The 55,293-nt window shown below is 61.0% G+C and carries 55 protein-coding genes and 3 pseudogenes; 32 read left to right on the forward strand and 26 right to left on the reverse strand.

Annotation, left to right across the window (positions count from 1 at the left end):
* The 7 genes from ATY29_RS35035 to ATY29_RS35065 all read right to left on the reverse strand — a co-directional run.
* The coding region (locus ATY29_RS35035; RefSeq protein ID WP_244597500.1) for an ACT domain-containing protein at positions 1 to 337 on the reverse strand (337 nt) is incomplete at its 3' end.
* A gap of 73 nt (positions 338 to 410) precedes the next feature.
* A complete protein-coding gene (gene glnT, locus ATY29_RS35040; protein ID WP_025418817.1) occupies positions 411 to 1,718 on the reverse strand; it encodes a type III glutamate--ammonia ligase in 1,308 nt (435 codons plus the stop codon).
* A 79-nt stretch (positions 1,719 to 1,797) separates the two neighbouring features.
* On the reverse strand, positions 1,798 to 3,126 hold the full coding sequence (locus ATY29_RS35045; protein ID WP_003563716.1) for an FMN-binding glutamate synthase family protein: 1,329 nt from the start codon (positions 3,124 to 3,126) through the stop codon (positions 1,798 to 1,800).
* A gap of 14 nt (positions 3,127 to 3,140) precedes the next feature.
* Positions 3,141 to 3,827, reverse strand: a complete 687-nt coding sequence (locus tag ATY29_RS35050) for a GltB/FmdC/FwdC-like GXGXG domain-containing protein (RefSeq protein WP_097534243.1) — start codon at positions 3,825 to 3,827, stop codon at positions 3,141 to 3,143.
* Positions 3,828 to 3,883: 56 nt separating this feature from the next.
* Positions 3,884 to 4,789: a class II glutamine amidotransferase gene (locus ATY29_RS35055; protein WP_097534244.1), complete on the reverse strand. Its 906-nt coding sequence runs from the start codon at positions 4,787 to 4,789 to the stop codon at positions 3,884 to 3,886.
* 89 nt (positions 4,790 to 4,878) lie between these two features.
* Complete coding sequence (locus tag ATY29_RS35060; protein ID WP_097534245.1) at positions 4,879 to 5,562, reverse strand: helix-turn-helix domain-containing protein; 684 nt, start codon at positions 5,560 to 5,562, stop codon at positions 4,879 to 4,881.
* Positions 5,563 to 5,641: 79 nt separating this feature from the next.
* Positions 5,642 to 6,601: a GlxA family transcriptional regulator gene (locus ATY29_RS35065; RefSeq protein ID WP_097534246.1), complete on the reverse strand. Its 960-nt coding sequence runs from the start codon at positions 6,599 to 6,601 to the stop codon at positions 5,642 to 5,644.
* An 86-nt stretch (positions 6,602 to 6,687) separates the two neighbouring features.
* Here ATY29_RS35065 and ATY29_RS35070 point away from each other — a divergent pair, with 86 nt between their 5' ends.
* The 4 genes from ATY29_RS35070 to ATY29_RS35085 are packed head-to-tail and all read left to right on the forward strand — an operon-like array spanning position 6,688 to position 11,721.
* Positions 6,688 to 7,938, forward strand: coding sequence for a sarcosine oxidase subunit beta family protein (locus tag ATY29_RS35070; protein ID WP_097534247.1), 1,251 nt, complete (start codon positions 6,688 to 6,690; stop codon positions 7,936 to 7,938).
* 12 nt (positions 7,939 to 7,950) lie between these two features.
* The gene (locus ATY29_RS35075) at positions 7,951 to 8,232 is read left to right on the forward strand and encodes a sarcosine oxidase subunit delta (protein ID WP_097534248.1); all 282 of its coding nucleotides are present in this window, start codon (positions 7,951 to 7,953) and stop codon (positions 8,230 to 8,232) included.
* Positions 8,229 to 11,183, forward strand: coding sequence for a sarcosine oxidase subunit alpha family protein (locus ATY29_RS35080; protein WP_097534249.1), 2,955 nt, complete (start codon positions 8,229 to 8,231; stop codon positions 11,181 to 11,183). Before ATY29_RS35075 ends, ATY29_RS35080 begins: the two co-directional genes overlap by 4 nt.
* Positions 11,176 to 11,721, forward strand: a complete 546-nt coding sequence (locus ATY29_RS35085; protein WP_097534250.1) for a sarcosine oxidase subunit gamma family protein — start codon at positions 11,176 to 11,178, stop codon at positions 11,719 to 11,721. Before ATY29_RS35080 ends, ATY29_RS35085 begins: the two co-directional genes overlap by 8 nt.
* Here ATY29_RS35085 and ATY29_RS38645 read toward each other — a convergent pair.
* From ATY29_RS38645 to ATY29_RS35100, 3 genes and pseudogenes are all read right to left on the reverse strand, one after another.
* A pseudogene (locus ATY29_RS38645) lies at positions 11,681 to 11,854 on the reverse strand (hypothetical protein); the annotation flags it as partial. The gene ATY29_RS35085 and the pseudogene ATY29_RS38645 sit on opposite strands and share 41 nt — an antisense overlap.
* Positions 11,855 to 11,880: 26 nt before the next feature.
* Positions 11,881 to 12,744: a class I SAM-dependent methyltransferase gene (locus ATY29_RS35095; RefSeq protein WP_097534251.1), complete on the reverse strand. Its 864-nt coding sequence runs from the start codon at positions 12,742 to 12,744 to the stop codon at positions 11,881 to 11,883.
* A gap of 36 nt (positions 12,745 to 12,780) precedes the next feature.
* Positions 12,781 to 13,428, reverse strand: a complete 648-nt coding sequence (locus tag ATY29_RS35100; RefSeq protein WP_097534456.1) for a TetR/AcrR family transcriptional regulator — start codon at positions 13,426 to 13,428, stop codon at positions 12,781 to 12,783.
* A 123-nt stretch (positions 13,429 to 13,551) separates the two neighbouring features.
* On the opposite strand from ATY29_RS35100, the gene ATY29_RS35105 reads away from it, so the two are divergent.
* Positions 13,552 to 14,445, forward strand: coding sequence for an NAD(P)/FAD-dependent oxidoreductase (locus ATY29_RS35105; RefSeq protein ID WP_097534252.1), 894 nt, complete (start codon positions 13,552 to 13,554; stop codon positions 14,443 to 14,445).
* 17 nt (positions 14,446 to 14,462) lie between these two features.
* On the opposite strand, the gene rtcR is transcribed toward ATY29_RS35105, so the two are convergent.
* A complete protein-coding gene (rtcR, locus tag ATY29_RS35110) occupies positions 14,463 to 16,070 on the reverse strand; it encodes an RNA repair transcriptional activator RtcR (RefSeq protein WP_097534253.1) in 1,608 nt (535 codons plus the stop codon).
* Between the two features lie 210 nt (positions 16,071 to 16,280).
* Between rtcR and ATY29_RS35115 the strand changes: the two genes are divergently transcribed.
* The 3 genes from ATY29_RS35115 (at position 16,281) to ATY29_RS35130 (ending at position 20,804) form a co-directional block, all read left to right on the forward strand.
* On the forward strand, positions 16,281 to 17,837 hold the full coding sequence (locus ATY29_RS35115) for an RNA-binding protein (protein ID WP_097534255.1): 1,557 nt from the start codon (positions 16,281 to 16,283) through the stop codon (positions 17,835 to 17,837).
* A 673-nt stretch (positions 17,838 to 18,510) separates the two neighbouring features.
* Complete coding sequence (locus ATY29_RS35120; protein ID WP_097534257.1) at positions 18,511 to 19,917, forward strand: RtcB family protein; 1,407 nt, start codon at positions 18,511 to 18,513, stop codon at positions 19,915 to 19,917.
* 383 nt (positions 19,918 to 20,300) lie between these two features.
* Positions 20,301 to 20,804 (forward strand): cytochrome b/b6 domain-containing protein, encoded by a 504-nt coding sequence (locus tag ATY29_RS35130; protein WP_097534259.1) that lies wholly within the window; start codon positions 20,301 to 20,303, stop codon positions 20,802 to 20,804.
* Here ATY29_RS35130 and ATY29_RS35135 read toward each other — a convergent pair.
* Positions 20,787 to 21,227, reverse strand: a complete 441-nt coding sequence (locus ATY29_RS35135) for a YqaA family protein (RefSeq protein WP_003563687.1) — start codon at positions 21,225 to 21,227, stop codon at positions 20,787 to 20,789. The two genes, ATY29_RS35130 and ATY29_RS35135, sit on opposite strands and share 18 nt — an antisense overlap.
* Before the next feature lie 146 nt (positions 21,228 to 21,373).
* Between ATY29_RS35135 and ATY29_RS35140 the strand changes: the two are divergent.
* The 7 genes and pseudogenes from ATY29_RS35140 (at position 21,374) to ATY29_RS35170 (ending at position 26,245) form a co-directional block, all read left to right on the forward strand.
* A pseudogene (locus ATY29_RS35140) lies at positions 21,374 to 21,773 on the forward strand (hypothetical protein).
* Positions 21,774 to 21,862: 89 nt separating this feature from the next.
* The gene (locus tag ATY29_RS35145) at positions 21,863 to 22,090 is read left to right on the forward strand and encodes a hypothetical protein (RefSeq protein WP_025418804.1); all 228 of its coding nucleotides are present in this window, start codon (positions 21,863 to 21,865) and stop codon (positions 22,088 to 22,090) included.
* Positions 22,087 to 23,547 carry a TolC family protein gene (locus ATY29_RS35150; protein ID WP_097534261.1) on the forward strand — a complete coding sequence of 487 codons (1,461 nt, stop codon included), beginning with the start codon at positions 22,087 to 22,089 and terminating at the stop codon, positions 23,545 to 23,547. Before ATY29_RS35145 ends, ATY29_RS35150 begins: the two co-directional genes overlap by 4 nt.
* Before the next feature lie 14 nt (positions 23,548 to 23,561).
* The gene (locus tag ATY29_RS35155) at positions 23,562 to 24,908 is read left to right on the forward strand and encodes a multicopper oxidase family protein (protein ID WP_025418802.1); all 1,347 of its coding nucleotides are present in this window, start codon (positions 23,562 to 23,564) and stop codon (positions 24,906 to 24,908) included.
* 34 nt (positions 24,909 to 24,942) lie between these two features.
* The gene (locus ATY29_RS35160) at positions 24,943 to 25,422 is read left to right on the forward strand and encodes a cupredoxin domain-containing protein (protein WP_003563679.1); all 480 of its coding nucleotides are present in this window, start codon (positions 24,943 to 24,945) and stop codon (positions 25,420 to 25,422) included.
* Between the two features lie 21 nt (positions 25,423 to 25,443).
* The gene (locus ATY29_RS35165; protein ID WP_025418801.1) at positions 25,444 to 25,731 is read left to right on the forward strand and encodes a copper-binding protein; all 288 of its coding nucleotides are present in this window, start codon (positions 25,444 to 25,446) and stop codon (positions 25,729 to 25,731) included.
* Positions 25,732 to 25,787: 56 nt separating this feature from the next.
* A pseudogene (locus ATY29_RS35170) lies at positions 25,788 to 26,245 on the forward strand (DUF411 domain-containing protein).
* Positions 26,246 to 26,251: 6 nt separating this feature from the next.
* Here the strand turns inward: ATY29_RS35170 and ATY29_RS38155 are convergent.
* The 3 genes from ATY29_RS38155 to ATY29_RS38265 all read right to left on the reverse strand — a co-directional run bounded on the left by ATY29_RS38155 (position 26,252) and on the right by ATY29_RS38265 (position 28,033).
* Complete coding sequence (locus ATY29_RS38155) at positions 26,252 to 26,620, reverse strand: hypothetical protein (RefSeq protein WP_025418800.1); 369 nt, start codon at positions 26,618 to 26,620, stop codon at positions 26,252 to 26,254.
* A 136-nt stretch (positions 26,621 to 26,756) separates the two neighbouring features.
* Positions 26,757 to 27,902 carry a TadA family conjugal transfer-associated ATPase gene (locus ATY29_RS35180; RefSeq protein WP_025418799.1) on the reverse strand — a complete coding sequence of 382 codons (1,146 nt, stop codon included), beginning with the start codon at positions 27,900 to 27,902 and terminating at the stop codon, positions 26,757 to 26,759.
* Positions 27,902 to 28,033: a hypothetical protein gene (locus ATY29_RS38265; RefSeq protein WP_003594894.1), complete on the reverse strand. Its 132-nt coding sequence runs from the start codon at positions 28,031 to 28,033 to the stop codon at positions 27,902 to 27,904. The genes ATY29_RS35180 and ATY29_RS38265 overlap by 1 nt, the downstream gene beginning before the upstream one ends.
* A gap of 510 nt (positions 28,034 to 28,543) precedes the next feature.
* On the opposite strand from ATY29_RS38265, the gene ATY29_RS35195 reads away from it, so the two are divergent.
* The 12 genes from ATY29_RS35195 to ATY29_RS35250 all read left to right on the forward strand — a co-directional run bounded on the left by ATY29_RS35195 (position 28,544) and on the right by ATY29_RS35250 (position 39,811).
* Positions 28,544 to 28,747, forward strand: coding sequence for a hypothetical protein (locus tag ATY29_RS35195; protein ID WP_097534263.1), 204 nt, complete (start codon positions 28,544 to 28,546; stop codon positions 28,745 to 28,747).
* 13 nt (positions 28,748 to 28,760) lie between these two features.
* Complete coding sequence (locus ATY29_RS35200; protein ID WP_097534265.1) at positions 28,761 to 29,324, forward strand: A24 family peptidase; 564 nt, start codon at positions 28,761 to 28,763, stop codon at positions 29,322 to 29,324.
* A gap of 5 nt (positions 29,325 to 29,329) precedes the next feature.
* Positions 29,330 to 30,127, forward strand: coding sequence for a TadE/TadG family type IV pilus assembly protein (locus ATY29_RS35205; protein WP_025418796.1), 798 nt, complete (start codon positions 29,330 to 29,332; stop codon positions 30,125 to 30,127).
* A complete protein-coding gene (locus ATY29_RS35210; RefSeq protein ID WP_003563671.1) occupies positions 30,124 to 31,764 on the forward strand; it encodes a Tad domain-containing protein in 1,641 nt (546 codons plus the stop codon). Before ATY29_RS35205 ends, ATY29_RS35210 begins: the two co-directional genes overlap by 4 nt.
* Positions 31,736 to 32,416, forward strand: coding sequence for a TadE/TadG family type IV pilus assembly protein (locus tag ATY29_RS35215; RefSeq protein ID WP_003563670.1), 681 nt, complete (start codon positions 31,736 to 31,738; stop codon positions 32,414 to 32,416). The genes ATY29_RS35210 and ATY29_RS35215 overlap by 29 nt, the downstream gene beginning before the upstream one ends.
* Positions 32,417 to 33,346: a hypothetical protein gene (locus ATY29_RS35220; RefSeq protein ID WP_003563669.1), complete on the forward strand. Its 930-nt coding sequence runs from the start codon at positions 32,417 to 32,419 to the stop codon at positions 33,344 to 33,346.
* Positions 33,343 to 34,269 (forward strand): Flp pilus assembly protein CpaB, encoded by a 927-nt coding sequence (gene cpaB / locus ATY29_RS35225; RefSeq protein WP_003563668.1) that lies wholly within the window; start codon positions 33,343 to 33,345, stop codon positions 34,267 to 34,269. Before ATY29_RS35220 ends, cpaB begins: the two co-directional genes overlap by 4 nt.
* A gap of 19 nt (positions 34,270 to 34,288) precedes the next feature.
* Entirely contained in the window at positions 34,289 to 36,187 is a 1,899-nt protein-coding gene (locus ATY29_RS35230) for a TadA family conjugal transfer-associated ATPase (protein ID WP_003563666.1), read from the forward strand.
* Between the two features lie 108 nt (positions 36,188 to 36,295).
* A complete protein-coding gene (locus tag ATY29_RS35235; RefSeq protein WP_097534267.1) occupies positions 36,296 to 37,159 on the forward strand; it encodes a type II secretion system F family protein in 864 nt (287 codons plus the stop codon).
* Positions 37,156 to 38,061 carry a type II secretion system F family protein gene (locus ATY29_RS35240; protein WP_097534269.1) on the forward strand — a complete coding sequence of 302 codons (906 nt, stop codon included), beginning with the start codon at positions 37,156 to 37,158 and terminating at the stop codon, positions 38,059 to 38,061. Before ATY29_RS35235 ends, ATY29_RS35240 begins: the two co-directional genes overlap by 4 nt.
* A gap of 2 nt (positions 38,062 to 38,063) precedes the next feature.
* Positions 38,064 to 38,939, forward strand: coding sequence for an FHA domain-containing protein (locus ATY29_RS35245; RefSeq protein WP_097534271.1), 876 nt, complete (start codon positions 38,064 to 38,066; stop codon positions 38,937 to 38,939).
* Between the two features lie 101 nt (positions 38,940 to 39,040).
* On the forward strand, positions 39,041 to 39,811 hold the full coding sequence (locus ATY29_RS35250) for an SDR family NAD(P)-dependent oxidoreductase (protein WP_025418789.1): 771 nt from the start codon (positions 39,041 to 39,043) through the stop codon (positions 39,809 to 39,811).
* A 308-nt stretch (positions 39,812 to 40,119) separates the two neighbouring features.
* Here ATY29_RS35250 and ATY29_RS35255 read toward each other — a convergent pair whose 3' ends face one another.
* The 7 genes from ATY29_RS35255 to ATY29_RS35285 all read right to left on the reverse strand — a co-directional run bounded on the left by ATY29_RS35255 (position 40,120) and on the right by ATY29_RS35285 (position 48,513).
* A complete protein-coding gene (locus tag ATY29_RS35255) occupies positions 40,120 to 40,659 on the reverse strand; it encodes a P-loop NTPase family protein (RefSeq protein WP_097534273.1) in 540 nt (179 codons plus the stop codon).
* 386 nt (positions 40,660 to 41,045) lie between these two features.
* The gene (locus tag ATY29_RS35260; protein WP_097534275.1) at positions 41,046 to 42,773 is read right to left on the reverse strand and encodes a GH32 C-terminal domain-containing protein; all 1,728 of its coding nucleotides are present in this window, start codon (positions 42,771 to 42,773) and stop codon (positions 41,046 to 41,048) included.
* Positions 42,774 to 42,889: 116 nt separating this feature from the next.
* Positions 42,890 to 44,260: a NosD domain-containing protein gene (locus tag ATY29_RS35265; protein ID WP_193550389.1), complete on the reverse strand. Its 1,371-nt coding sequence runs from the start codon at positions 44,258 to 44,260 to the stop codon at positions 42,890 to 42,892.
* Between the two features lie 67 nt (positions 44,261 to 44,327).
* Positions 44,328 to 45,470, reverse strand: coding sequence for an ABC transporter ATP-binding protein (locus ATY29_RS35270; RefSeq protein ID WP_097534280.1), 1,143 nt, complete (start codon positions 45,468 to 45,470; stop codon positions 44,328 to 44,330).
* A 10-nt stretch (positions 45,471 to 45,480) separates the two neighbouring features.
* Positions 45,481 to 46,317 carry a carbohydrate ABC transporter permease gene (locus tag ATY29_RS35275; RefSeq protein ID WP_097534282.1) on the reverse strand — a complete coding sequence of 279 codons (837 nt, stop codon included), beginning with the start codon at positions 46,315 to 46,317 and terminating at the stop codon, positions 45,481 to 45,483.
* Positions 46,310 to 47,191: a carbohydrate ABC transporter permease gene (locus tag ATY29_RS35280; protein ID WP_025418782.1), complete on the reverse strand. Its 882-nt coding sequence runs from the start codon at positions 47,189 to 47,191 to the stop codon at positions 46,310 to 46,312. Before ATY29_RS35280 ends, ATY29_RS35275 begins: the two co-directional genes overlap by 8 nt.
* Positions 47,192 to 47,253: 62 nt before the next feature.
* A complete protein-coding gene (locus ATY29_RS35285) occupies positions 47,254 to 48,513 on the reverse strand; it encodes an ABC transporter substrate-binding protein (RefSeq protein WP_097534284.1) in 1,260 nt (419 codons plus the stop codon).
* Between the two features lie 170 nt (positions 48,514 to 48,683).
* Between ATY29_RS35285 and ATY29_RS35290 the strand changes: the two genes are divergently transcribed.
* A complete protein-coding gene (locus ATY29_RS35290) occupies positions 48,684 to 49,703 on the forward strand; it encodes a LacI family DNA-binding transcriptional regulator (protein WP_003563645.1) in 1,020 nt (339 codons plus the stop codon).
* Positions 49,704 to 49,715: 12 nt separating this feature from the next.
* Here ATY29_RS35290 and ATY29_RS35295 read toward each other — a convergent pair whose 3' ends face one another.
* A complete protein-coding gene (locus tag ATY29_RS35295) occupies positions 49,716 to 50,600 on the reverse strand; it encodes a LysR substrate-binding domain-containing protein (protein ID WP_097534287.1) in 885 nt (294 codons plus the stop codon).
* Positions 50,601 to 50,725: 125 nt separating this feature from the next.
* On the opposite strand from ATY29_RS35295, the gene ATY29_RS35300 reads away from it, so the two are divergent.
* Positions 50,726 to 50,911 carry a 4-oxalocrotonate tautomerase gene (locus ATY29_RS35300; RefSeq protein WP_037091259.1) on the forward strand — a complete coding sequence of 62 codons (186 nt, stop codon included), beginning with the start codon at positions 50,726 to 50,728 and terminating at the stop codon, positions 50,909 to 50,911.
* Between the two features lie 161 nt (positions 50,912 to 51,072).
* Entirely contained in the window at positions 51,073 to 52,044 is a 972-nt protein-coding gene (locus tag ATY29_RS35305) for a DMT family transporter (RefSeq protein WP_097534289.1), read from the forward strand.
* Between the two features lie 179 nt (positions 52,045 to 52,223).
* On the opposite strand, the gene ATY29_RS35310 is transcribed toward ATY29_RS35305, so the two are convergent.
* Together ATY29_RS35310 and ATY29_RS35315 are read right to left on the reverse strand one after the other, a co-directional pair.
* Positions 52,224 to 52,694, reverse strand: a complete 471-nt coding sequence (locus ATY29_RS35310; RefSeq protein ID WP_244597501.1) for a GNAT family N-acetyltransferase — start codon at positions 52,692 to 52,694, stop codon at positions 52,224 to 52,226.
* A gap of 6 nt (positions 52,695 to 52,700) precedes the next feature.
* Complete coding sequence (locus ATY29_RS35315; RefSeq protein WP_097534291.1) at positions 52,701 to 53,204, reverse strand: pentapeptide repeat-containing protein; 504 nt, start codon at positions 53,202 to 53,204, stop codon at positions 52,701 to 52,703.
* 293 nt (positions 53,205 to 53,497) lie between these two features.
* On the opposite strand from ATY29_RS35315, the gene ATY29_RS35320 reads away from it, so the two are divergent.
* On the forward strand, positions 53,498 to 53,719 hold the full coding sequence (locus tag ATY29_RS35320) for a hypothetical protein (protein WP_103671232.1): 222 nt from the start codon (positions 53,498 to 53,500) through the stop codon (positions 53,717 to 53,719).
* Between the two features lie 180 nt (positions 53,720 to 53,899).
* Complete coding sequence (locus ATY29_RS35325; RefSeq protein WP_097534295.1) at positions 53,900 to 54,595, forward strand: HAD family hydrolase; 696 nt, start codon at positions 53,900 to 53,902, stop codon at positions 54,593 to 54,595.
* Here the strand turns inward: ATY29_RS35325 and ATY29_RS35330 are convergent, their stop codons facing one another.
* Complete coding sequence (locus tag ATY29_RS35330) at positions 54,596 to 55,273, reverse strand: glutathione S-transferase family protein (protein WP_097534296.1); 678 nt, start codon at positions 55,271 to 55,273, stop codon at positions 54,596 to 54,598. It lies immediately after the preceding gene.
* Between the last annotated feature and the right edge of the window lie 20 nt (positions 55,274 to 55,293).

Consider the following 55,293-nt stretch of genomic DNA (forward strand, 5'->3'; position numbering starts at 1 on the left):
TCGGCAGGGCGCCGATCTTCCAGCGGTAGAGCAGGTCGTTGAGGCAGTGGCCGAAGCGCGACACCATCAGCAGCACCTTCATGCGGCTCTCGCTGTCGTGGAACTCATAGTCCATGGCGAAGGGTGCTGCGACGGTGGCAAAATCGGCGCCGATCTCGGTGCCTGATAGGCCCTCTTCGGAAATAAAGGAGACGCGCATGAAGAACTTGCCGGTATCGAGATCGTCGAACTGCGAACTGTCGACGATGTTGCAGCCCTTCTCGGCCAGATAGCTCGAAATCGCCGCCACGATGCCGCGCGTCGATTTGCAGGATACAGTAAGAATGTACTGGGTCATGGGGCGATCCGAACGATGGAGAAAGACCCCGTGCCCGTGGCACGGGGAGACGGCCGCGGATGCGGCTGGGAAGTCAAATATCCAGAGTGGTGTTCCGCTCCCACTCGGTGAAGTGCGAGCAATAGGTGTTCCACTCGCTATGCTTCAGTTTGAGGTAGGCGGAGGAGAACTCGGCGCCCAACGAAGCCCGCAATTCTTCGTCCTTCTCGTATTCGCGCAGCGCATCGAGAAGATTGAGGGGCAGCTTTGGAGCGTCAGTCACCGTATGCCCGTCACGATACATATCGATATCGTAGTGGCGGCCAGGATCGGCTTGCGACCGAATTCCCGAAAGGCCGGCTGCGATGATAATCGCCTGCAGGAGATAGGGGTTAACAGCGCCATCGGGCAGCCGCAGTTCGAAACGGCCGGGGCCTGGCACACGCACCATGTGCGTCCGGTTGTTGCCGGTCCAGGTGACGGTATTCGGCGCCCATGTTGCGCCCGAGATCGTCCTTGGCGCATTGATGCGCTTGTAGGAATTGACGGTCGGGTTGGTGACGGCGGCCAGCGCCGAGGCATGCTTCATGATGCCGCCGAGGAAGGTCTTACCCTGGGCGGAGAGCCCGAAGGGCATTTCCTTGTCGGCGAAGGCGTTGACCTTGCCGTCGATGTCCCAAACCGAAATGTGGGCATGGCACCCATTTCCGGTCAGTCCTTTGAAGGGCTTCGGCATGAAGGTGGCGCGAAGGCCGTGCTTTTCGGCGATCGACTTGACCATGAACTTGAAGAACGAGTGTTTGTCCGCCGTTTGAAGAGCGTCGTCATATTCCCAGTTCATCTCGAACTGGCCGTTCGCATCCTCGTGGTCGTTCTGATAGGGCTTCCAGCCGAGTTCGAGCATGTAGTCGCAAATCTCGGCGATGACATCATAGCGGCGCATCACCGCCTGCTGATCGTAGCAAGGCTTCTCGGCGGTATCGAACTGATCTGAAATCACCGAACCATCAGAAGAGATCAGAAAGAACTCGGGCTCCACGCCGGTTTTTACCCTGAGCCCTGCTTTCGCAGCCTCGGCGACCAATCTTTTCAGCACAACGCGCGGCGCCTGTTCGACAGGCCGATCCTCCATGACGCAGTCGGCTGCAACCCATGCGACGTCCTTCTTCCATGGGAGCTGGATGACGGAGGAAGCATCGGGAACCGCAAACAGGTCCGGATGGGCAGGCGTCAGATCGAGCCAGGTCGCAAAGCCCGCGAAACCGGCGCCATCTCTCTGCATATCGGCAATCGCTTCAGCCGGGACCAGCTTGGCGCGTTGGCCGCCGAACAGGTCGGTGTAGCTGATCATGAAATATTTGATGCCTTTGTCTCTGGCAAAAGCAGCAAGGTCCAGTGTCATTCTCGTTCCCCTTTGGATTTCTTCGAGACACTTTGGTCATGGAAATGAGACGGCCGAGACTTTGGCCCGGCCGGTGAAATCAGAAGCCTCCCTTGCCGGGAATCCAGTTGGTGCCGGCGAGCGGTACCTGCGCCATGGCCGATGCCTCGATCGTCAGTGCGACGAGGTCTTCCGGCTCGAGGTTGTGGAGATGGTTCTTGCCGCAAGCCCGCGCGATCGTCTGCGCCTCAAGCGTCATCACCTTGAGGTAGTTGGCAAGACGGCGGCCGGCCGCAACCGGATCGAGGCGTTTTGCGAGCTCCGGATCCTGGGTGGTGATGCCGGCCGGATCCTTGCCTTCGTGCCAATCATCATAAGCGCCGGCCGTCGTGCCGAGCTTCTGATATTCCTCTTCCCAGTGCGGATCATTGTCGCCGATGGCCACCAACGCCGCCGTGCCGATCGCGACTGCGTCGGCGCCGAGCGCCAGCGCCTTGGCAACGTCGGCGCCGGAGCGGATGCCGCCGGAAACGATGAGCTGCACCTTACGATGCATGCCGAGCTCCTGCAGCGCCTGAACGGCCGGACGAATGCAGGCGAGCGTCGGCATGCCGACATTCTCGATGAAGACGTCCTGTGTGGCCGCCGTGCCGCCCTGCATGCCGTCGAGCACGACGACGTCGGCGCCCGCCTTCACGGCAAGGGCGGTGTCGTAATACGGACGCGCGCCGCCGACCTTGACGTAGATCGGCTTTTCCCAATCGGTGATCTCGCGCAGCTCCATGATCTTGATTTCCAGATCATCGGGGCCGGTCCAGTCCGGATGGCGGCAGGCCGAGCGCTGGTCGATGCCCTTCGGCAGGTTGCGCATATTGGCGACGCGGTCGGAGATCTTCTGGCCGAGCAGCATGCCGCCGCCGCCGGGCTTGGCGCCCTGGCCGACCACGACTTCGATGGCATCCGCGCGCCGCAAATCCTTAGGGTTCATCCCGTAGCGGGACGGCAGATATTGGTAGACCAGCGTTTGCGAATGGCCGCGCTCCTCATCGGTCATGCCGCCGTCGCCTGTCGTCGTCGAGGTGCCCGCGATCGTCGCACCGCGGCCGAGCGCTTCCTTGGCATTGCCGGAAAGCGCGCCAAAACTCATGCCGGCAATGGTGATCGGCGTCTTCAGCGTGATCGGCTTCTTGGCGAAACGCGAGCCGAGCACCACAGATGTGTCGCACTTCTCCCGATAACCTTCGAGCGGATAACGCGAGATCGAGGCGCCGAGGAACAGGAGATCGTCGAAATGCGGAACCTTGCGCTTGGTGCCGGCGCCGCGGATGTCATAGATGCCGGTGGCGGCCGCGCGGCGGATTTCGGCGAGCGTATAATCGTCGAAGGTCGCGGACTTGCGGGGCGGGGTATAGGGGTTGTGATAGCTCATGGGTGTCCCTCGCCTCAATACGCGTCGGCGTTGTCGATGTTGAAATTGTAGAGCTTGCGGGCCGAGCCGTAGCGCTTGAATTCTTCAGGCCTGACGCCCGTCACCCCTGCCCTTTCGAGCAGTTCGGTGAGCTTCTCCAGATGCTCCGGCCGCATCTCTTTCTCGATGCAGTCGGAGCCGAGGCTCTTGACCTCGCCGCGGACGAAAAGCTTGGCTTCGTAGAGCGAATCCCCCAGCGCATCGCCGGCATCGCCGAGCACGACCAGATGACCGGACTGACCCATGAAGGCCGACATGTGGCCGATGCTGCCGTGAACCACGATGTCGATGCCCTTCATCGAAATGCCGCAGCGCGAGGCTGCATTGCCCTTGATGACGAGCAACCCGCCGCGGCCGGTGGCGCCGGCATACTGGCTGGCGTCGCCCTCGATGACGACCGTGCCGGACATCATGTTTTCGGCGACACCCGGCCCGGCCGAACCGTGAACCGTCACCCTGCCGCCGTCATTCATGCCGGCGCAGTAATAGCCGACCGATCCTCTGACGGCGACGGTGACGGGGCTGTCGATACCAACGGCAACGGCATGGCTGCCGCGCGGGTTGACGACTTCGAATTCCGTATCGTTCGCCCCTTGGGAAAGGGCGTGCAGCGCGCTGTTCAGTTCGCGAAGAGGGGTGTTGGAAAGGTCGAATATAGGCATTGAATCCTCGTTTGTCTGGGAGAGGGTTTCAGCCGCCTCCCGCGTTCAAGCGCCCCTCAGGCGGCCTTGTCGTGATCCCAGAAATAAACGGTTGCCGGCTCCGGCTCCCAGACACGGGCGTTCTCGATGCCGGGAAGGTTGACCAGCGCGCGGTATTCCGAGCCGAAGGCGACATACTGGTCGGTCTCGGCCATGACGGCGGGCTTGCAGGCGATCGGGTCACGGACCACGCCGAAGCCGGACTTGGTGCCGACGACGAAGGTGAAGAAGCCGTCGAGATCGTCGAGCGCGCCGGTCAGCGCCTGGCCGAGATCCTTGCCCTTGGCCATTTCGGCCGTCAGATAGGCGGCGGCCACTTCGGAATCGTTCTGGGTCTCGAAGGTCATGCCTTCGCGCACCAGTTCGCGGCGCAGGTTGTTGTGGTTGGAGAGCGAGCCGTTGTGCACCAGGCACTGGTCGGCGCCGGTCGAGAACGGATGGGCGCCGAGCGTGGTGACCGCCGATTCCGTCGCCATGCGGGTATGGCCGATGCCGTGGGTTCCGCTCATCGCGCGGACGCCGAAGCGCGCCACGACGTCCTTGGGAAGACCGATTTCCTTGTAGATCTCGACGCTTTCGCCCGATCCCATCAGGCGGACCGCCGGGCGGATCCGTTCGAGTGTCTCGCGCATGTCTGCAAGCTTGGAAGCGTCAAGCTCGATGACCGCGTGCGTGCTCTTGACCCACACGTGGGCTTTGATGCCGGCCTTCTCGAGATCGCCGGCGAGGCCCTCGAAATCGGCGCTGGGGTTGGCGGACTGGATGGTGATCTTTGCCCTGCCCTCGGCCGTACCGCCATAGATCGCAATGCCGGCAGAATCCGGCCCGCGATCGGTCATGGTGATCAGCATATCCGAGAGCAGATTCCCGAGTTCGGGTTCAAGGCTCTTGTCCTTGAGGAACAGTCCTACAATGCCGCACATAGCGCGTGCCTCCGTTCTTGTTGAGAAAGGACTAGCAGGTCTATATCAGGACATCAACTGGGAAGAATAAAGTTTTCTTCTAAGGCAATTCAGCCCCGTGAGTTCTGCTGGGGATAACTGATGATCGATAGGTATTTGCTCGGCAGTTTCACCAGTTGTTCCGGCCCATGCGGCGCATCGGCGTCGAAGAACAGGCTGTCGCCCGGCTGCATCTGAAAAAGCTGGTCGCCGTGACGGTAGATCACCTCGCCTTCGAGCATATAGAGAAACTCCATGCCCTCGTGCTGGAAGGTCGGGAAGATATCGGAATCGGCCGTCAGCGTGATCAGATAGGGCTCGACGATGACGCCGCTGGTATTGTTGTCGATATGGCCGAGCAGATTATATTGGTGGCCGGCGCGCGTGCCGCGCCGTTCGAGCTCGACGCCCTGTCCGGCCTTGACGAAGACGGCATTGCGCGGCTCCTCGAAGCGACGGAAAAAGGCGGTCAGCGGCACGCCGAGCGCCCGCGACAGCGATTGCAGCGTCGTCAGCGACGGCGAGATATTGCCGTTCTCGATCTTCGACAGCATGCCGAGCGAAATGCCGGTGGCGGCCGCGAGATCGGTGACGGTGATGCCGAGTTTCTTGCGGTAGGCGCGCACCTCATGGCCGATCGCCATTTCGAGGTTGTTTTCCTTCGGTTCCCGAACGGCGTGCGGGTCCTGGGAAAAGGCAGCGCGGCCGCCATGCGGCTGTTCCGGCTGCTCCGCCGCTTCTCGCTTGGATTTCATGGATTTTCCCCTGCCGCCTGCGCTTTTGTTCGGATGCAATCCTATCGTCATAGTGAAATTTCCTCAACCGTGAAGAAAACTATTCCCGCCGCGCCTCACGCGGAGTGACGCCGTAGGCGCTACGGAACATCCGGGAAAAATAGCTGAGGCTGGAAAAGCCGGTGGCAACCGCGATCTCCGAGACGGAAAGCGGGCTCTGCTTCAACAGGCGATGGGCATGCTGCAGCCTGATCTTGCGGTATTGATCGAGGAAGCTGGTGCCGAGGTGGGCGGCAAACAGCCGGTCGAGATGGCGGGTGGTGACGCCGGCGATGCGCGCCATGGCGACACGCTCGAGCGGCATCTCGATCGTCTCCTCCATCCGTTCGAGAACGCTGAGCAAGCCGGGATGGTGGACCCCGTAGCGCTCGGCCAGCGAGGCGCGCTGTGGTGCTGCCGGCTCGTTGACCTCCGTGTGAAGATACCAGTCGCTGACGCGACGGGCGAAATCCGGCCCCATGCGCTCGGCGATCAGCACATGCATCATGTCGAGCGGAGCGATGCCGCCGCCGCAGGTGATCCTGTTGCCGGCGATCACGAAGCGCGCCTGGCGCGGCGTGAGATCCGGAAAGGCTTCGAGAAGGGCTGCCGCATGCTCCCAATGGACGGTGAAGTCGCGGCCGCCGAGTAGTCCGGCGGCGGCCATCAGATAAGGGCCGCCCGAGATGCCGCCGATCCTCACACCTTCGCGCGACAGCTGCCGCAAACAGGCGAGCACGCCCGGATACCGCCAGTCGCGCGGCGAACCGCCGGCGCAGACGAAGGCGGTGCCAAGACCCGATCCCCGCATGGGAAGAGGTTCGGCGGGTACGCTGACACCGGAGGAGGAGAGCGCCGATGCGCCATCCGGCGAGAAAATCTGTAGACGATAGATCTCGCGGCCCGCCAGCAGATTTGCCGCCCGCAACGGCTCGGTCGCCGAGGCATAGGACATCAGCGCAAATCCCGGAATCAGGATGAAGCCGATCGTCTGGACATTTCTGCTATCAACTGAGGACATGTCCCTTTCTTAGCGATTCATGTCCCTCTTGTGCAAGTCTGCCCGCCTCTTTCTGGCATCATGCCGCTGTTCTTTCCGGGTGACCCATGCGCTATTCCGCTCTTTCGATTTTTCTCAACGGCCTTCGCGGCAACAAGAACTGGGCGCCTGCCTGGCGCGATCCGGCGCCGAAGCCGCATTATGACGTCGTCATCGTCGGCGGCGGTGGTCACGGCCTGGCCACCGCCTATTATCTTGCCAAGGAGTTCGGGATCACCAATGTCGCCGTCCTCGAAAAGGGCTATCTCGGCTCCGGCAATATCGGCAGGAACACGACGATCATCCGCTCGAACTACTTGTTGCCGGGCAACAATCCCTTCTACGAACTGTCGATGAAGCTCTGGGAAGGCTTGGAGCAGGACTTCAACTTCAACGCCATGGTCTCGCAGCGCGGCGTGCTCAACCTCTTCCATTCCGACGCGCAGCGTGACGCCTATACGCGCCGCGGCAACGCTATGCGGCTGCACGGCGTCGATGCCGAGCTGCTCGACCGGCAGGCCGTGCGCCGGAAGCTGCCCTTCCTCGATTTCGACAATGCCCGCTTTCCGGTGATGGGCGCCCTCTACCAGCCGCGCGGCGGCACGGTGCGCCACGATGCGGTTGCCTGGGGCTATGCCCGCGGCGCAGACAGCCGCGGCGTCGACATCATCACCCAGTGCGAAGTCACTGGCATCCGTAGCGAAAACGGCCGGGTGACCGGCGTCGAGACCAGCAGGGGCTTCATCGGCTGCGGCAAGCTGGCGCTGGCGGCGGCCGGCAATTCCACCGTCGTCGCCGATATGGCCGGCCTTCGCCTGCCGATCGAAAGCCATGTGCTGCAGGCCTTCGTTTCCGAAGGGCTGAAACCCTTCATCGACAATGTCGTCACCTTCGGCGCCGGGCATTTCTACGTCTCCCAGTCCGACAAGGGCGGCCTCGTCTTCGGCGGCGATATCGACGGCTACAACTCCTATGCCCAGCGCGGCAATCTGGCTTCGGTCGAACATGTCGCCGAGGCCGGGATTGCGATGATCCCGTCGCTGTCGCGCGTGCGTTATCTCCGCTCCTGGGGTGGGGTGATGGATATGAGCATGGACGGCTCGCCGATCATCGACCGCACCCATATCGATAATCTCTATCTCAACGCCGGCTGGTGTTACGGCGGCTTCAAGGCCACGCCCGCCTCCGGCTTCTGTTATGCCCACCTGATCGCCCGCAACACGCCGCATCAGACCGCCCGCGCCTTCCGGCTCGACCGCTTTGCGCGCGGCTACCCGATCGACGAAAAGGGCGTTGGCGCCCAGCCCAATCTGCACTGAGGACATTCGACCATGGCGAGCCTGATTTCCTGTCCCCATTGCGGCACTCGGCCCAAGGAGGAATTCTCGATCCGCGGCGATGCGAACCTTGTCCGGCCGGCGCCGGATGCCGGTCAGGATGCCTGGTACGACTATGTCTATCTCAGAGACAATCCGCGCGGCTGCCACAGCGAATACTGGCACCACTCTTCCGGCTGCCGTCGCTGGCTGATCGTCGAGCGCGATACCGTCACCCATGCGGTCCATGGCGTTCGGGATGCCGCCCTTGCCAAGCTCGGCGGAGAACCGGCATGACGAGCTTCCGTCTTTCCTCCGGCGGCCGCATCGACCGCGCCAAGACACTCGGCTTCACCTTCGACGGCAAGGCGCTGGAAGGCCATCCGGGCGACACGCTCGCCTCTGCGCTGCTTGCCAACGGTATCCAGCTCGTCGGCCGCAGTTTCAAATATCACCGCCCACGCGGCATTCTGACGGCCGGGGGGGCCGAACCGAACGCGCTGGTGACGACAGGCAGCGGCGGGCGCACCGAGCCGAATACACGCGCGACGATGATCGAGCTTTACCAGGGGCTGACGGCCAAGAGCCAGAACCGCTGGCCCTCGCTCGGTTTCGATGTCGGCGCGGTCAACGGCCTGCTCTCGCCCTTCCTCAGCGCCGGTTTTTACTACAAGACCTTCATGTGGCCGGCGGCCCTCTGGGAAAAGCTCTACGAGCCGGTGATCCGCAAGGCGGCGGGCCTTGGCCGCGCCTCCTACGAGGCCGATCCCGACACCTATGAGAAATGCTGGGCGCATTGCGATCTGCTGGTGATCGGCGCCGGCTCCGCCGGTCTGGCCGCGGCCCTGACGGCCGGGCGCGCCGGCGCACGCGTCATCCTTGCCGACGAAGGCGCCGAATTCGGCGGCAGCCTGCTGGCCGACAGCGGCACCATTGACGGCAAGCCGGCGGACACTGTTCTCGGCGAGCTGCTGGCCGAACTCGAAGGGCTGGCGAATGTGCGCCGCCTGCCGCGCATGACCGTTTTCGGCTGGTACGACGACAATGTTTTCGGCGCTGTCGAACGTGTGCAGAAGCATATGGCGTTGCCTGATCCGGAGCGTCCCGTCGAACGATTGTGGCGCATCGTCGCCCGCCAGGCGATCCTGGCGACGGGGGCCGAGGAACGGCCGCTCGTTTTCGGCGGCAACGATATTCCCGGCGTGATGATGGCAGGCGCCATGCGCAGCTATCTCAATCGGCAGGCCGTCGCGCCTGGCCAAAACACGGTGATCTTCACCACCAACGATACCGGTTATGACACCGCCGCCGACCTCGAAGCCGCCGGCCTTCGAGTCGCGGCGATCGTCGACAGCCGCGCCGATGGCGGCAAGAGCTGGCAGGGCCGCGCCGAGGTGCTGCGGGGCGCCCGGGTGATCGATGCAGAGGGCGGCAAGCGCCTGCGCGGCGTCAGCGTCGAGACCGCAGGCGGCATTCGCCGGATCGACGCGAATGCGCTTGCCATGTCGGGCGGCTGGAGCCCGGTCATTCATCTTGCCTGCCATCGCGGCGGCAAGCCGCAATGGTCGGATGAGACCTCGGCCTTTCTGGCGCCGGCATCACAGGACGGTCTTGCCGTCGCCGGCGCGGCCGCCGGTCTTGCGCAGACCGAAGCCTGCCTCGGCGATGGCGCGGCAAAGGCCGCCGCCGCATTGCAGGCAATCGGCCTTGCCGCGGAACCGGCCTTTGCCTCCGCCACCGAGACGGCTCAGCACGCAAAGCCGCTCTGGTCGGTCAAGGGCTCGAAGGGCAAGGCTTTCGTCGACTATCAGAACGACGTGCATCTCAAGGACCTTGGCCTGGCCGTGCGTGAGGGCTACGGCCATGTCGAGCTTGCCAAGCGCTACACCACATCAGGCATGGCGACCGACCAGGGCAAGCTTTCCAACATCAACGCCATCGGCATCCTTGCCGAGGCGCGCGGCGTATCGCCCGCCGAAGTGGGCACGACGACCTTCCGTCCCTTCTACACACCTGTCTCCTTCGGCGCTTTGACCGGGGCCTCGCGCGGCAAGGATTTCCAGCCGGCGCGCAAATCGCCGCTGCACGGCTGGGCGAAAAAGAACGGCGCGGTCTTCGTCGAAACCGGCCTCTGGTATCGCTCCTCCTGGTTCCCGCGCGCCGGCGAGACGACCTGGCGCGAAAGCGTCGATCGCGAGGTGCTGAACATCCGCAAAAATGCCGGCCTCTGCGACGTTTCCACCCTCGGCAAGATCGAAATCTTCGGCCGCGATGCCGCGACCTTCCTCGATCGGGTCTATTGCAATGGCTTTGCCAAGCTGGCCGTCGGCAAGGCGCGTTACGGCATCATGCTGCGCGAGGACGGCTTCATCTATGACGACGGCACCACCAGCCGCTTCAGCGACGACCATTTCTTCATGACGACGACGACGGCGCTCGCCGCCGGCGTGCTGACCCATCTCGAATTCTGCGCCCAGACGCTCTGGCCCGAACTCGACGTCTGCTTCGCCTCCTCGACCGATCAATGGGCGCAGATGGCGGTTGCCGGGCCGAAGTCGCGCGCCATCCTCTCGGAAATCGTCGACGAGGATCTTTCCGATGCGGCCTTCCCCTTCATGAGCGCCCGCAAGGTGTCGCTATTTGCAGGCCGCCTCGAAGGCCGGCTCTTCCGGATCTCCTTCTCGGGCGAACTCGCTTACGAGCTGGCCGTGCCGGCCGGCTACGGCGAAAGTGTTGCCGATGCCATCATGGCGGCTGGGGAGAAACACGGCATCTCAGCCTATGGCGTCGAAGCGCTCGGCGTCATGCGCATCGAAAAGGGCCACGTCACCCATGCCGAGATCAACGGCACGGTCACACCCGGTGATCTCGGTTTCGGCCGCATGGTTTCATCAACCAAGCCGGATTTCATCGGCAAGGCGATGCTCGCCCGCGAAGGCCTGCAGGATCCCGAGCGTCCACGCCTCGTCGGCGTCAAGCCGCTCAATCCGGCAAGCGGCTTTCGCACCGGCTCGCATATCCTTGCAGAAGGCGCTGCGGCGACGCTCGAAAACGATCAGGGCTATGTCACATCGAGCGCCTTCTCGCCGAGTCTCGGCCATACGATCGGCCTGGCCCTCGTCCGGCGCGGACCGGAGCGCATCGGCGAAAAGGTGACGGTCTGGAACGGCCTGCGCAATGAATTCACCGATGCGGTGCTCTGCCATCCCGCCTTTGTCGATCCCGAAAACGAGAAGCTCCATGCCTGATCTACCCCAGCACAAACCGGTTCTTGCCGGGACGGCATATAGTGGCAGCGCCGGAACAGGCATCCGGCTGGAGGCCCTGCCGGAAGGCCATCTGCTGCACGTGCTCGGCACGATCGAGCCGGCAGCTCTCGCCACGGAATTGGCCAAAGCCGGCCTTGCGAAAAGTTCGATCCGCAAGGCCGGCTTCCGCCAATGGTTCGTCGCCGGCGACGCGCCGCTTTCCCCCGCCAGTCTCGCCGCCCTTGCGGCAGCACTCGCGGGAAAAGCCTTCGTCATGGACCAGAGCCACGGACGCGTGCGCATCGGCATCTCAGGCCGCTCCTCGCGGCTGCTTCTCTCAAAAGGCACCGCCATCGATCTCGATCCCGCCGTTTTTGCGGAAGGCAGTTCGGCGATGACGATGGTCGGCCATATCTCCGTGCAGATCGCCCGCACCGGCGACGACAGCTTCGAACTCACGGTCCTGCGCAGTTTTGCCGAAAGTCTGTGGCACGAGCTTAAGCATATGGCCACAAGCGCCGAAAAGGATGGCGCATAAAGGCTATCGTTGCCGTCAACCGCCAATGTTTGTCCATGGATGGAAAGAAATGATCGGCGTCATTGCTGCTCTTTTTCCCCAGTCGCGAGATCGCAAACAAGGCTCTGCCCGCCGCGCTTGCCGTGGCATGTTGAGGGCCATAACGCCGGTCAATCCCTGTCAGCTTGCCGGATTGCGCGCCGTGACGATCCATGTCGCGCCGTTGATCATAACCGACCGCTCACCGGGGCAGCCCGCGAAGGCGGCACGAACCGCGACCGAGGCGCGGTCGCGTATGTCGTCGGGCTGATCAGCGAGCACGCGCGACAGCGGGCCGACCTCGAGCGTCATCTCCACCGCGTCGTCGATCGCCGCGTCCCGCGTCGGACCCTTGCCAAACAGAACGGACGCATCGAAGGGCGCGATAGCGGTATCGGTGAAGCCGGCCGCCGTCAGGATGCGCGCCACCCGTTCCGGGTCGCCGAAGGAGAACGGGCCGGGCGCTTCGGAACCGGGCGGCGCGGTCGGCGGGAGGATGCCCTTGATCGCGCTCATCGGCAGGCGCATCCAATCGTTCTCGGCCACGCCGCGCCAGCAGACGAAAGCGACTCGTCCGCCCGGCCGGAGCGCGCGGCGCATGTGCGCGAACGCTCCTGTCGGATCATCGAAGAACATCACCCCGAAACGCGAGAACAGGATGTCGAACGCGCCCTCGGGCAACTCGGCCCTGCTGGCGTCGGCTACTCGGAACACGACCGACATATCCTGTGGCGCAAGGGCGCGCGCTCTGCCAATCATCGGCTCGGATATGTCCACGCCTACCACTTGGCCCTGCCTGCCGATGAGGGTGGCCAGTGCCAGACTCGACTCGCCTGCGCCGCAGCCGACGTCCAGCACGCGCTCGCCCGTCGCGGGCGCGGCGGCTTCGATCGCGGCCTGGCCGAACACCGCCAGCATGGCGTCGAGCCGGGCCTGGTGGGCTACCCAGCGCTCCCCGCTTTGGCCTTTCCAGTCGGCTACCTGATAAACATCTTTCTCTGTCATGCCATGATCCTTGTTCTGATCCGTTCTTTAACCAGGCTATCCCCCCGCCTGGTCGTTGCGACCGTGCGCGGCGATGAACATAGCGACAGCCGACCGGCAATAGGCTTCAATTTCTTTGTCGTCCTCTGCTCTCGCCTCATCGAAGCGTGCGATAATCAGGAGATCGGATCCTTTGAAAAGCGCGGCAAACAAGCGGGCGGACTGGAGAGGATCGGGCACGTTCAGAACCGCCTTCGCGTGCAACCGACACAACAGGGCCTCGATTTGGGCGATGACATAGGCGGGGCCGGCTTCGTAATGGAGCTTGCTTAACGACTTTTGGTTCGTCTTGTCGGCCATGACCATGGCTTCGACACTGCGGACGTCCGGGCTCAACAGCGTGCGAAGCAGCGATGATCCCACCGCCGTGAGTTGATCTTCGGCCGAACCGTCGACGCCTTCAAAAAGGGCTTGTGGTGCAAACTGATGGCAGCGAGTGGCGACGGCCGCGCTGAACAGCGCTTCCTTGTTCTCGAAGTGCCGATAGATGCTGAGCTTTGATATCTTCGCTCGCTGGGTGACCTTGTCCAATGTCGTCGCTTGAAAACCCAATTCCACAAAGAGTTCGTATGCTGCGTCGACTATCGTTTGGCCAAGCGCCTCGTTGGCTGGCCGGCCGCGCCGGCCTCGACTATTTTCGGTCACGGGCAATTATGATCCTTGACAGTATCGTTATTCATGCATTACGATACCATGTAGTATCAAAAATATGCAAGTCAAAGAGTGGATTTTATCCTGTCCTCCATCCGCAACACGGAGCCCATTACCATGGATGACGTCATCATCATCGGCGGCAGCTTTGCCGGTCTCGCCGCCGCCTTGCAGCTCGGCCGTGCCCGCCGCAAGGTTACCGTTCTTGATACCGGCCTACCGCGCAATCGCTTCGCCGGCCACTCGCATGGTCTGCTCGGCCACGATCACAAGCCGCCGCTGGACATCCTGGCCGAGGCGCGGCAGCAGCTGGCGCGTTATCCCACGATCAAGCTGGTCAGTGCCCGGGCCGAAAGTGTCTCCGGCGCAATCGACAACTTCTCCGTCCTCACTGGCGATGGCGAAAGCCTCAAGGCGCGCCGCGTGATCCTGAGCTATGGCATCGCGGACCAGATGCCTGATGTTCCGGGCTTTGCCGAAAGCTGGGGCACCTCCATCGTGCCCTGCCCCTATTGCGACGGCTTTGAAGTCGCCGGCCAGCATTGGGGCCTCGTCTGGTCCGGCCGGCAGTCGCACAATCAGGCCAGGCTTTTCCACGATTGGACCGACAGGTTGACGCTGTTCGCCGATGGTCATGACATTCCGCCCGATATCCGGGCCGATCTCGCACCTCGCAACATACCTGTCGTCGAGGGCCGGATCACCGGGATCGTTAATCACGGGGGCCATGGCGCCACCGTCAAACTCGATACCGGCCCCGATGTCGCGGTCGACATCCTGTTCGCCCATCCGCGCAACAAGCCGTCCGCCAGCCTGCATGAATCACTGGGCCTCACCACAGTCGATACGCCCAGCGGCATCGCCCTCAAGGTCGATGAGCGCCGCGAGACCAGCATGCCCGGCATCTACGCCGCCGGCGACCTCGCCAATCCCGGAATGCCCTCGGTCACCACGGCATCATGGCAAGGCGCGATGGCGGGTATCTTCGCCCAGCAGTCGATGCTGGTTTGAGAGCCATATTCCAAGATCTATCCGGCTTTCCTGATGTCCTCGAATCTGAGGCTGAAGCGCGCGAGATATTTACTCAGGCGATCGGTATCGTTGCTGCTCTTTTTCTCCAGTCGGGACATCGCAAACAGGGCTCTGCCCGCAGCACTTGCCGTGGCATGTTGACGGCAAGTGTGAAGAACAGTGGCAAGCTGGGCTGCGTCGAAGCGATCGAGGCGAGCGGCCGTCTCCGCTCCCAGCACTTCTTCAATGATCAGATCCACCTTGCCGTCGTCACTTGAGCTGCGCCAAAACGCATTCAGCCGCCGGACTTCATCATCAACGACGTCGGTCGTGATGCGCCCATGCGGCGCGAGGGTCGCCATGCGCGTCACTGACGCCGACAGGTCGCGAAAGTTGGCGCTCCAGACGGCTTGCGGGCCAGTTGCGAAAGTCAGGTAGCGGTCGCGCGCTTCCTTGTTGAAAGTCACATTTTCGCCTTCTCGTTCCAGATAGCGCCTGAGTTCGAAGTCGAGATTGGGCTCTATGTCCTCCTTGCGCTCGCGCAGGGCCGGCAGCTGGAAAGTCCAGAGGTTCAGCCGGGCATAGAGATCTTCGCGGAACCTGCCTTTGCGGACATCCTCGCCAAGGTCGCGATTGGTGCCGGCAATCAGCTGAAACTCCGCGGACGCCTCACGATCGGCGCCCACGGGCAGGAACTTCTTTTCCTCGATGGCGCGCAGGCACATGGCCTGTTCGTCGAGGCCGAGTTCGCCGATCTCGTCGAGGAACAGCACGCCTTTGTCGGCGGATTTGAGCAGGCCGGCACGCTCGCCTGCGGCGCCGGTAAACGCCCCCTTCACATGGCCGAACAGAGTGGACATGGCCTGGTCGCCGCGCAGGGTCGCGCAGTTAACCTCGATGAAGGGACCACTGACCTTGCGCTGGCTCTTCTTCAGCTCGTAGATCCTGCGGGCGAGTTGCGACTTGCCGGCACCGGTCGGCCCGGTCAGCAGAACGGGCGCCGCCGAGCGGATCACCACCCTCTCGATCTGGTCGATCATTCTGTTGAAGGCGGCGTTGCGGGTCGAAATCCCCGATTTCAGGAAAGAGGCGGCGTCTTCCCGCTCGGAAGCGAAGCGCTTGGCGATCTCGTCATAACGGGAAAGGTCGAGGTCGATGATCCGATGCGTGCCGGCAAAGTCCTGCTCCGGCTCGCGATCGCGCGGCGGCGAGAGCTGCAGCAGCTGGCCGGGAATGATGCGGGCTTCGGTCAGCAGGAACCAGCAGATCTGTGCGACATGGGTGCCGGTGGTGATGTTGACGAGATAGTCTTCCGTTTCGGGGTCGAAGCTGTAGTTGCGGGCAAAGTCCCTGAGGTTGGTATAGACCTCCGAAAAATCCCAGGGGTCCTTGAAGTTGATGATGTTGCTCCGCACCTCCGTTGCCGGCGCCACAGTTTCGATGTCGGCGACAATGCGGTGACAGAGAGCTTGCGAGTGGTTGTCGAGGATCAGTTCCAGCCGGTCGATGAACAGGCCCGGTTGCTGGCAGAGCGCGACATTCGGCCGCCAGCGGCTCCAGCGATTTTCCCATTTCCCCGCATCGAGCGTGGTTCCCAATATGCTGATGGCAACGCGGCGCTTCATCTCTTATCCAAAATTATAAAGTAAGATAATCTGCGATAATATATTCGGGATCTGGTTTTCGCAATTCATGATCGCGTTCGGCTGAGGCATAAAAATTTCTACTTTAAAAACAGATAGATGAGCGGAAATTTCGCGTATCTCTCGCTCTTTTCTCCAAACTGGCACGCGTCTTGAAATGTATCTGGCACGAACCAAACAACAGGTGCTGTCATGGTCAACAAGGCAATCTTCAAAACCTACCTCGGGAAGCTGCTTCCGGGAACGGATACAAAAAATCATGAAGCGGCCCCGGCCTACCGGCTGACGCCGCGTGAGGCGCTGGCGCAATATGCCGTTACCGGCACCTTCAACGGCACCTTCTATGCGGATGGGGCTGAGCAGCTCGATGCGGTAAAGACGCTCGCCCTTGAGGTCGAGCCGGAATTTCTCGCCAAGGTGGCTGTTTACGCCGCTGAGAAGGGTCACATGAAGGACATGCCGGTGACGTTGCTCGCCATGCTCTCCAGCCTTCAGAGCGACGCCTTCGCCCGTGCATTTCCGCGGGTGGTGAAGAGCGGCAAGATGCTGCGCGGCTTCGTGCAGGTCATGCGCTCCGGCGCCACGGGTCGCAAATCGCTCGGCACACGCCCGAAGAAGATGGTGCAGGCGTGGCTCGAACGGGCCAGCATCGAGCAGATCCTGCGTGCGATTGTCGGAAACGATCCTTCGCTCGCCGACGTCATCCGCATGGTGCATCCGAAGCCGGCGACGGAGGAACGCAAGGCGCTCTATGCTTGGGCGATCGGCAAGCCGCACGACTTCGCGACACTGCCGGAACTCGTCAAGGCACTGGAAGCGTTCCGGCGCGACCAGACGGTGCCGGTGCCTGATGTGCCGTTCCAAATGCTGACCTCGCTGCCGCTGACGCGGGAGCATTGGGTCGAAATCGCCTGCAAGGGCGGCTGGCAGATGGTGCGGCAGAACCTCAACACCTTTGCACGCAACGGCGTGTTCGAGGTCGAGGGTTTTGCCGAGGCGCTGGCGGCGCGGCTTGCCGATCCGGAGGAAATCCGCAAGGCAAAGGTCTTCCCCTATCAGTTGATGATGGCGTGGAAGATGGTCGATGGCCAGGTTCCGGATGTCGTGCGGGATGCGCTGCAGGATGCGATGGATATCGCCATCGCTAACGTGCCGTCGCTAACGGGCAGTGTGGTGCTATGCCCCGACGTGTCGGGCTCCATGGGCTCGCCGGTCACCGGTTACCGGAAGGGCGCGACGTCCTCGGTTCGTTGCATCGACGTCGCCGGTCTGATGACCGCGGCATTCCTGCAGCGCAACCCGAAGGCGCGGGTACTGCCGTTCGAAAATGACGTGGTGCATGTCAGCCTCAACAAGCGGGATTCGGTGATGACCAATGCCGGCAAGCTGGCGAAAATCGGTGGCGGCGGAACCAATTGCTCCGCACCGCTGAGGAAGCTGGCGAACGAGAAGGCCAAGGTCGATCTCGTGGTGTTCATCTCGGACAATGAGTCCTGGGTGGATGCGCGCGGGAGCGGCCAGCCGACGGCCGTCATGACGGAATGGGCAAGGATCAAGCGGGTCAACCCGGCTGCAAAGCTGGTCTGCCTCGACATCCAGCCCCATGCCACGACACAGGCGCCGACGCGAGAAGACGTGCTCAACATCGGCGGCTTCTCCGATGCCGTCTATGGCGTGATCACGGCTTTTGCGGCCAACCGCAAGGGAGCGGACGGCTGGCTGAAAGCCATCGAGGAGATCGAGCTCTGACGGGGCTCGCAGAAAGTAATACCCCGCGCCGCCGTGAACGGCGCGGGAGCCGTGACGAATGCCGGATGAAACTACAGATCGTTAATCTCCTGGTCGCGGGTTCGAATCCCGTCGGGTCCTCCAGTTCATGGACCCGTAGCTCAGCGGATAGAGCAGGCTGTTTCACCACACCTCGTCGTCACGGACGAATGGAAATGACATGGCGAATGCATGGGGAACTACATGGCCGCGGCAGGTTCGAACCCTGCAGGGATCGCACGTCCCTCTGGAAGTTTCTTTGGTCACTTGTCGCCATAATGAGAATTGCAGCGGCGAATGCCGGACGGAACTACAGCCTCCAAAGTTGGATGGTCTGGCAGGTTCGACTCCTCCTGGGCATACGCTCTCTGGCACGAGCGGGGCCATCCGGTTTCGTCCACCCTCGTCGCCGCTGCATGGCACGCATATCCCTGCTCCGCAGGGACGGGATAACTCGGCGAATGCCGGCAGGACTACAAGGAAAGAGCGGCCCATCGGATTTCCGGCGGGCAGGTCGGGTGTTCAAATCATCCCGTGCTTCCGAAAGGAGCGCGTAGCTCAGTAAACTGTCCTGCCACATCTCGTCGCCGGGATGATGAAGAAACGCAACGGAACAAGAAGGACTGCAGACGCAGAAAAGACAATGATAGCGGTAATGAGCGGACAGGATTTGATCGGCGCCGGAATGAGCCAGGGGAAGTGGTTTCGCCCGGCTCTCGACGCGGCCAATGCGGTTTTGAGCAAGGGTGGCTCGGTAACGGATGCATTGGAAGCAGCAAAAGCTTTCCAGCCCGGGCCGACGCTTGCCTTGAGGGCCGATAACGATATCGAGATCTATTCCAACATCCGCGCCGAGAACGCCTTCGAACAGGACAATGTCGAGAAGGTCAATGCGACGATGCGGGCGCTGGTGCGCACACCCGTCGTCCGTTCCGCCGCGATCATGCCGGACGCTTGCCCGGCGGGTCCGGTCGGAACGATCCCGGTCGGCGGCGTGGTGGCGTCCGAAGCGATCCATCCCGGCATGCATTCGGCCGATATCTGCTGCTCCATGGCGATTTCGATTTTTCCCGGCGTGGATCCGAAGTCGCTTCTCGACGCCGTGCATGCCGTGACGCATTTCGGTCCCGGCGGTCGTCCGCGCGGCGCGCAGCTCAAGCCTTCCGAGGCGACGCTTTCGGCGTTCCAGCAGAATCCTTTTCTGCGCGAAGGTGCGCTGAGCGCCGGCATCGAGCATTTCGCGACCCAGGGCGACGGCAATCATTTCGCCTATGTCGGCACGATGAAGTCGACCGGCGAAACCGCGCTTGTGACCCATCATGGATCGCGAGCACCGGGAGCGCGGCTCTACGACAAGGGCATGAAGGTCGCCAACCAGTTTCGGGAACGCATCTCGCCTGAGACGCATAGGGAGAATGCCTGGATTCCGGCCGATACCGAGGAAGGCGATGCCTACTGGTCGGCGCTGCAGACGATCCGCCAGTGGACGAAAGAGAACCACTATGTCCTTCACGACATGGCGGCGGAAAAGCTCTCGGCCAAGGTCGCGGACCGCTTCTGGAACGAGCATAATTTCGTCTTCCGGAAGTCGGACGGGCTGTTCTACCACGGAAAGGGTGCGACCCCTGCCTTCGACAACTGGGCGCATGACGCGACCGATCTGACCATCATTCCGCTCAATATGGCGGAACCGATCCTGATCGTTCGTGGCTCGAACGCTGCCCATGGCCTCGGCTTCTCGCCGCATGGCGCCGGCCGCAACTTTTCGCGCAGCGCGCATATGAGGCAGTTGTCTGCGGAGTATGGGGCCGATTCGCGGGGGCTCAGCCCGAACAACATCGCGGCTATTCTGGAGAAGGAAACAAGCGGTCTCGACGCGCGGTTCTTCTCCGGTTTCGCCGACGTGTCGGAACTGCCGAGTGCCTACAAGAGCGCTGCGAACGTGCGGGCGCAGATCGAGCACTACGGTCTCGCCGAAGTGGTCGACGAGGTGATCCCCTACGGGAGCATCATGGCCGGCGACTGGCAGAAGAACGCGCCCTGGCGCAAAAAGCGCCAGTAGACACCGGGGAAGGCAACTGGCTTGCCTTCCCCTCCCCCACACAAACAGTTCCAGCTAGCATCCGCCGATAGGCCTCAAGCCGTTGCCCGCGCGGCGGCTTCAGCCTTCATCCATTCCGGGCATAGGACCGCTCAATGGAGAGCAGTCCGAACTTGTTCATGTAAGCGGCGACGGATATTCGTGCTCGTCTGGGGCGGCAAGGGCGGACGCCCTCATGCCGCCATCTCGCGGCAGCCCTCGGCACAGCGGCGGCATGCGTCGACGCAGCTCTGCATGTCACCGATTTGCTCGCAGTCGTCGGCGGCTAGGCATTCCTGGCAACAGCCGACGAGGAAACTTTAACCCTCGCCGGCTAGTCTGCGCCTGTCGCTGGGAGAGGACCGATGAAACGCGGCTATTCGCTGGCTCAAATAGGACTTCACTGGCTGGTCGCCCTCATGGTGCCGGTCCAGTACCTGACCGGCGGCAGCATCGAGCGGACGCATCATGCCGCCCATATGGGGATAACGCCGTCGTCCTGGGACGTCGTCCAGCACCACCTCCACAACTACGCGGGAATAGCGATCGGCCTGCTGATGGGCGTACGGCTGGTTCTTCATGTCCTGCAGCCGTCCGAGGCAAGCGTGCCCGGCACATGGGCCGGGCGGGCAGCCACGGTCCTTCATCATGCCTTCTACGCCGCGATCATCGGACAGGCCTGCATGGGATTCGTCGCGAGTTACTTCTGGTTCGGGATCGCACCCTACCACGTCATCGGCTCGAGGATCATTCTGGCGATGGTGGCGCTGCATCTCGCCGCAGCGGCCTGGCACACGCTGATCGCCCGTGACGAGACGGTGGACCGGATCGTGTTCCCGCGCCGCAAGTGGTCAGCCCAGGAACTGTAACGTCGCCAGTGTCAGCACGACATAGCGGCCCGTCTTGGCGATGAACACCAGGATCGTGAACGGAAGCAGCGGCTCCCTGAGTACTCCGGCGACAACCGTGAGAGCGTCTCCAAACACCGGCATCCAGGAAAGAAGCAGCGTCCACTTCCCGTATTTCCGGTACCAGCGGGACGAACGTTCGAGCGCCTCCTTACCGACCGGAAACCAGCGCCGATCCCGAAACTTTTCGATGCCGCGGCCGAGGAACCAGTTCGCGATACTTCCAAGCGTGTTCCCGATGCTGGCCACGGCGAGCAGACCCGACACGGAGAACTTGCCCGTGAGGAGAAGTCCGACCAGTACGGGCTCAGATTGCATCGGCAGTATCGTCGCCGCGCCGAGTGCTGCGGCAAAAAGGCCGAAGTAGGATGCGAGATCGATCATGTTAGAAGAACAGCCTTATTGACCTACTAACCGCTGGAAGCCCTAGCTGTACACAACGTGATGTTCGCGCCACATAAAGGACTCGAACATCGACGAGACATAGGTCGTAATTGAAATCGCGCTGCTTTGCATGTAGCTCGTTGGGAATGGGCAAGATGTACCGAATCACAGTGAGCAGCCTGCTCGTGTTGATGCGGCTGGTGATCATCATATCACTGGCGGGGTACTCGCTGTCGAACGCCAACGCCGCGATGCATGGCTCCTCGTTTCCCGAGCTGAAAGCGGTGGTCTCGGACGTGACGCCATCCCACGAAGGCCACGACATGGCGGAGGCCGCCCATCACGGCCACTCGCATGGCGACGTATCCGATGACGACGATGGCGCTTCGAAGCTCGTGAAGCAGGAATGCTGCAAGGATTTCTGCGGCGGGATTGGCATCATTTGTGCAACCCCCGACGTCGGCGGACCCGTCGTGACCTCGATCCGGCACTTCGTCGACGACCCTTGGCGAACTGCCGACCCTCGACCGTCCCCCGAATATCTGAATAGAGACGCACCCGCTTGATCGGGTCCAGCCGGTCGCCTGCCCTTTAGGCCAGGCGCCCGTAGGCTATCTCTTATTCGGAAAATTCAAATGAAACCCTCGCTTTTCGTGGTGGGGCTGCCGCTTGTTATCGGCGGCTGCGCATCCACGCTTCCTCCCGACGTGGTGGCGTCTTCCGCCGCGGTCGAACAGCCGTCGCCGCGCCCGCTTACATACCGGTCGCCGGTGTCTGGCTATGTTGCCAGGCAGCCGGTCGATCCCAAGCCGTGGCGCAGACAAAACGATCTGCAGTCTCCCGCAAAAGGAGACGCCTCATGATGGGCCTTAGAAAATTAACCGCCGTGATGGCGTTCCCGCTGGCGCTGAGCGGCTGTGTGACGGGCGCCGAATATTCCAGCAAGCAAGCGGGCTTCGCTTCCGTTGCCGACAAAACCGCGATCGCGACCACCAAGCAGACGGTCTGGATCCAGAACCAGAACCAGGCCCAGTCGGTCGCCGCTGAGGTCAAAAGCCTGCTTGCGCGAAAGAAGGTCCTCGACGTCGAGACGGCCGTCCAGGTCGCCCTGCTCAATAACAGAGGCCTCCAGGCAGCCTACGCCGATCTCGGCGACAGCGCCGCCGATGCCTGGCAGTCGACGATGCTCATCAACCCGACCGTTTCCATCGGTACGACAGGCATGGGCACGCCGGAACTGGAGGCGTTCAAGACCATCGAAGGGATGATCACCACGAACATCCTGGCGCTCGCGACGCGGAAGCGGGACGTGGCGATCACCGATACCCGTTTCCGGCAGGTGCAACTGACCGCCGCCGTGAAAACGCTTCAGGTCGCCGTCGATACGCGGCGTGCCTGGATCGGGGTGGTGGCTGCCTGGGAGAACGTCGGGCAACTGCAGCGCGCCCAGGCGACTGCGGACGCTGCTTCCGAACTTGCGGAAAAGCTCGGCGAGACCGGTGCGATGACCAAAGGCGCCCAGGCACGCGAACATGTGTTCGTCGCCGAGCTCGCCGGAGAGACCGCGAAGGCCCGCCTGGCGGCACGTCTCGCCAAGGAGGAACTGACGCGGCTCATGGGCCTCTGGGGCACCGACCTGGATTACCAGGTCCCGAACAGCCTGCCGCCGCTGCCCAAGTCCGTCGTCAAACGCGATACCATCGAGGCCGAGGCTCTGAGGAACCGCATCGATCTTCAGGTGGCGAAGCTCGAACTGGAGGCGACAGCCAAATCCTATGGGCTCACGGAAGCGACGCGCTATGTCACAGATCTCCAAATCCTGACGGGCTTCGAAACGGAGCGGGAGCTAGAGGACGACGAAAAGACCACCAGAACGACCGGCCAGGTCGAGCTGGAATTCGCGATCCCGATCTTCGATACCGGCAAGGCGCGAATGCGCAAGGCCGAGCTCGCATACATGCGGGCAGCAAACCAGCTCGCGGAGAAGGCTGTGAACGTCCGCTCGGAAGCACGCTCCGCCTATGAGGCGTACCGGTCGAACTACGACATCGCGCGCCACTACCGCAACAATGTCGTGCCGCTGCGCACCAAGGTCGAGGAGGAATCCCTGCTGACCTATAACGGCATGATCTCGAACACCTTCGAGCTGCTCACCGACACGCGTGACAAGATCAACTCCATCCTGCTCTCCGTCAACGCCAAGCGCGATTTCTGGCTTGCCGAAGCCAACCTCGCGCCTGCGATCTACGGCGGCGGCGCGACCGGTGTGTCGGCAGAGACCGAAGTCGCCGCTGCCTCCGGCAGCAGCGGCGGCCATTGAGAAAGGAACCCACCATGTTCAACAGACGACAACTATTCGGTGCGAGTGCGGCCCTGCTGGTGGCCGGCGCCTGGACGAAGACCTCGGCGATGGGTCTGCCCGACGCCCCGACAATGGAATCGGCGGACATGCAACCGCCGCTCCACCCGACTTCCGGCCCGGATTATCAGCCGGTCGTCACCCTCAATGGCTGGACCCTGCCCCACCGGATGAACAACGGCGTCAAGGAGTTCCACCTCGTCGCCGAGCCGGTCGAACGCGAAATGGCCGATGGCATGACCGCTTATCTCTGGGGCTATAACGGCCAGTCTCCGGGTCCGACGATCGAGGCGGTCGAAGGCGACCGGGTGCGCATCTTCGTCACCAACAAGCTGCCGGAGCACACGACGATCCACTGGCACGGCATGATCCTGCCGTCCGGCATGGACGGGGTCGGCGGGCTGACGCAGCCGCACATTCCGGTCGGCAAGACCTACGTCTACGAGTTCGACCTCGTGAAATCAGGCACCTTCATGTACCACCCGCATTCCGACGAGATGGTGCAGATGGCGATGGGCATGATGGGCTTCTTCGTCGTCCACCCGAAGGATCCGGCGTTCATGCGCGTCGATCGCGACTTCGTCTTCCTGCTCAATGCCTACGACATTGATCCAGGCTCCTATGTGCCGCGGATCATGGAGATGACCGACTTCAACATGTGGTGCTGGAACAGCCGCGTCTTTCCGGACATCAGCCCCCTCGTCGTCTCCAGGAACGACAGGGTGCGGGTGCGGGTCGGCAACCTGACGATGACCAACCATCCGGTTCACATGCATGGCTATGACTTCGAGGTGACATGCACGGATGGCGGCTGGTTGCGGCCCGAAGCACGGTGGCCGGAGGTGAGCATCGATATCCCCGTCGGCGCCATGCGCGCCTATGAGTTCGACGCCAAATACCTCGGCGACTGGGCGATCCACTGCCACAAGTCGCATCACACGATGAACGCGATGGGCCACGACATCCCGACCTTCATCGGCGCTGATAAGTCGAAGCTCGCCGCGAAGATCAGGAAGCTTCAGCCGGAATACATGCCCATGGGCACCAAGGGCATGGCCGACATGGGCGAAATGGAAATGCCCATTCCAGCGAACACCGTCCCGATGATGACCGGTTGGGGGCCGCACGGCCCGATCGAAATGGGCGGCATGTTCTCGGTCGTGAAGGTCCGCGAAGGCATCTCAGCGGACGATTACTCCGATCCCGGCTGGTACGAAAACCCGCCCGGAACGCAGGCCTGGGAGTGGACCGGCGAGCTGCCGGACGCGACCAAGGCCAAAGACGCAAAGACGCAAATCACGCCGAAGCCGAAGAACGGCTGAGGATCAACATCCAACATCAAAAGAGGATCTACGCATGAAGAATTATGTATTGGCACTGGCACTCGCGGCGCTCGCAACTCCCGCCCTCGCCTCCGGCAGCCACGCCGGCGGCCATGGTGAAAAAATGGCGGTTGGCGAGCCTGGCGACAAGGCGAAGGCGACGCAGACGATCCGCGTCACGATGAAGGAAACCGACGACGGCAAGATGGTATTCACCCCGGCCGCCTTCAACGTCCGCAAGGGGCAGACGGTCAAGATCGCGATCACGAATGCCGGAACCGTCGACCACGAGTTCGTGCTCGATCAGGAAGACAAGATCCTTGAGCACAAAAAGGTCATGGAGAAGTTCCCGGAGATGGAACACGCCGACGCCAATTCCATCCGCCTTCCGGCCGGTCAGTCCGGCGAGATCGTCTGGAGGTTCACCACCGACGGCGAGTTCAAATTCGCCTGCCTGATCCCCGGCCACTACGAAGCCGGCATGCACGGCGATGTCAGCGTCGCCGGGAAATAATTCCAGCAAGGAGCCACGAATATGAAAACTGCGATGATCAAAATCAGTCTAGCCGCCCTGCTTTCAGCCAGCGCGGCCCTCGGTGCGTTTGCCGAGGAATTCACAAAGGGCGTCGTCAACAAGATCGACACCAAGGCGAAGAAGGTCACCATCAAACACGAGGATCTGAAGAACCTCGACATGCCTGCGATGACGATGGTCTTCCGAGTCGAGGACCCGGCCCTCATCGAAAAGCTGAAGGAAGGCTCGAGCATCGAGTTCGTTGCCGAACGCGTGAATGGCAAACTGACCGTCACCGAAGTAAAATAGCATATGCCCTGTCGCCCGGATCCAACCGGGCGACAGGGCATCGAGGAGTGGAGACGATGCACAGGAGAAGCTTCATCGCAATGGCGGCATCTGCATTGGCCCTTGGCGGAAGGGCCAATGCTGCCGCGCCTGGAAAGATGACGGTTTACAAGGACCCGAACTGCGGCTGCTGCCATGAATGGGCGAAGGCGATGACTGCCGCGGGCTATTCCGTCGACCTGCGCGACACGGACGACCTAGCTGCGGTCAAGGCGCGGCTGGCGGTGCCCGCCCGCTTGCAGGGATGCCATACCGCCGTTTTCGAAGGATACTACCTCGAGGGACACGTTCCGCTTCAGGCCGTTCAACGCATGTTGCGGGAGCGGCCAGTGGTCCGAGGGCTGGTTGTGTCGGGCATGCCGCCCGGCTCGTTGGGAATGGGAGACGATCCGCAGGCGTCCTATGATGTCTACGCGATCCCCTCTGACGGCAGGGCGCCTACGTGTTCATGGAAGTTGGTCCGAGGAAGGGCTGACGCTGCTCAGGAAACCGGAGCCGTGCACAATGCGGCCCAAAGATCGTGCTTCCAATCCTTTCCGGGCCTTGCCGAAACATCCACGGGATAGTCGACGAGCCTGATCCGAACCATCGCCGGCTGAGCGCAGCGCACGCTTGCTTGATGCCGCCCGTCGTCACGATAGTGAACGGTTCCTCCATGGTCGGTTTCGGAAAGTGTGATGACAGCGTCGAAATCGAAAGCTGGGTCGAGGGAGGGTCTTCCTTCCGCAAGGCTGAGGCTCACGGACCCGCTGTTGCCAAACGAGGCAGTGAAAAAGGCGGCATGGCTGGCGGCGAAAGACATCGATCCCGGCAGCACACATAAGATCAGAGACAGAAGAACTCGGCACATGTCCGCCTCCCAAGGTCAATGTCACGCCCAGTCTTAGCACATCCGCGGGTGCGCTGCGGGCACGCAGCCAGGCTTGCCTTCCCTCGACGCACCATGCCGGACAGACAGTTCCCGGGTCGCGTCCAGCAACAGCTTTTCAAGCCGTTGCCCGCGCGGCTTCGGCCTTCATCCATTCCGCGCGCTCGGCGCCTTGCAGTTCTTCGATCGCGTCGGACGCGAAGCTCGGGACGACGCCGGTCCAGAGAAGGGCGCCATCGGAATTGGAATGGCCGTCGCCCTCGAGCTTGTAGATGCTCTCGACGATATACTGGCCGTCATTGTTCAGGCCCTTGATCTCGGAAATCTCGATGACCCGGCGTCTGCCGGTGCGCTTGAAGCGGGCGATCTGCACGACCACGTCGACGGCCGAGGCAATCTGCGCCCGCAGCGGCCGAAGCGGCATGTCGATGTCGGACATCAGCGCCAGCGTCTCCAACCGGTGCAGGGCATCGTAGGGCGTGTTCGCATGCACGGTCGACAGGCTGCCGCTATGGCCTGATGTCATCGCCTGGATCATATCCAGCGCCTCGCCGCCGCGGCACTCGCCGACGATGATGCGGTCGGGCCGCATGCGCAGCGACGAGCGGAACAGGTCGCGGATGCTGGCGCCGCCGCGGCCGAAGCGGTCGGGTTTCGTCACTTCGAGATAGACGACATGCTCCTTGCGGATCTGCAATTCGGAGGTGTCTTCGATGACGATGATGCGTTCGTGGTCGGCAAAGGCTTCCGACAGCGCGTTCAGCATCGTCGTCTTGCCGGTGCCGGTGCCGCCGGAGATGATGACATTCTTCTGCAGCCCGACGGCCGCTTGCAGCAGCGACAGCGATTCCTCTGTCAGGCTGCCCTGGGTGACGAGATCGCGGATGCTGCGATGTTCCTTCAGAAAGCGGCGAATGGAGATGCAAAGCCCGGTGCGGGCAGCCGGCGGCTGGATCATCTGCACGCGCGAACCATCCGGCAGGCGGGCTTCCACGCTCGGCTCCTCCGGTGTCAGCCGCTTGCCGGAGAATTGCGCGATGCTGCGCGCGGCCGATTCCAGGTCCTCGCGGCTGGCGAAGCGCGTATCGGCGCGCTCGAGCTTGCCTCGCCTTTCGACGAAGATGTCGGATGTGCCGTTAATCAGGATTTCGGAAACGCTCGGGTCCTCGAGCAGAAAGCGGATCGGCCCGAGCAGCTTGTCCAGCGCTCGGGTCAGGACCTGAAAGGTTGCCTGTTCGGCGGCGTCGTCTGAAACGGCCTTCATCAGAGCGGCATCCCGACAAGAACTGTGCTCATGCCGAACAGTGTCGCCATCATCTGAACGGCGGTCGGAAAGAACATCATCAGTGGAATGAGGACCAATGCAAGTATCAAAATGCTGCTCATCGTTTCCATCGTTCTCTCTCCGGATCGACAGGAGGGGCAAGCCCACAATGCCGGATGAGCTTAATCCAGATCGCCAGGCAACGCCATGGGCGCGTCCCCACGCAGATGGTCAATATGGCCGCGCCGATCCATCTATTCTATCGCCTTGAAAGAATTGACCAATTATGGGGCAGTTGGCGGCAGTTCATCAAGCCACGCCCAGATTTCCTATCCAAGGTAAAACTGCAGTTCCTTCAAGCGGTTAGTTCGAATTTTTCGTCGTCAACTCTGTTTCATCAAGAGACGCCTCCAAGGCAATTGGAACCCTTCGTTTCGTTTGCTTGACGGAGGGCTGGCCTTGGGCGCACTCTTGGGTCTTAATGGTGTTGCTCAACAAGCGTTGGCCACCGGGGAAGATAAACCGAAGCAGAAATTATCATTGGAACGAGCAACGTGCTGGTTCGGATCGATAGAGTATTCTTGCTTTATCTTCACCAAGGTCTTCGATCCGAAACAAACCTGGGAACGAGGAATACGCAGATGTTTGCAAAACTCAAGACTCTCGCAATTGCACTTCACCAGGACGAGCGCGGCGACATGGCCCAGATCGTCCTCGCCGTCGCCCTGATCGTCATTCCGCTGATGCTGCTTCTGCTCGCATTCGGCAAACAGATCGGTGAATGGTTCAACGAAAAGAACACGGCCCTCTCGGATGCCGAGAGAATTCCCGAGCCGGGTCAATAAGTGGGTCGGGATCATGGACACGACCTATGATCTGACCCTGATGCCTGCGGCGGCGGCTCTTGCCGTCGCCTGCGCCACGACCGCGGCGGTGCTCGATCACCGCCATGGTCACATCCCGAACGCCGTGACCTATCCCTGCTTGCTTGCCGGCTTCGTGCTGGCGGCGGCAGGCGGCGGTCTCGCAGGGATCGGCCTTGCCTTTGCCGGCCTGATTGCTTCAGGCATGATCTTCATCATCGCCTTCGCAGCCGGAAGCTGCGGCGGCGGCGATGTCAAGCTGATGGCGGCGCTCGGCGCCATTCTCGGCCTCTGGCCCGCCATCGACGTGACCCTCGCATCGCTGATGGTCGGTGGCGTGATTGCTCTAGTCTCGATGGCGCGGCGGGTTCAGTGGAGCGTGCTGGCCAGGAACGTTGGACTGTTCGCCCTGCTCCTGCCTGCCGGTTTCCGTGATGCAGCTTCGGTGCTGAAGCCGCGCGAAACCCATCATACCGTCCGCTTCGGCGTTGCTGCCGCTCTCGGACTTCTCTGGTGCCTGTTCATGCCTGATTTCACCCCTCTTTCACTCGTGAGGTAACGGCAATGCGCGCGGAACTCGAACGCCCCCTCTTCGACGGTGCCTTCTGGAGTTCGATCTTGCACTCGCGGACCTTCTGGATCCCCGAGGATCACGGCGCGCTCTTCGGCACCTTCGCGATCGCCGTAATTTTGCTTGCCTCGATGCTGCTGCTGCCGCGGCTTTCCGCCCGCCGGCGCCGGATATCGGAGCTGCACGGCGATATGTCAGGCAGCACGACGATGATGGATTTCGTGCTCGTCACGCCGGTTTTCGTCTTCTTCATGTTCGTGGTCTTCCAGTTCGCGATCCTGGCAAAAAACCACCTCTTCACCCATTATGCCGCCTATGCGGCGGCCCGCAGCGCCCGCGTCTATTTCTGCCCGGCCTTTCCGATCACCATCCGCAGCCTGATCGACGCCAAGACCTGCGATGACGATGCCGCCCCGGGCAAGGCCGATCTTGCTGCCCGCCTGGCGCTGATCCCGGCTGCCCCCTACGACCAGCTGAAATGCGTCGGCGCCTGCCAGCCGCCGGAAGAGGCGCTGAAGGCCCTTGCCGATGCCTCCGGTCTTTCGAAGAACTGGCGGGCGATGCGTAACCAGGCCCGTTACATGTTCGATCCGCAGAACGTCACGGTCACCGTCGACCGCGCGCAGATGGCGTTCTATGCCGCCATCAACCGCTCGCCGCATGTGCCTGTGACCGCCAAGGTCGAAGCGCGCTTCCTGCTGCTCGAATATGCCGGCTGGGTCTTTGCCCGCGGCCAGAGGAAAGACGGCCGCTACTACACGATCTCGAAGGCGGAGGTGAACCTGCTATGACGCCGACCCTCATCAAGCGCCTGCACCGCGACGAACGCGGCTTCCTGTCACCGATCATTCTTTACATGACGATCGCGCTCGCCCTGATGATCGTCTGGATCCTGAATACCGGGCAGATGATCTACGACAAGCAGCGCACCCAGGACACGGCCGACGCCGCTGCTCTCGTCCATGCCGACTGGGAAGCGCGTTATCTCAACATCATGGCGATGAACAATGTCGCCTCCTCGCAGGCCACCGTCGTCATGGCGACCTCGGTCGCCTTCCAGCTGACCACCGCGGAATTGGCCCTGCGCTCGACCGCCATTCTGGCGAAACTCGCCGAATACTCTTTCACTGAAGGTTTCGGACCGGCCTCGCTCCTGCCGCCGCTTCCGCCGATGCCCTATTGCCCGGGCTGGCAGAAGGTTCCGATCGTCGGTGGCATCATCTACGGCGCTTGCCTGGCGTTCCAGGGGTTCCGGGCGACGGAGGCCACCAAGGCGATCGCCTATACGGTAAAAGCACAGATCGATTATGATCCCTGGGGCCTGATCGTGAAATCCAGCGACATCATCGACGGCATGAACGATCTCAACGACTACCTCGTCGAGAGCTTTCCGCAGCGGGTCGGCAATGAAGCCCTGCATCTGGTGCGCCTGAACAAATCGGATCATGTCGTCTTCCATCCGCCGTGCGAATCCTGCAACGACGCCGGAGAAGGCGCTGGCGGCAACCTGCCGGTCGATCGCGACGGCATCAATCCCGCTGCGGCCTATGCTGAAATGTGCCTTGCGATGAGTAGGGGCACGGAAGGGCAGGACCCGTTCCTGATGCGTGGCGAGTTTGCCAATCGCGGCTTCCCCAACGGCAAGGGTCCCCTGACCGCCGGCGGCGTCGACGGCAGCCATATCCGCGACTGGGTCAACCACGAAAGCGGCATCGACGATCAGCTGGTGGAGTTCTACATCTTCTACGAAGCCTTCGGCCCGAAATATCTGAGCAAGATCCCGTTCAAGGCGATCATCGAGCAATATGCCGATCTCAGCTGGTGGGAAGAACTTACCCTCGACGCCAGCTTTTTTGTCGCGGAGGAATTCTTCGGCCTCGAGTTCGGCGTCGTAAACCCCTTCCAGCTGCCGATCGACGTGCCACCGCGTTATTCCGACAAGCAGACAAAAGACGAGAACGATTTCACCCGCAAGTTCGACATGATCTGGAACCAGGTCTGCGGCCCTGCCGGTGGCGCGATTTCCGTGGCGGGTGCTCCCCTGCCGGTCATCTCCTTCCCGAAGCCCTATTGGCTGAAAGGACGCATCCCCTTCAACTTCACGCCCTTCGGCGGCGAGCAGCTCGACGACTACCAGACGCTGGCGATCGTTTCCCGCGCCCCGCGCGCCAGGCTGCAGATCCGCATCTTCAAGGACAAGACACCCTCGGCCTATGCCTTGGCGCAGAGCTGGGTCCACAATTACACGGCCTTCGATCTCTACACGCAGGACTGGCTCGCATCGCTGGCACCCGCCACACTTGCCGATGATATCGGCCAGGTTTCGAACACCATCAAGCAGAGCCCGGCCGCCGACAGTTTCAACGGCCTGACCCGCGTCTTCGACCAGGGAGGAGCCAATGCCTGGGCTGCCGTCAACACACACTGAACATGCCGGCGGCGCGCCGGCCGGCGGCCTCATGATGCGGCTGCACCGCGACCGGCGGGGTCTCGCCTCGATCGAATTCGTGCTCGCCGCACCGGTCATCCTGCTGGTCGTCATCTTCATGATCCATGCAAACAGGATTTCCACCAAGAAGGTCGGAACCATGCTCGCCATGCGCAACGCCGCCTTCGCCGAGGCGAACGGCCTGGATTGCACCTCCGACTTCTCGAACTTCTTTCCGCTCCCGGCCTTGCCGGCACTGCCGGGAGGGGACGCCCTGAGTTGCTCGCGCACGCCATCGCATGAAGGCGGCGGCGATCCGCAACGCACCTTCGTCTGGGACGACGTGCAGAACACGCTGAAGAGCGACGGCCGCGACTTTGGCGATATGGTCGGCGACCTCGCCAATGAAAAGCCGCAGTTGGTCACCGCAACGGCCGACCGCGTCTACAAGTTCAGGGATTCCGACGATCTCGATACGATCAGGAGCCTGCGTTGGAAGGACGCCTTCACGGTGGACGATGCGACGCTGTTTGCCTCGCACAACAACGACACCACCAGCAAGGGTTACGACCCGACGCTGCGGCGGGAAATCCGCGATGTCGCCGACGATTCCGGCGATCTCTTCGACGGCGTCTTTCCGGGGGCGAAATAGATGAGACAGGGCGCGCGCATCTCTATCCGTTTCGCTGGCCATCTCGTGGGTTTGGCCCTGGTCATCGGGCTCGCTACCGTGGTGGTGGCCAAACCGGGCCATGCCGAGGTCTACAAGGATTTCCGGGCGACATTCAATTCGATGCTGGCCGGCATCCTCGGCGCGCCGGAACGGGCGCCGCGCGATCTCGTCATCAACGGCCAGCCGCTCGAGTTCACGCCCTATCAGAGCGACCGCAGTATTTCCGATATCACCGACGAATGGCTGCGGGTGCTGGCCGCCAATACCCGCCCTGCCCTGCCGAAAAGCAGCGACAAGGAAGAACTGACCGCCGTCATCGCCGCCAATATGCTGATCGTCCCGAAGGTCAGCCGCATCCGTGATGATCTCGCCGTCGTGGTGCGGTTCTTCGACGGCGACGGCGAGGCGGCGCTCGATTATCTCAAACGCCAGGACCCGAACAATCCTTCGGCAAGAGCGCCGATCCCGGGCGTCTCGATCATGATCCGGAGGCCCGCCGATGCGCCGGTGACCGACGTGCTGATGAGCCGTTTCGACGACGTCGCCGCGACACTGCCGGCCTTTGCGGCGCCGGCCGATGCCGGCAAGCTGCCGCCGTCGCTGCGGCCGCCGGCCGGCGCCGAGGTGCTGAGCGATATCGGCGATCGCGACAAGGGCCACACCTCGCGCACGGTCGTATCGAAAGGCACGATGTCGGCCTTGCGCTGGTCGGATGCGCGCGCCGATCTCCTGGTCCGCGACGGCTTCACCATCGAAACGCCGCCGGCTGAGCGCAGCGGCGTCACCGCTCTTTACGGCCGGCGCGGCAGCGTCGAGGCCAACGTTCTCTACACCAGCAGCAAGACCGACGGCCGGACCGTCGAGGTCATTCAAATCAGGCAACCCTTCGTCGAAGGAACAACACCATGAACTGGAAGCTTATTGCCGCCGTCATCGTCGGGCTCATCACCGGCGTTCTGCTCTACTTCTGGACCGAGAGCGTCAAGAACGAGCAGGTGGCTTATGCCTTCATGCGGCTCCAGCCCGACAGGAAGGTGACGAGAGGACAGGCGATCACGCCCGACATGCTCGCCGAACCGGTGATGCTGCCTGAAAGTTTCGGGGCGCTTGCCAAGCTCGCGGTGCCGGCCGCGAGCGCCTACCAGGAATGGCTGAAGGACCGGACGGCTGCCGCCGACATTCCGGCCGGCTCCGTGCTGCTCTTCCAGTATTTCGACGACAATGACGGCGGACGCCTGACGACGATGATCGCGCCCGGCAAGCGGGCGCTGACCCTTCCCGTCAACGCTGCCGCGGCCGTCGGCCACTTCGTCGAGCCGGGCAGCTATGTCGATATCCTCGGCACGGTCGACGAGCCGGTCGAGCCAGTCGCACCCCCGGCTGCCACCCAGCCAGGAGCGCCTGCCGCTCCCGGTCAAGCACCTGTTGCAGCCGGACAGCCGCAGGCACCAGTCCAGCCGGCCTCACCGGTCGAACAGATGCTAAAGAACTATCTCACCCAATATCCGGGTGCCGACGAGAATGACGTCAATGCCTACCGCAAACAGGCGCAGGATTATAAGCTCGGCATCAGTTCGCGCACCCGCGTTGTCACCCGCACCTTCCTGCAGAATGTCAAAGTGCTGGCCGTCGGCGCGGCGACGACGGCGGAAGGCGCCGTCACCAAGGCCAACAGCACTTACAACAACGTCACCGTCGAGGTGACGCCGGCGGAAGCCGAGATGCTGATCTTTGCGCTCGGCCAATCGAACGGCAGCCTCAATCTCGTGCTGCGCAATCCGGCCGACAATACCGTCGAGGAACTGCCGAGCATCAACTGGACGCGCATGTAAGCGTTGCGGGGGAGTGACCATGCTGTTGAAGATTTCCTATGAGGACGGCAGTGGGCGGGAGGTGATCCCGCTTTCTTCGAACGAGACCTATTTTGTCGGCGAGAGCAGCACGCTGACGCTGCCGGCCGGCGCCGGTGTCGTGCGGCTGCGCGGCAGCCATGTCTCCTCACCGCAATTCGTGCTGCGCAAATCCGGCCAGGGCTGGTCGGTGCAGCATCATGGCCGCAATCCGACGCGGGTCGACGACCAGCCGCTCAGGGCCGGGACGCCGGTGGCGGTCTCGGCGGGCATGTCGATCTGGGTGCCGAATGTCACCATTGAACTTGTTGAACCAGCGGCGGCTCAGGAAGCGGTGACGCAGTTTCCGGACCAAGAGCGGGTGCTGGCGTTGCAGATGGAGATTCATGAGCGACTGCTAAAAGACACGCAATATGACCGGCTGGTGAAGTCTTCGGATTTCGGCCGCGAGGACACGCGAAACCGCATTCGCGAGCGGCTCGACCTGTTCATCAAGGAGGCGCTCGACAGCGCACCCCAGGATCTGGTCATCCTCGTGATCAAGAACGCCGTCTACCGGTGGCTCGCAAAACGCATTGCGCGGACAGGGCGGCGCGACGCCTCTTCGAATGCCGCAAGTCTCTCACGCGAGGAGCAGGACAATCGCCGCCTCTTCGATGTCGGCAAGGCACTGATCTCGGCGCTGCAGCTCAAGCTCAATTTCGAATCCACCCGTTCCGACTTCGCCCAGCTCGACACCCGCTTCAGTGCCGCCTTCCAGTCCCGTCAGGCGCTCTTCAATGCCGGCGACCGCTATGAGATCGCCCATATGCACCTGCGCTCCAACATCGAGGAGCTGATGTACCGCTGGGGCACGATCTCGGAGCTGATGGATCTCGACGTGATCTCGGAAATCATGGTGACGCGCTATGACGAGATCTACGTCGAAAAATTCGGCCTGCTGGAACGTTATCCCTTCGCCTTCGCTAATGAGCGGCAGCTGATGAAGGTGATCGAGCGCATCGCCGTCGATTCCAACCGCTCGATCAACGAGAGCGAGGCGATGGCCGATTTCCGCATGCCGGACGGTTCGCGCGTCAACGCCGTCATTCCGCCGCTGGCGGTCAAGGGGGCGTGCCTCACCATCCGCAAGTTCGGCGGCAAGTCGCGGCTCGACATCAGCAAGCTGGTCACGGCAGGCGCGCTCAGCGAGCCGATGCGCGCCTTCCTCGAGGCGGCGGTGCGCGCCCGCAAGAATATCGTCGTCTCGGGCGGCACCGGCTCCGGCAAGACGACGCTCTTGAACAGCCTGTCGCAGTTCATCCCGATCGGCGAGCGCGTCGTCGCCGTCGAGGACACCTCCGAACTGCAGCTCGACGGCATTCACGTCGTCTATCTGCAATCGCGGCCGAAGACGGCCGAATCCGAAACCAGCGTCACCATCCGCGATCTGGTGCGCAATGCGCTGCGCATGCGCCCCGACCGCATCATCGTCGGCGAGTGCCGCGGGGCCGAGGCGATCGACATGCTGCAGGCGATGAACACCGGCCATGCCGGCTCGATGACGACGGCGCATGCCAACACGCCGCAGGACATGATGACCCGCCTTGAGGTGATGGTGCTGCAGGGCCAGAGTTCGCTGCCTGTTATGGCGATCCGCCAGCAGATCGTCGCCGCCGTCGAACTCGTCGTGCAGCTGAACCGCCTGGAAAGTGGCCGGCGCGCCGTGACCGAAATATCCGAGGTGATCGGCATCGACCCGGATACCGGCCTCGTCATCGTCGAGCCGATCTTCCATCTCGTCGGCCGCGCCGGCGGCCAGGCGGTGCATGCCTTCACCGGTTACCTGCCGAGCTTCGTCGCTGAACTGGTCGAGTTCGGCGACGACGGTGAAATCGAAAAACTCGATATGTTCGTCTAGAGCGGTTCAGCGTTTCACGGAACCGCAGAACCGCTCTAAGTTTTTGTTTTTACGCAACTCCGGACGGAAAACTCGCACTTTTCCTGGAATTGCTCTGAGGAAAAAGCCATGGATATCAGCATTCTGCAGATCTTTACGGTCGCTCTCGGCGCGGTGACCGCGGGGCTGCTGGTCTGGGGCGCGCCGGTGCGCTGGCCGGCGCCGCTGTTGCGCGCCACCGAACGCGATATCGCGCTCGCCAGCGAGGCCGCGCAGGTTTTCGGGCGCGATGCCGTTCCGCCCTATACGATGATCCTTGCCTACGGCATCACGGCGATCGTCGTCTTCGCGGTGGTCTCGCTGATCTTCGGGCCGATCTTTGGCATCGTCCTCGCCATTCCGGTGGCCTTCTTCCTGCCCAAGGCGATGATCCGCTATTTCCTGCAGCGCCGCTGGCTGCAGATCGAATCCCAGCTTCCCTATGCCGTCGACCAGATCGTCTCGGCGGTGCGCACCGGCAAGCCGCTCGCCATCGCCGTCAATGCGGTGGCCGACACCGGCCAGATGCCGGCCTCGCGCGAATTCGAGCGTATCGCCCGCGAACAGAAGCTCGGCATCGGCCTGGTCGAAGCGCTCGACCGCCACGGCCGCACTGTGCCGAGCCTGCATTTCAAGATGGTCGATGCCGCCCTCGGTCTGTTTGCCCGCCAGGGCGGTGACATTTCCGAACCGCTGACGGAAATGTCGAAATCCTTCAAGGAAATCTGGAAGCTCGATCAGAAGATCAGCACCTCGTCGTCGCAGGCGCGCATGAACTTCCGCGTCGTCAACGGCGGCGCGCTGTTCATGATCTTGATGATCTTCTTCGGCCAACCCGAGCTGATCGACAAGGTGTTCGGCAACGCCATCGGCATCGTCATCGCGATTGTCGGCGCCATTCTCTATGCCACCGGTTTCTTCTGGATGCGCTCGATGATGAAGGTGTCGGTATGATGTCGCACATCCCCCTCGCCCCGATCGCCGTCGTCTTTGCCGGCATTACCGCGGCCCTCTTCGTCTGGTGGATCGGCGATCTGCTCGGCAGCATCCAGGTGGTGCGCCGCTCCGCCGGCGGCGATGGCCCGCCGCCCAACATCGTCGACAGCATCGGCATGCGCACGCCGGTTGAATTCGTGCTCGCCCATTTCGAGCCGCTGCTGGCCGATTACGGCGCGCAGCTCGAACAGAAGCTGATCTATGGCGGCCGGCCGTTCGGCGGGGTGACGGGGCGGGAATACATCGCCCTTCTCATCGTGATGAGCCTGTTCGGCTTCATCCTGCTCGGCGTGCTGTTCGGCATTGCCAGCGGCAGCGTGATCGGCGGGCTGGTGGCCGGGCTGATCCTCGGGCTGATCCCGGCCATTTATTTCTGGGTGGTCGCCGACGACAAGATGCAGGATCGCAAGGAGCGCATCTCGCGCGAATTTCCCTATTTTCTCGATCTCGTGGTCATGACGCAGCAGGCGCAGGCGACGCTGCCGGAAAGCCTCAGGCTTTATGCCGAGGCCGCACCAGGCACGGTGATGAGCGAAGAGATCGACCAGACGCTGAAGGACGTGGCGCTCGGCACCGGCATGGTCGAGGCGCTGCAGCGCCTGGAGGCCCGCATGACCGCCGAGGAGGTCATCCGCGTCATCCGGGCGGTTATCCAGGGCGAGGTCGAGGGCAGCAACCGCGTCGAGCTGTTGCGCGAACATGCGCGCGATCTGCGCTTCCGCCGCTGGGAGAAAGCCGACCGCGCGAGCGAAAAGCTGAAAGCCAAGATTGTCATGCCGGCGATGATGATCGTCGTGTCGATCCTGCTTCTGGTGCTGGCGCCGGCAATTGTCGAGATGATGTCGAGTGGGATGTTCTGATCATGGTCTTTTCCTTCTTTCGCGGAAACAAACCCAGCCTGCTGCAGACCGGCCCCGGCACCCAGAGCCGCAGCCATGTGCTCGACCGGCCCGAAATGTCGATCGGCCGCGCTGCTAATGCCGATATCGTCGTCGACGATCCGTTTCTGGCGCCAATCCACGCGCGCATCGAAAAACAGAGCGACGGCGGCTTCATCATCCGCCGCATGGGGCTGAACCCGATCATGCTGCGCGGCGAAGCGCTGCTGCAGACGGCGTCGCTGAAAGCCGGCGACAGTTTTCGTCTCGGCAAGGATGTCGAGTTCCAGTTCGTCGTCAAAGCCGCCGCCAAGGAGGCGCCGAAGAAGGAGGCCGCCAAGACCGGTGACGACAAGCCGAAGAAGCCGCTGCTCAAGCAGCCGGCCTTCCTCGCCGGCATGGGGCTCGTCTATCTCGCCATTGTCGGCATCATCGGCTACGTGATCCTTTCCGGCGGCGAGAGCGCGGAGAGCGGGCCGACGGCCGAGCGCATCAATGCCGAAGCTGCCCGCATCCCCACCTGCATCAAGAATGCCAGGCGCATGCGCCAGGTTTCCGAAGCAAGCTTCAACGGCGCGGTCGGCGGCCGCGTCGGCCGCGATGGCGAGGCGACTTATGCCGCGCTTTCGCTTAGCGCCGAACCCTCCGACGACGCCGCCCTGGCAAAGGCCGCCGAGCCGATCGTCGAAGCCTATAAACGCACGGCGCTTGCCGCGCTTGCCTCGGAAAACCGCGGTAACAGAACGCTGGCGCAGAGCCTCTACCAGCAGACCTACGATCTCGTTCCCGACATCAACTGCCCGGCCGCCCGTTTCGCGCTGCAACGGCGAGCGGCCACCAAGCCGCCGGCGCGGCGGTGAATGACGGGTACTGCTGCACGCAGCCCACGCGCCAATGACCGCTGTCGGCCCATCGCCGGCCGACCCTGCCATAAATCGATTTCATCGAAGGAGGAACGATGATGCAGAAGAATGCGCCGGACTTCAGCCTGGAGGGCAAGGTGACTTTGGTGACGGGAGCGAGCCGTGGCATCGGTCGGGCTTGCGCGCTTGCCTGTGCCGCGGCGGGCTCCGATATTGTTTTGGGGGTTCGCGACGTCGCAGCGGCGGCGGATCTGGTTGCCGAACTCGAGGGTGCGGGACGCAAAGTCCTCGCTGTTGAACTGGAGCTTCCCAACAAGGCCCATATCGCGCATGCCGTCGACGCCGCGTTGACGACATTCGGTCGGATCGACGTCCTCGTCAACAATGTCGGCGTGGCTCCAGGTAATCTCGCGGAACTCGTCGAGGAGAAGGATCTTGACGAGATCCTCGATATCAACATCAAGGGCACCTTTCTGATGACGCAGGCGGTCGGGCGTCAGATGATCAAAGGCAATGGCGGCCGGATCATCAGCATCAGCTCCCAGGCCGGCACCGTGGCACTGCGCGGCGAGGCAATCTATTGCATGAGCAAGGCGGCAATCAATCACCTGACGCGCTGCCTTGCTGCGGAATGGGCAGCCTATAATGTCACCGTAAACACCGTATCACCGACCTTCATCCACACGGATGGCACAGCTCCTTTCCTATCCGATGCCGATAATCGCAAAGCGACGCTCGATCACATTCCACTCGGCCGGATCGGTGAAACCGATGATGTGGTGGGTGCCGTCGTCTTCCTGGCATCGCCGGCTGCAAGCCTGATCACCGGCGCGAACCTGCTGGTGGACGGTGGATGGTCGGTCGCCTGAGGCCGAGTGGACGCTTATACGTGGCCCAGGGAGCCCGGCCGATCGTCATTACTGGCGAATTCGAAGAAGTTTCCAAAATGCGTTGGGGTGAAGACCGCAGGCATGGTTGTCTACTACACGTCTGCAGCCGGATACGTCGGCCCTGACAAAGCGACTTTCAGGGAGTCCCATGGCGACGGCGTTGTTCGCGACGTGACTTTCAGCATCAACGTCGTCAAGTAGACCACGCGGGGCGGCCGAGTGGGCGGCTCCGCAAGGGTGATGCAATTGCCATCCCAGCCTGAAGAAATCCGGCAGGATTTTCGCGTCTATCGGGGCAGTGGCAAATGCCAAGTCCGGTAGAGATCATTAAGTGCCTTCGCCGTGTGGCATTCTACAATCGGTAAGCCAGACTGTCGCAGCATGGTTGCGTATCTGAAGCCGCTGTTGCGGGTCTTGATGAGAATCCAATGGATCATCTCCCATTTGATGCTGTCTTTGGCACCTTCCAGATGTCCCGCGCGGTCGCAGCGGTTGACGAGGGTGCGCTTGAGATAACGGGAAAAGCGGAGCCAGTGATTTGAGGTGATGAGGATCGCGCCCGTCGCGTGGGCTAGCCGTTGCGGCATCAGGCGCGAGTAATTGCCTTCCATGATCCATCGCTCTTCGAGCACCGCTGCATCATGAAGTGCTGCGAACTCAGCTTCGGGGCGAGCCTCCCAATCCGTATGCGGCAGATGGTGAAGTTGATCCAGGTGCACCGCCGGGAGACCGAGCTTCCTGGAGAGGGCCACCGCCAGGGTTGACTTGCCCGCATTCGAAGGTCCGAGAACGACGATGCGCTCGCCAAGGGAGTGCAAAGGCAACATGAGGACACCTATGGGACCAAAGTGGATTTAACTGGTCGGAATAAACGCAGTTGTCAACGACTAAGGCAGCATCGGCGAGACAAGGCACTGCTCGCGAGGTATGTCGAAGGATTGCGATTGGCAGGATTGCCGGAGTAGATCGGTGATCAACTGCTCGGAACCGCCGCCATCGAGGGAGGCGTTAGAGAGATTGGCGAGCTTTATAGGATAGAGGCCGAAGTGCGTGGCCTTTACCAAGCGACACGGGCCAACCCATCATTGCTTTGCCTCCCAATAGCTTTGCCACTGAGCGGATCGGCTCCTATCGCCGCGCCGTGATTGGTGAAGTTAATGACCCTGTCGACGGCTGGGTCGTGGCGAGGCCTGCGCCCGCCTCGTCGCCTATACTAGTTGCTCCAAGCGGAATTATAGCTCCATGCCTCGTAGCTTTCGATTCGGCTGCTGTCTGCAGACTTCACTTCGAGCGTGGTCAGGTCTGTGATTTTATAGGTGCGGCGGGTGCCGCAGACCGCACCCCCATTGGCGAAGACCTCGACGACGCCGCGGTCGAAGAACAATGTTAACCGTTCGAGTTTCAGCGGCGCTGAGCGGTACTTGATCTCACCATTATCCTCCGCCACCGTCAGCTCAAGCCGCCGCGCGCTGTGGGCCAACCTGAAGCTCTCCCCGTCACTGCCCCGCGCGACGATCTGAACTCCATCCAGATCACCTTCCAAAGACAATTCGACGGGGCGCCTTGGTTCGCATGCAAACTGATAAGGTGCAGTCTGTGCAAGGTTGTGGGCGCGCAGGCGCTGGCAACCCTTCTCCGGCATCATTGTCAAATTCCGTTCGGCGTCTAGGCCGAGCACGCGCGGCAGCGATAGCTCGCCGCTATAGGGCGAACCCGGCGGCTTGCGGAATTCCCAATTGAAGAGCCAGGCAAAAGCGATCTGGCGGTCCTTTGCGCGGAAGCTCTGCATCGCGTAAAAATCGGTACCGAAATCCAATTCCTGCAAAGCCGGGGTCGCCGGCATGAAGCGATCGCCCTCGAAAGTGCCAACCTGGGCGTAAAGCAAGTTGTGACGGCCGGTTTCCGGTTCGGTGTAGCCGACAAAGCCCATCACCAGGACATAGTGACCATTGAGCTCGAAGAAATCCGGACACTCCACGCAGCGTGCGCCGTGCTGGCGAAAATGCTCGGAAGCGCGATAGAGGACGGACATGAATTTCCAGTCCTCGCCATCCTCGGACCCATAGAGCAGGACGGCGGGATCACCATCGATCGCGGCGCCCAGCACCATTCGGTAAGCCCCGCACGCTGCATCGTACCAAACCTTTGGATCGCGCAAATCATGGGAGCTGCCGGAAGGACCGTCGACCAGCACCAGCTTATTGGCGTCCGGACGCAGCAGATCGGCGGATGGCAACACTCTTTTCTGAACTTCCTTGTAGTCCTTGAACAGGTCATACGCCGGCAGTCGTTCTGTGTAGTAGAAGCTGAGCTTGCCGTCCTGGCCGACGAAGGCACTTCCCGAGAAGGCCCCACCGGTGGCGCCCAGCGACCAGAGGTTCTGCTCCGGGTGCAGGAAGACCGGCAGATGGATCCAGCGGTAAAGGTCATCGCTGACGGCATGGCCCCAGTGCATCGGCCCCCATTCCGACTCGACGGGATGGAACTGGTAAAACAGATGATAGCGGCCGTCGATGAAACATATCCCGTTGGGGTCGTTCATCCAGGCCTGAAACGGCGAGAACCTGAGCTGCGGACGATTGGTATCGCTCTCATACCACTCCGGCCAGGATGTCCTCGGTCGGGCGATGACGTGGCCATCACGCAACTCCAGGAAAGTCACGCCCTTCTCAGTCACATTCTCCGAATTGAAGCTGTAGAGCAGCGGAATTTCAATTGCGCTGTCGTCCCATTCCAGCGTGAGCGGGCCAGCCGCATAATGGGTATAGGAATAGAATTGAAAACAGGGCGGCAGATGCGCGATCCGGTAAACGACGCAATCGCCGACACGCAAAACGAAGGCATCGACGGGATCTTCAGCAGCAGATTTTCCTGGTTTTTGCCGGGCCCAGATCTCGAAACGCGCACCCCGCTCAGCACTCAATTGCACCCTGGTCTTCATTCACTCCTCCTTCCGAGCGTAACGTCGTAGCTGGACTGCTTCTTTGACCTAACGCCAGGGCGCACGATCGACAGTCCGGCCACTGGGCTTCTGGCCGTTTATTGGTTCGGAATTGATCAGGGATTGGAAACAACTGCGTTAAACGATGGAGTGCCTCTAAAAGCATTCACGCTTCTGTCGATCACAACCTGTTCGTCATTGCCGGAATCCAGGACTGTATTGCGCACCGATCCATCTTGCACCAGTACCGACGTCACTTCGAGCGGCTTCAGATTGTCGGTTGACAGCAACGCGCCCACTTGCGTTGAAAAGCAGGCACTGTTCGGTGCGTCATTGATTTGCGATGTTTCGGTTGTGGCCACAATGTGATTATTGGCTATGTAATTGCCGCTACCGGAAACCAGATTAATGATCACCGGCTTTACGCCGAGGGGCCTGATATATTGAGTATCCAATGTTTCCGAAATGTGGTTCGCAATTACCGAGTTGTTACTGCCGTCAATTCGTAAAAGCCCGAACAGATCATCCAAGCCGTTGTCGTACTTCTGCATAGGCGCCCACGGCTCGCGATCTCGCAAAAAGTGATTTGAGGAAACCAAATTCTCGCAGCAATTATCAGCAAAAACCAACATTCCGGGATAAAAGGAATGGAATCTATTTCCTGTGACCGAGGAGCGCACCACGCCGGAAAAATAGACGCTGCTAGCGCCTCGAGGGAATATGTTGTTTGACGATACCAGAATGCCACCGTAATTTTCCGCGTAAATGGAATGTCCCCGATATCCGGCTCCGACGAAATTATTCGTTATTCTCGAGGCCTGGCCCATACCCTTTAATTCGATACAGTTGCCGCATTCAGCAATGAAATTGTTATCTATCGCGAGCGCATCAGCATCATGAACAGTAACGCCGTGCTCCAGATAGATAAGACCCATTCCTGTTATTCGGAATGAGTCATTGGCGCTGCCGACAAGGATGCCCGTTTTGCCATTCTTGTAGGTATTTTCTGGATCATCTTGCCCCGAACCGTCGTCAGCGAAGTGCAGACCATCGATGCAAAAGTCAGCAAACTCCACAGAGCTTATGCGGGGACTTCCGGTGCGCTTAACATAAAACGCGGCTCCCGCAGCCTCACCGTCAGTGGCCTCTGGAGACAAGTCCACAAGGATGCGACTGCCGCCCGGCCACACTTCGTGCCAGTGCTCCAGCTCGCTTGCGGGTGTGTTGAACCGGATGCTCGACGACGTAAAACCATGTCCAGAGCCCATAATTTTCAGAAAGCTCACGTCTATAACGACCTGAGTGACAAGACGATAGTCGCCTGGCGGGATATAGATCACTGCTCCAGGTTTTCCGCCATCATTTAGGTCGGAAACCGGTTGCCTGCTTTTAATATCTGCAATGATGCTATTGATGACCGCTCCAATGTCCTCGTAGGGGTTCCCGACGGGATACTTCGTTGCGTCGTAATAGTTTTCACGAACCATTGTTCGTTGCAGGCGATCGGGGGCGATTGATCGGCTAGTCATTGTTGGTTTTCTCCTGGCAATGCCATCACCAGATGCTGGTGCGGGTGTCCGGTTCAAAAAAGTGAAGTTCTTCGGCATTGACAGCGATGCGCGCGATGTCACCTGCGCGTACCGTGCTCTTCGGAGAAAAACGGGCTACAGCAGCTTTTTCGTCGCCGATGTCGGCGACGGCGTCCGGGTCGCCCGCATCCACCCAAGGTGCGTCGATATTCAGATGCACCATGGATTCAGAGCCCAGCGCCTCGACAAGAGTGACCGCGGCCGAGATCTCGGCCGAAGAAGGCCGGATTGCGGCATCGTTCATGTGCTCTGGCCGAATACCGACAACCACCTGACGGTTAGACGTACCCTTCAGCGAGGGGCGGCGTTCGAAAACCTGGTTGGGAATGTCGAAACTGTTGCTGCCCAGGGTCAGCGTCTGTCCATTGAGAACGGCCTCGTAGAGATTCATCGAGGGCGATCCGATGAAGGCGGCGACAAAGACATTGTCAGGACGATTGTACAGGTTTTGCGGTGTGTCGACTTGCTGCAGCACGCCGCCTTTCATGACAGCGACACGGTCACCCATCGTCATCGCCTCGACCTGGTCGTGGGTCACGTAAATGGTAGTGACATTCAGTTTTCTTTGCAGGCTGGCGATCTCGGCGCGCATCTGCACGCGCAGCTTGGCATCAAGGTTCGACAACGGTTCGTCCATCAGAAAAGCCGCCGGTTTGCGGACGATTGCTCTTCCCATGGCGACACGCTGACGCTGGCCTCCGGAGAGGAGCGCCGGTTTGCGGTCGAGCAGAGCCGTCAGTTCGAGGATGCGTGCGGCTTCGTCCACGCGGCTGGAAATCTCGGACTTCGGAAGGCCTGCCATCAGCAAAGGAAAGGCAATGTTCTCCCGCACCGTCTTGTGCGGATAGAGCGCGTAGGACTGGAAGACCATGGCAATGTCGCGATCCTTGGGATCGATATCGTTGACGACCGTATTGCCGATCCTGACTTCACCGCTGGAAATGCTCTCCAGGCCGGCGATCATCCGAAGTGCCGTCGACTTCCCGCATCCCGACGGACCGACAAACACCATGAACTCACCGTCCTTGATGTCGAAGTTGAGATCATGAAGAGCGTGAAAGCTGTTTCCGTAAACCTTGTTGATATTGCGCAGTTCTATATCGGCCATGTTTGTCTCCTCATCCCTTCACAGCGCCGAACGTCAGCCCGCCGACAATCTGTTTTTGAAGTGCGAGTGTTACGATGATGACGGGCAGTGAATAGAGCACGGCCGCCGCGGTCATCGCTCCCCAGGCAAGCCCATAGACCGAGTTGTATTCGGCAATGACGATCGGCGCCGTCTTGGTCGTTTCAGACGTCAGCAGCAGTGCGTAGAGAAACTCGTTCCAGCTGGTGATGAAGGTAAAGAGCGCGGTCACCGCGATCCCGCCCGTCATGATCGGAAGGATGATCTTGCGAAAGGCCTGGAACCGTGTGCATCCGTCCATGCGCGCGGCTTCTTCGAGTTCCTTCGGCACGCTCTCGAAAAAAGCCGACATGAGCAGCAGCGCCAGCGGCACAGCAGCCGAGCTGTGAGCGAGAACCAGGCCAGGAATGGTGTCGAGCAGGCCCATGGACTTCAAAAGCTGGAACAGAGGCACACCGAGCGACACCGACGGCACCATGCGGGTGACCAGAGCAAAGAGCAGGAAAAGTGTCGTGGTTCGGCGGCGATACTGGGTGGCGACATAGGCGGCCGGCACGGCCACCACCAGCGAGAGCGCGGTCGTCAGCACCGCCACTGTGAGGGAATTGACGAAGGCCTTCGGCAAAGTGGACGATTGCAAAACCTCGCGAAAATTCTCGAACGCTATGACGGCGGGAAAGAACCTCGGGGGGATCTGCTGGACATCGGCCGCCGGTTTGATGGAAGTCATCAACAGATAGATGTAGGGCAGCGCGTAAGACAGCACGAGCACGAGGGCTGCGGCGTTAATCAAGGCTCCGCTAACATTGGGGCGGGACACTCTATGCATGGGCCGGCCTCCAAATCTTCCAATAGGCAATCCCGGCCAGAACCATCATGACGCATAGGAACAAGGTGCCGGACGCCGATGCTTCACCGAGATCGCCGAAACGAACCATCCTCTGATAGATGTTCATCGAGAACACTTCCGAAGCGTGATTGGGGCCGCCTTGCGTCTGTATCCAGATGAGGTCGAAGGTCTTGGCCGCATCTACACCGCGCACGATGACGATGACGGCGATAACGGGACGCATCAACGGCAAGGTGACGTGCCAAAACCGCTTGAACGCATTCGCACCATCTATCCGCGCTGCTTCGAGCAAGTCTTTCGGAATGTTCGTCAACCCGGCGTAAGACACGAGCGCGACAAACGAGGTCGTCAGCCAGATATCGGCGAAGGAAACAGAATAAATCACGATGTCCTCATCGGACAGCCAGGCGATCGCATCGGGGTCGCTGATAATACCCAGATGGACAAGCCCATAATTAAGAATGCCAATGTTGCCGACCAACAGAAAGCGCCACAGCAGGCCGGCGACGATCGGTGGCACCATCAGGGGCAGCGTGAACACAGTGCGATGCCAGCGCGATTGGCCAGGAAGTGCCGAAAACAGGAGAGCGGCGCAGAAGCCGAAGGTAAACTCGAAGAACAACGCAAAGACAGAATACTGAATCGTTCTCAGTGCGCTTTCGGCGACGCGCCTAGAGGTGAGCGCGTCGATATAGTTCCTCAGCCCGACCCACTCGCGTATGTGGGGGGTGATGGTGTCGACCTTGAAAAACGAATCGAACACCAGCAGCCCAATCGGGTAGGCGACCAGCAGGCCCAGAATGGCAAGCGCCGGCGCAAGCATGTAAAGCACAAATCGGTCTTCACCCGACATGGCTGTCTCCGAACTGATGAAATGCGGAGGATTTCTCCTCCGCCGACGTTGAGGATAGCGGGTTAGTTCAGGATGTCCTCGATCGTTTCTTTGGCATCCATCAGGATCTTGCCGACATCCGCCTGACAGGTCAGGGCCTGCTGCACGGCCGGAAGGACCGCTTCATCAACGATTTCCTGATATTTCTCGTTCATCGGCCGACCTTGGGTCGCAGGCGCACTGAGCGTCTCAAGCAGCGGCGTGAAGTGCTCGTAGCCGGGCTTGCCGGCGTAACTGCGATAGGCGGAATTCGTCGCGGCGAGGCCAAGCGGGGCTTCGATGCCCAACGCGTTGTTGGCGATTGCAAAAGCGATGAACTTCTTCGCTGCTTCCTTGTGCTGCGAGGTCGACGGGACGACATTATACCAGGGACCGGGAATGGCTACGATTCCTGCATCGCCGTCGAGCATCGGAGCGACGCCGACCTTGCCGCTGACCTTTGAATCCTCGGGCGTCATCTTGTAAGCGTGCGCCCAGAATTTCATCATCGCCGTCTTGCCCTGATAAAACAGGTTCTGCGCCTCACCCCAACCGATCTCGTTGACGTTTTCCGGGACGGAATGATCGGTGCAGTGCGGGGCAATGTAGAATTCCAGCGCCTTCTTGTGCGCCTCGTTGTCGATGATGACCTTGCCGTCCTTGTCGAGGATCACGCCGGGCGAGCCCGCCTGCAGCACATGTGCCATCCACTCCTCCGAGAAGGTGCCGATGGTGTCGGTGCCCCAGAAGTCAATCTTGCCATCGCCATCAGTGTCGCGCGTAAAGAATTTAGCCATATCGCGCCATTGCTGCCAGGTCTTGGGCGGAGCAAGGGGATAGCCGTACTTCACCTGGAAGGCCTCCTTTTCCTCGGGCTTATCGAACAGATCCTTTCGATAGAAGACAATCTCGGCGTTTGCCCATGCCGGCATCCCGATGAGCTTGTCTCCGACCTTGGCGTCGGCGAGCAAGGCAGGCGGCAGGTCGGAGCGAACAGCCTCGGTGAAAAGGGGAGAGAGGTCCTCGACATGTTTAGCGAACTTTGCATTCCAGACCACATCGATTGTCACGACGTCGAAAGCGGATGAGCCTGAGGCAATCTCGGCCGAGAATTTGTCGAATACGCCTTGATAAGGAACGACAGTAAATTTCACCTCGATGCCGGTTCCGGCGGTGAACTTCTCGGCCACGGCCTTCTGGAGCATCTCGCCGCCGCCCTCCACCAGGACATTGATCGTTTCGGCTCGGGCGGAGGCCGCCATGAACACAAGCGCAAGCGCGCTGGCACTAAATAGTTTCTTCATCGTTTCCTCCCTGTTTAGGCCCGCGCCACTCACCGCCAGCCTGCATTGCCTGAACAATAATCGCGCTATGACGACGTTGTCAATCACCATTGTCGACGTTGTCAGAGAAAAATGTCGACGTTGTCATGCGTCTGGGTTAGATATGAGGCCGGATAGGAGATTCCACCGGCATGGTCAGCATTGTCAGCGTCGCAAAAGCAGCAGGGGTTTCGAATAAGACAGTTTCTCGGGTCATAAACGGTGAGCCCTATGTAACCGAAGAGACGCGGGAGCGCGTGGAAAAGGCCATCCGAGACCTCGGTTACATCCCCAATATGGCTGCGCGGCTGATACGTTCCAGCCGGTCGAACACCTTCGGCATCATTACGGACTATGTGTCCACCACGCCTTATTCGGTCGACATCGTGCGCGGGATTCAGGATTGGGCAAATGCGAATGGAAAAACCATCCTGATGGCCAACACAGGCGGTTCTTCCGAGCGGGAGGCGGAGATTTGGAAAATATTCCAATCCCATCGCATTGATGGTGTTCTGTATGTGACGATGTACCACCGCATTGTCGACCCCGAAGCGGGCGATGTCAGCATTCCCACCGTGATGATCAACTGCAGATCGCAAACGAACGAACTCCTGCCATCGATCGAGCCGGACGATTTTCAGGGAGCGCAGGATCTCACCCGCTATCTGATCGAACGGGGGCACCGCAGAATTGGATATATCAAGCTCAATCCCGTTCTGCTGGGCGCCGAACTTCGCCTGAAGGCTTTCCGTCAAACCACGGGGGAAGTCGGACTTGGAGAGGACGATCTCTCCATTCGTCTTGGCATGGAGGGACCGGTCGGGGCCGAAGAGAACTATGTCTTTGCCGCGGCAACCGAAATGCTTCGACAAAAGAATCGTCCCACCGCAATTATGAGCGGGAACGATGAGATGGCGATTCAGGTCTACATTGCGACATTGGCGCTGGGATTGCGAATTCCTGAGGATGTCAGCATCGTCGGTTTCGACGACTTTCGGACGGTTTCAACGGCATTGAAGCCCGAACTGACGACAGCCGCTTTACCCTATTATCACCTCGGCTTTCAGGGAGCCGAATGGTTGAACAACGTGGTGGCCGGCGGCAATGTTCGACCGAGCACTCGCGTCATCTCCTGTAAGCTGGTCGAGCGCACATCCGTACGTTCGGTGTGACCCCGCTTGTCGTCAGCCAAATTGTTCCACCAGGAAATCGATCACCGTCCGCAACATCGCTGTCGGCCGCCGGTTCGGCGGGTAGATGAGGGACATCGGCACCGGCCTGTAGGACCATTCCGGCAGCACCTGCTCGAGCCGTCCTTCTGTGATATCGGCGGCGAGGAGCAGTTCCGGCTGCAGCACGATTCCGGCGCCGCTGAGCGCTGCCATGCGCAGTGCTGCCCCCTGGTTGGTCGAGAATTTTCCGGAGATCAGCACGTCGCGCATTTCGCCGTCCGGCCCGACCAGGTGCCAGCGATCCTGCAGGCGCCAATAGGAGTGGCCGAGGCAGAGATGGTTCGTCAGCGCCTCCGGCGTGGCCGGGCGGCCATGGCGGGCAAGGTACTCCGGTGAGGCGGCGAGGATCCGCCGATAGGGCGTGAGCGGGCGGGCGACCAGGCTGCTGTCCGATAGCGGGCCGATGTGGATGCCGAGTTCGAAACCCTCGCCGACGAGGTCATGGACATTGTTGTCGAGCGACAGCTCAATGCTGACGTCGGGATAGGCGTTCTGGTATTCGACCAGCGTCGGCACCAGGATTTGCGTGCCGAAGCTGACGGGCGCCACCAGCCGAAGCCGGCCACGCGGCGCCGATTGCAGCTCGCTCGCCGAAGCCTCGGCCAGCGCCACTTCGGCAAGTGCGCGCTTGCAGCGCTCGTAGTAGAGCTGGCCAACCTCCGTCAGCTGATGGCGCCGCGTGGTGCGATGGATCAGCTTCGCCCCGAGCCGGGTCTCGATCGTCTTGATGTGCTTGGCAACCATGGCGGGCGACACATGCGCGATCTCCGCGGCGGCGGCGAAACTGCCATTGTCGATGACCCTGACGAACATCGCCATGCCGGCCAGCTTGTCCATGATTGCCTACCTGTTGGTTTCGAATGACGACACCAGCAGCTTATTTATCAACCTAGGAATTTACAACATAGTCCCCCTGCCCGCGCCACGGCGACGGACATTCCCACATGATCAAGGAGAAAAACGTGCCCATTCTTCACCTGCAGATGCATCCCGGCCGCACCGACGATCAGAAACGCGCCTTCGCGCGCGAAATTACCAAGGCCGCGGTCGAAACCCTGGCGTGCCCGCCGGAATCGGTGGAAATCCTGATCTCGGAGATCGCCAAGGATTCCTGGGCGGTCGGCGGCAAGCTCAAATCGGAGGCCTGAGAGGCCGGCAGTGTCGACGAGAGGGCTACCTGGCACCGCGGCCATGGTATTGGCCGCAGGGTCGGGAGCCGGCCCGCCGTTGCTGAAGGTCGTCCTTCCGCAATCGGGAAGTGCTGCCGCATCATCTGTGCAGCGCTCGAGAGTTGTGGCATAAGTGAGCCATGGCGATACATGTCTTGGCGGTCCATCGCGACACGGTCGGGACGGAACAGGCGGCGGGCGGTTCGCTGGCAGCCGCCTATTCCGTGGGGGTTTTCTGCTGGCTGCTGTCGGCCAGCGTCTATATCGCCGCGAAATGGGTTTCTTCGGAGATGCCGCCCTGGGCGCTTTGCTTCTGGCGCGTGCTGATCGCCTGGGCGATCCTGATGCCGATCGTCGCCCGGCATTTCGGCGCCATGGCCGCGCTGGTGAGGGCTCGCGGCCTCGAGCTGCTCGCCATCGGCGGTATCGGGCTTGCGATCTGCCAGGGCCTGATCTTTGTCGGGCTCCACCATGCCGATGCCACCACCGCCGGCATCATCATCGCCCTGATCCCGATCATCACCATGATTCTTGCCCGTTTCATGCTGGCTGAGCCGATGGGACACTGGCAGGTGATCGGATCGATCCTCGCCTTTTTCGGGATCGTCGTCATCATCATCAAGGGCAGCCCGGCGGCGCTCCTGCGTCTCGACCTCAATCCCGGCGAACTGTGGATCGTCGCTGGCGCCTTTTGTTTCAGCCTCTATACCGTGTTGCTCCGCCGGGCGAAATTCGATCTCAATCGCCTTGCGCTCCTGGTCCTCCTCCTCGGTGCGGCGGTGCTGACGGCGCTGCCCTTCTACCTGTTTGAGCTTATCTCCGACGAGCGCTCGACGCTGAACGCCAGTGGCCTGATTGCGCTTGGCTATGTCGCGATCCCCGGCGGCGCGATTATGTATTATCTCTTCAATCGCAGCATCGAGGCCCTGGGGGCGGCACGGGCGGGCGTGCTGCTTTACATCCAGACGATCTTTATCGCCGTGCTCGCCTATCTCTTCCTCGGCGAACAGCTGCAGCGCTATCATCTCGAAGGCGCAGCACTCATCGTTGCCGGCTTGCTTCTCATCATCCTGCTGAAGCCAACGACCGGAGCGGAGGCGACCAAAGCCTGAGGACGGGCGCAATGGCTCCCGTGACCGCTTCCGGCGGAAATGTTTCCTTACGCGCTTTCAGCACCTGTCACGGAAATCAGCCGGGTTGCGACGGCGCAGGCGCTTCGCCGGCTATGAGGCCGAACATGCGAAAGTCGTGGAAGACGCCTTTGAACCAGGCCTTCTGGCGAAGCGTGCCTTCATATCGGAATCCGGCCTTTTTCCAGAACCCGGTCCGATGCCGCGTTTCCAGACAGGGTCCAGGCCTCGATGCGATTGAGGGAGAACTGCTCGAAGCCGCATCGGCTGACGGCCGTCACCGCTTCCGTCATCAGCCCTTTTCCCCAGGCTGACGGGTGCAGCTCGTAGCCGATCTCGGCGCAGTTGGAGTGCCTTTCGATGCTGTTGAAGCGGATCGCTCCAAGGTAGCGACCGGAAACGCGATCTTCCATGATCCAGGCGCAGCCCTTTCCCTTGGCATGGACTTCGCACATCCATTTCATCGCGCGCTTGACGTGGGGCCGTGCCGGTGCTTCCGGCCAGCTGGAAAAACGTGTCACCTCCGGCATGAGCAGCAGCGCGTGGAGATCGTCACCGTCGGCGAGATCGGGTGCGCGCAGCTTCAGCCTGTCGGTGACGAGCAGGGGAAATTCCTTGTTCTTATGCTTCATGGCAGATCAGGCCAGCTGTGATTTTCGATAGGCTTCGACGATCTCTTCGAGCGGCACCCCGTCCAGCATGGCGCCCGGCATGCTGCAGTTGGAGAAAGCGACGCCGGAGAGATTGATGTTCTGAAACCGCGAGCCGGAGAGGTTCACGTCATTGACGAACCAGCCGCTCATGTTGCTGTCGTTGAATCTCGCGCCGGAAAAATTGATCTGGTTGAAGGATGTGCCCGAGAGATTGGCATCGTTGAACCGCGATCCCGACAGGTCGGTATCGTTGACATCAAGCCTTTCGGTCATCCGGTGAAGCTTCATCTCTTCGCCTGAGATCGAGAAGGAAAGCGGCTTTTCCGCGCCGTCCTGGCCGAGTGCCGCGGAGAGCGCGTTCCAGTCTCTCACATTGAATTGTTTGGCGATCAGCTCAAGGCAATCGCTGTGGGAGAGGTCTATGTTACGATCTCTCAGAGCCTGCCGCAGGGCTTTCGCCATGCCTTTGATACCATGCGTTCTCAGCATCCCAGTTCCTCCAGGCAATCATTGCATCAGAGCTCACATTGCTGACCGATTGCCGCAAGGGCTGGACATCGAACGGTATCATTTCAATGCAATTCACCATGCCACAGGTGGCGTGAGCGGCAGGCTGCACAAGGCCTGGGTGTATTTCTACATGCCATTTTCGCGCTGTCAATGAAGCCTTACACAACGAGGGTTTCCTTGTGCGGGCAAAGCTTGTTGCTTGTAATTTTAACGACTTTGGGGACGAACTGAAAACAGCCTTTCTGTAGGCTCGCGGCTTTGGAGCTGTGCGATTGATCACAACACCTCACTTTACCTACGCGGTCATCCTGCTCGGTCTCTTCGTCGGCTTGGCCGAGGCTTATTCTTTAAGCAACCTGTCGCTCCAAGGAATGGATCGGAGCCGCTTCACCTACGAGACCAGGAATTGCTACTATCCGAAGTGTGACCCTATGATCGTGCATGATAAATGGCTCGACGAAGCACTCGCAAAAGCACAGCCACGCAGTCATTGACGAGCGGGGATGATTGACCGCATTTGACTTTGTTCCTGCGTATAAAACCGCCCGCACGGTGGCCACGGTGCGAGAGGGACAGCACTTCCAAAGAAACGGATAATCCGCTTGGTGTTTTCACGGTGCAGTCAAGGCAACACGATATACAGTCCACTGAATACCGATTGTAGAAAGCCACAAATGCTGCGCCTGCCCCGTATCCCCAAAGCCGTGCTATTCGACATGGACGGTTTGATGTTCGATACAGAAGCTCTGTATCGAGATGCGACGATCACGGCCGCACGAAATGCAGGTTTCGAATTGCCGCTGTGGGCCTATCTGGAAACCATTGGTTTGCCGGCTTCGAATGTCCGCGACCTCCTGTTGGCCCGGTTCGGCAAGGATGCCCCTTTGGAGGATTTTTGGAGGCAGGCTTCGGAACTGTTCACGCAGATGGTGCAAACGGATTTACGAACGAAAACTGGCCTGCCGGAAGTTCTATCGTTGCTCGACGCGGAGCGGATCCCTTCGGCCGTTGTCACTTCATCGAGCCGGATAGCAGTCGAGGCGCACCTTTCGGCGGCCGGGTTACAAGCCCGGTTTCAAACCATTGTTGCCTACGGCGATTACATCTGGGGAAAACCGCATCCCGCTCCATATCTGCTGGCGGCCGAGCGGCTCGGCCTGCCCATTGCCGAATGCGTTGCCCTTGAAGATTCCCGAAATGGGGTTCTCTCGGCATCGAGTGCCGGCGCGATGACCATCATGGTGCCCGATCTGGTTCAGCCTGCTGCAGATCTTCTTGGCCATTGCGCATGTGTGTTGGCGGACCTTCACGCCGTTCGGGACTTGATCGCAAGCAGCTTGACACTCGAGCAGGGACGGCGCGGGCTTTGATCAGGCAATGACGCCGCTCGGATTTTGTTTCATCATCTCCGCATAGGCGTCTGCCATCCTCTCGGTCTCTTCGAGATACGGAATTGCGGTCGTGCGAGTGCGAACCAGATCATAAAGCTTGGCAATCGACGGAAACTGCATGCACACGGCTTTGCGGTCGAGGTATGCGACCCAAAAACTCAGATAGAAATCCGCAAGGGAAAATCGAGTTCCCAAGACGTAAGGACCTCTTTGAGCCAGTCTGGTGTTCATCACGCTCAATCGGCTCAGAACAAGCGACTTTGCCAAATCCTGAATTCCTGCGTTGTCTTCGCTTCTCAGGGAAAAGCGGTGTGGAAAATGGAAGCGCTTCATCTCAGATTGTATATCCCCGGCGACATGGAATATCGCGGAGAGAAAATGCCCCCTGTCCGGGTCGGTCGACGTAGGAGCCAGTTCCGTGAGTCGGTGCCGGTCAGCCAGGTACAGCATCAGTGCAGCGACCTCATAGAGTGCGTCGCCTTCTGGGGTAATCAGCACCGGGACTAAACCGGCCGGGTTTATGGCGAGGAATTCCGCGGAACGGTGCTCGCCATTGAGAATGTCGACTTTTCTAAGTTCGTATTTGATCTTGCCTTCTTCGAGAACCCATTGAACGAGCGGTGCACGGGTGAAGTCACCACCATAAAGAATGTACATCGGGCTCTCCGTCGTTGACG

Origin of the sequence: Rhizobium hidalgonense (assembly GCF_002914525.1) — a bacterium.
In the GTDB taxonomy this organism is placed as follows: Bacteria; Pseudomonadota; Alphaproteobacteria; order Rhizobiales; family Rhizobiaceae; genus Rhizobium; species Rhizobium hidalgonense.

What these genes read in the sequence shown, in the direction of transcription:
- glnT (WP_025418817.1), bottom strand. Translation starts at nt 1,718, where the DNA reads ATGACACTGGACCTTGCTGCTTTTGCCAGAGACAAAGGCATCAAATAT.
- ATY29_RS35045 (WP_003563716.1), bottom strand. Translation starts at nt 3,126, where the DNA reads ATGAGCTATCACAACCCCTATACCCCGCCCCGCAAGTCCGCGACCTTC.
- ATY29_RS35050 (WP_097534243.1), bottom strand. Translation starts at nt 3,827, where the DNA reads ATGCCTATATTCGACCTTTCCAACACCCCTCTTCGCGAACTGAACAGC.
- ATY29_RS35055 (WP_097534244.1), bottom strand. Translation starts at nt 4,789, where the DNA reads ATGTGCGGCATTGTAGGACTGTTCCTCAAGGACAAGAGCCTTGAACCC.
- ATY29_RS35060 (WP_097534245.1), bottom strand. Translation starts at nt 5,562, where the DNA reads ATGAAATCCAAGCGAGAAGCGGCGGAGCAGCCGGAACAGCCGCATGGC.
- ATY29_RS35065 (WP_097534246.1), bottom strand. Translation starts at nt 6,601, where the DNA reads ATGTCCTCAGTTGATAGCAGAAATGTCCAGACGATCGGCTTCATCCTG.
- ATY29_RS35070 (WP_097534247.1), top strand. Translation starts at nt 6,688, where the DNA reads ATGCGCTATTCCGCTCTTTCGATTTTTCTCAACGGCCTTCGCGGCAAC.
- ATY29_RS35075 (WP_097534248.1), top strand. Translation starts at nt 7,951, where the DNA reads ATGGCGAGCCTGATTTCCTGTCCCCATTGCGGCACTCGGCCCAAGGAG.
- ATY29_RS35080 (WP_097534249.1), top strand. Translation starts at nt 8,229, where the DNA reads ATGACGAGCTTCCGTCTTTCCTCCGGCGGCCGCATCGACCGCGCCAAG.
- ATY29_RS35085 (WP_097534250.1), top strand. Translation starts at nt 11,176, where the DNA reads ATGCCTGATCTACCCCAGCACAAACCGGTTCTTGCCGGGACGGCATAT.
- ATY29_RS35095 (WP_097534251.1), bottom strand. Translation starts at nt 12,744, where the DNA reads ATGACAGAGAAAGATGTTTATCAGGTAGCCGACTGGAAAGGCCAAAGC.
- ATY29_RS35105 (WP_097534252.1), top strand. Translation starts at nt 13,552, where the DNA reads ATGGATGACGTCATCATCATCGGCGGCAGCTTTGCCGGTCTCGCCGCC.
- rtcR (WP_097534253.1), bottom strand. Translation starts at nt 16,070, where the DNA reads ATGAAGCGCCGCGTTGCCATCAGCATATTGGGAACCACGCTCGATGCG.
- ATY29_RS35115 (WP_097534255.1), top strand. Translation starts at nt 16,281, where the DNA reads ATGGTCAACAAGGCAATCTTCAAAACCTACCTCGGGAAGCTGCTTCCG.
- ATY29_RS35120 (WP_097534257.1), top strand. Translation starts at nt 18,511, where the DNA reads ATGAGCGGACAGGATTTGATCGGCGCCGGAATGAGCCAGGGGAAGTGG.
- ATY29_RS35130 (WP_097534259.1), top strand. Translation starts at nt 20,301, where the DNA reads ATGAAACGCGGCTATTCGCTGGCTCAAATAGGACTTCACTGGCTGGTC.
- ATY29_RS35135 (WP_003563687.1), bottom strand. Translation starts at nt 21,227, where the DNA reads ATGATCGATCTCGCATCCTACTTCGGCCTTTTTGCCGCAGCACTCGGC.
- ATY29_RS35145 (WP_025418804.1), top strand. Translation starts at nt 21,863, where the DNA reads ATGAAACCCTCGCTTTTCGTGGTGGGGCTGCCGCTTGTTATCGGCGGC.
- ATY29_RS35150 (WP_097534261.1), top strand. Translation starts at nt 22,087, where the DNA reads ATGATGGGCCTTAGAAAATTAACCGCCGTGATGGCGTTCCCGCTGGCG.
- ATY29_RS35155 (WP_025418802.1), top strand. Translation starts at nt 23,562, where the DNA reads ATGTTCAACAGACGACAACTATTCGGTGCGAGTGCGGCCCTGCTGGTG.
- ATY29_RS35160 (WP_003563679.1), top strand. Translation starts at nt 24,943, where the DNA reads ATGAAGAATTATGTATTGGCACTGGCACTCGCGGCGCTCGCAACTCCC.
- ATY29_RS35165 (WP_025418801.1), top strand. Translation starts at nt 25,444, where the DNA reads ATGAAAACTGCGATGATCAAAATCAGTCTAGCCGCCCTGCTTTCAGCC.
- ATY29_RS38155 (WP_025418800.1), bottom strand. Translation starts at nt 26,620, where the DNA reads ATGTGCCGAGTTCTTCTGTCTCTGATCTTATGTGTGCTGCCGGGATCG.
- ATY29_RS35180 (WP_025418799.1), bottom strand. Translation starts at nt 27,902, where the DNA reads ATGAAGGCCGTTTCAGACGACGCCGCCGAACAGGCAACCTTTCAGGTC.
- ATY29_RS38265 (WP_003594894.1), bottom strand. Translation starts at nt 28,033, where the DNA reads ATGGAAACGATGAGCAGCATTTTGATACTTGCATTGGTCCTCATTCCA.
- ATY29_RS35195 (WP_097534263.1), top strand. Translation starts at nt 28,544, where the DNA reads ATGTTTGCAAAACTCAAGACTCTCGCAATTGCACTTCACCAGGACGAG.
- ATY29_RS35200 (WP_097534265.1), top strand. Translation starts at nt 28,761, where the DNA reads ATGGACACGACCTATGATCTGACCCTGATGCCTGCGGCGGCGGCTCTT.
- ATY29_RS35205 (WP_025418796.1), top strand. Translation starts at nt 29,330, where the DNA reads ATGCGCGCGGAACTCGAACGCCCCCTCTTCGACGGTGCCTTCTGGAGT.
- ATY29_RS35210 (WP_003563671.1), top strand. Translation starts at nt 30,124, where the DNA reads ATGACGCCGACCCTCATCAAGCGCCTGCACCGCGACGAACGCGGCTTC.
- ATY29_RS35215 (WP_003563670.1), top strand. Translation starts at nt 31,736, where the DNA reads ATGCCTGGGCTGCCGTCAACACACACTGAACATGCCGGCGGCGCGCCG.
- ATY29_RS35220 (WP_003563669.1), top strand. Translation starts at nt 32,417, where the DNA reads ATGAGACAGGGCGCGCGCATCTCTATCCGTTTCGCTGGCCATCTCGTG.
- cpaB (WP_003563668.1), top strand. Translation starts at nt 33,343, where the DNA reads ATGAACTGGAAGCTTATTGCCGCCGTCATCGTCGGGCTCATCACCGGC.
- ATY29_RS35230 (WP_003563666.1), top strand. Translation starts at nt 34,289, where the DNA reads ATGCTGTTGAAGATTTCCTATGAGGACGGCAGTGGGCGGGAGGTGATC.
- ATY29_RS35235 (WP_097534267.1), top strand. Translation starts at nt 36,296, where the DNA reads ATGGATATCAGCATTCTGCAGATCTTTACGGTCGCTCTCGGCGCGGTG.
- ATY29_RS35240 (WP_097534269.1), top strand. Translation starts at nt 37,156, where the DNA reads ATGATGTCGCACATCCCCCTCGCCCCGATCGCCGTCGTCTTTGCCGGC.
- ATY29_RS35245 (WP_097534271.1), top strand. Translation starts at nt 38,064, where the DNA reads ATGGTCTTTTCCTTCTTTCGCGGAAACAAACCCAGCCTGCTGCAGACC.
- ATY29_RS35250 (WP_025418789.1), top strand. Translation starts at nt 39,041, where the DNA reads ATGCAGAAGAATGCGCCGGACTTCAGCCTGGAGGGCAAGGTGACTTTG.
- ATY29_RS35255 (WP_097534273.1), bottom strand. Translation starts at nt 40,659, where the DNA reads ATGTTGCCTTTGCACTCCCTTGGCGAGCGCATCGTCGTTCTCGGACCT.
- ATY29_RS35260 (WP_097534275.1), bottom strand. Translation starts at nt 42,773, where the DNA reads ATGAAGACCAGGGTGCAATTGAGTGCTGAGCGGGGTGCGCGTTTCGAG.
- ATY29_RS35265 (WP_193550389.1), bottom strand. Translation starts at nt 44,260, where the DNA reads ATGGTTCGTGAAAACTATTACGACGCAACGAAGTATCCCGTCGGGAAC.
- ATY29_RS35270 (WP_097534280.1), bottom strand. Translation starts at nt 45,470, where the DNA reads ATGGCCGATATAGAACTGCGCAATATCAACAAGGTTTACGGAAACAGC.
- ATY29_RS35275 (WP_097534282.1), bottom strand. Translation starts at nt 46,317, where the DNA reads ATGCATAGAGTGTCCCGCCCCAATGTTAGCGGAGCCTTGATTAACGCC.
- ATY29_RS35280 (WP_025418782.1), bottom strand. Translation starts at nt 47,191, where the DNA reads ATGTCGGGTGAAGACCGATTTGTGCTTTACATGCTTGCGCCGGCGCTT.
- ATY29_RS35285 (WP_097534284.1), bottom strand. Translation starts at nt 48,513, where the DNA reads ATGAAGAAACTATTTAGTGCCAGCGCGCTTGCGCTTGTGTTCATGGCG.
- ATY29_RS35290 (WP_003563645.1), top strand. Translation starts at nt 48,684, where the DNA reads ATGGTCAGCATTGTCAGCGTCGCAAAAGCAGCAGGGGTTTCGAATAAG.
- ATY29_RS35295 (WP_097534287.1), bottom strand. Translation starts at nt 50,600, where the DNA reads ATGGACAAGCTGGCCGGCATGGCGATGTTCGTCAGGGTCATCGACAAT.
- ATY29_RS35305 (WP_097534289.1), top strand. Translation starts at nt 51,073, where the DNA reads ATGGCGATACATGTCTTGGCGGTCCATCGCGACACGGTCGGGACGGAA.
- ATY29_RS35310 (WP_244597501.1), bottom strand. Translation starts at nt 52,694, where the DNA reads ATGAAGCATAAGAACAAGGAATTTCCCCTGCTCGTCACCGACAGGCTG.
- ATY29_RS35315 (WP_097534291.1), bottom strand. Translation starts at nt 53,204, where the DNA reads ATGCTGAGAACGCATGGTATCAAAGGCATGGCGAAAGCCCTGCGGCAG.
- ATY29_RS35325 (WP_097534295.1), top strand. Translation starts at nt 53,900, where the DNA reads ATGCTGCGCCTGCCCCGTATCCCCAAAGCCGTGCTATTCGACATGGAC.
- ATY29_RS35330 (WP_097534296.1), bottom strand. Translation starts at nt 55,273, where the DNA reads ATGTACATTCTTTATGGTGGTGACTTCACCCGTGCACCGCTCGTTCAA.